Origin of the sequence: Pseudomonas sp. efr-133-TYG-103a, assembly GCF_030209235.1 — a bacterium.
GTDB lineage: Bacteria > Pseudomonadota > Gammaproteobacteria > Pseudomonadales > Pseudomonadaceae > Aquipseudomonas.
Genome location: NZ_JARVSK010000004.1, coordinates 285,221 through 340,844 on the forward strand (window position 1 = coordinate 285,221; position 55,624 = coordinate 340,844).

The window sequence follows — 55,624 nt, forward strand, 5'->3', positions numbered from 1 at the left end:
TGGCTCGCCGAAAGTGGCGGCGCTGGCTTTGGTCAACAGGCTCTTGAAATCATCTCTGCCGATTTCCAGCAACAGGCCCGGCTCGCCGGAATCGATCAGTACGCAAGGTTCCTGCAGGATTCGCTCTTCGTACAGGCAAGGCGAGCTGGTCAGTGCCGGAAGGGCGGGCAGGCTATGCAGGTTGTTCTTGCCGAGCATCTGATCCAGGTGCTCTTGCGACACGGCGGTCAACTTGCGCCCGGTCAATTCGGTGATGCGGTTGAGGTCCAGCAGCTGGTTTTGCGGGAACAGGATCAGCAACGCGCCGACAGAGTCATGCACCAGAATGGCCTGTACTTTCTGTGCGGATGGCAGCGATTCGTCGTCCATGACCTCGCGGTAGTTGATGGCAGACTTGCCAAGCAACTGCCGGATGACAGACGGGGCGTGTTGGGCGGCGTCGATGTGGGCAACTTCTGTCATGGCTGTATCCAGATTCCTACAATTGCTGAAGTATAACCAGCTTAGTTGTTATATAGGTGAGACACTCATTTATAGCGCTGACTGCTTCACACTTGGCCGTATTGCTGGCCGTGGCGCAACCAGCGCTCCAGCAACGGGCTGACATGTTGAGGCCAGCGTTCAAGCAAAGCCTGGGCTGCATCCCTCACTGCCGGTAGCAGATCGGCATCGCGCATCAGGTCGGCGACCTTGAACTGTAGCAAACCGGTCTGGCGTGTTCCGAGCATCTCTCCCGGCCCGCGAAGCTCCAGGTCTTTTTCGGCGATCACAAAGCCGTCGTTGGTTTCGCGCATGATCCCCAATCGCTGGCGGCCGATCTGGGAAAGAGGAGGATGGTACAACAGTACGCAATGGCTGGCAGCACTGCCGCGTCCCACTCGGCCGCGTAATTGGTGAAGCTGCGCCAGGCCGAGTCGCTCCGGGTTTTCAATGATCATCAGGCTTGCGTTGGGCACATCCACGCCGACCTCGATAACGGTGGTCGCCACCAGCAGCTGCAAATGGCCTTGCTTGAACTCAGCCATGACCGCCGCCTTCTCCGCAGGCTTCATGCGTCCATGAATCAGGCCGACTTTAAGCTCGCCCAGGGCACTGGTCAGTTCTTCAAACGTGGTTTCCGCGGCCTGACAGGTGAGTTCTTCGGATTCCTCGATCAGGGTGCAGACCCAATAAGCCTGGCGGCCTTCGGCGCACGCATTTCGCACCCGCTCGACCACTTCGATGCGGCGGCTGTCGGCCACCAGCACCGTATTGACCGGTGTGCGGCCTGGCGGCAGCTCGTCGAGAATCGAAGTGTCGAGATCGGCATACGCACTCATCGCCAGCGTGCGCGGAATCGGCGTCGCCGTCATGATCAACTGGTGCGGACACATCATCCCGCCCACGCCTTTTTTGCGCAGGGCCAGACGCTGCTGAACGCCGAAACGGTGCTGTTCGTCGATGATCACCAGCGCAAGGTTTTTGAACTGCACTTCATCCTGAAACAGCGCGTGCGTGCCGACGACCATGGGCGCGCCATTGGCTATCTGCTCCAACGAGGCGGCCCGGGCCTTGCCCTTGAGTTTGCCGGCGAGCCAGGCCGTCTCGATGCCGAGCGGCTCCAGCCAGCGGGTGAAGTTGATGAAGTGCTGCTCGGCGAGGATCTCGGTCGGTGCCATCAGTGCGACTTGATAACCCGCTTCGAGGGCTTGCAACGCGGCAAGCGCCGCGACCACCGTCTTGCCTGCGCCCACGTCACCTTGAATCAGCCTGAGCATCGGCTCTTGCTGACTGAGGTCGTAGGCGATTTCCTTACCGACACGCTGCTGAGCGCCGGTTGGCGGAAAACCCAGGTTGGCGAGAAATTGCTTCGGCAGGCGTTTGGCGAGCGGCAATGCGGGCGCCCGCTGTGACCGCAGGCTTTCGCGCAGGCGCTGCTGGGAAAGCTGATGCGTGAGCAGTTCTTCGAACGCCAGCCGGTGCTGCGCCCAGTGATGACCCAACGCGAGTTCCTCGACGTCGGCATCGGCGGGCGGGTTGTGCAGGTAGTGAATAGCGTCAGCCAGCGGCGCCAGTTGATAGTCCCGGGCCAGCTCATCCGGCAGCCAGTCTGGCAGGCTTTTAGGGCCCAGCATGCCGAGACTTTGCTGGCACAGCTGGCGCAGGCGTTGCTGCGTCAGCCCCTCGGTCGTTGGGTAAATCGGCGTGAGCGTCTGCTCCACGGCGACATGTTCATCGCCAGTGATGGCGCGGTATTCCGGATGATAGATCTCCAGACCTGACGCACCGGGGCGCGCTTCGCCATAGCAACGCACGTGCGTGCCGCGTTTCAGGCCATCCTTCTGCGCATTGCTGAAATGATAGAAACGAAGACTCAGCACGCCGGTCCCGTCGCCCAGCCTCACCAGCAGGCTGCGGCGCTTGCCCATCACCACATCAGCGCCGCTGACCACGCCTTCGATGACCGCATCCTGTCCGGGCCGCAGCGCACCGATCGGCACGATGCGGGTGCGGTCCTGATACCGCAACGGCAGGTGGAACAGCACGTCCTGAATATTCTCCAGGCCGACCTTCGCCAGCTTTTCGGCCATTGCCTCGCCGACGCCCTTGAGCGCCGTAACCGAGACGTGGGACAGCTCCGTCATACTGCCACTTAACTCGCTTGCGCCTGGGCTTTAGGGCGAGCGACTGAACAGAGACGAATCGAATCCGCGAGGATTTCGATGGCTTTGGGCCGAGGGAAGCTTGCGCGCCAGGCGATGGCGACGGTGCGGAAGGGCACCGGCGGCGACAGCGGGCGGACTTCGATCACGCCAGGGGCGTAATGATGGCTGTCGACGGCGGACATCGGCAGAATGGAAACGCCCAGACCCGAAGCAACCATGTGGCGAATGGTTTCCAGCGAGCTGGATTCGACGGTGGTGTGCTTGGCACTGTCGCCGCCTTTGACCAGCGTCGGGCAGGCTTCAAGCACCTGATCTCGGAAGCAGTGGCCTTCGCCCAGCAGCAGCAAGCTCTTGTCGTTGAGCGCCGAGGCGTCGATGGTAGCTTTCTGAGTCCAGGGATGGTCGGCCGGCATCAGCACGTAGAACGGCTCGTCGTACAGCGACATCGTCAGTACGTCGGCTTCGTTGAACGGCAGGGCAATGATGATCGCATCGAGCTCACCGTTGCGCAGCTTGTCACGCAGCACGTGGGTGAAGTTTTCTTCGATGTACAACGGCATTTGCGGGGCGACCCGATGCAGTTGCGGAATCAGATGAGGAAACAGGTAAGGACCGACGGTGTAGATCGCGCCGACTTTCAGCGGGGCCGTCAGTTGGTTTTTGCCGGTTTGAGCCAGCTCGCGAATGCCTTGCGCCTGTTCGAGCACTTTCTGAGCCTGAGCCACGATGCCCTCGCCAACCGGCGTAAGACGTACCGCACTCTTGCTGCGCTCGAAAATCAGCACACCGAGTTCATCTTCCAGCTTCTTGACGCCGACCGACAGGGTCGGCTGGCTGACATGGCAGCGCTCGGCCGCGTGGCCGAAGTGCTGCTCTTGAGCGAGGGTAACGATATAGCGCAATTCTGTGAGGGTCATAGCGTGCGTCCATGAAGTTGCGGCCCCAGCATAGCGGGTGCAATCGATAGACGCACGTTATCAGACCCTCTGATATCACAAAATCAGCGTTTCAACGTTTATCCAGCGAATAAACGAAGGGAGCGACCACTTCCAGCGTGCCGTTGTTGAGCAATTCTGCAGGCGGCTTGGGCAACGGTTGCGCCCGGCGGATCATTTCGAGCGTTGCGCGATCCAGCGCCGCACTTCCCGAACCTCCAGCGATTTCGTAGGACAACACCCGGCCTTCCGCATCGACCACGAACCGCAATCGGTTAATGCCTTGCATCCCCCGACGACGAGCGTCTTCCGGATAGCGCTTGAATTTACTCAAGTGACGCAACAGATCACCCTGCCAGCTTGGCAATGCGGTGCTCGGCGGCGTGGGTGGCGCGGGTTCCGGTGCAGCCGATTTCTCAGGCTTGGCATTCGACGGTGGTGTGTCCACTGGCTTCTCGTCAGCGGGCTTTTCTTCCTTCGGTGGCTCGACCTTTTTCACAGGCTTGGGCGGCTGTGGTTTGGGTTTAGGCTTGACCGGCTTGGGAATCGCGATTTCCGGCTTGGGCGCTTCGGCGATCGGCGGAATCGGCAGTTCTTCTTCCGGCGCTGGCGGCTGCGGCGGTTGCACCACTTGCGGTGGCGGAGGCGGAGCGGGCTCAGGTACGGGCGCCAGCTCGACCATCATCGCTGCCGGCGGCAGCTCGATGGCCTGAGAGGAGGGCCAGCGCAGCGCGACGACAATCGCAATGGCGTGCACCGCCAGCACCAACAACAGACTACCGCTATAGCGCGTCAGTTTTTGGCGCGTATTGATCATTTCTTACCAACCGTCTCAAGACCTACCAGACCGACCTTCAGGTAGCCGGCGCCTCGCAGCGCGTTCATCACTTCCATCAGGTCGCCGTAATCGACGCCTTTGTCAGCCTGGAAGAAGATCGTCGTGTCCTTCTTGCCTTTGGTCTTGGCGTCCAGCACCGGCCCAAGCTGCTCGCGCGCGACCTTGTCGTCGCCCAGGTACAGGCTCTGGTCGGCCTTGACGCTGAGGAAGATAGGCTTCTCGGGTCGGGGCGCCGGTTTGGCCGTAGAGGCGGGCAGGTCGACCTTGATGTCGACCGTGGCCAGCGGCGCTGCCACCATGAAGATGATTAACAGCACCAGCATGACGTCGATGAACGGCGTCACGTTGATTTCGTGGTTCTCGGCGAGGTCGTCGCCACCTTCGTTAAGATGCAGGCCCATGGCTTACCCCATTTTTACCATGTGCGGCTGTTGGCCACGGTCGGCGGCAGGCTGGTGATCCAGATCGCGGCTGACGAGCAACAGAACTTGCGCCGAGGCATCCGATACTTGGGCCTTGTAACCTGCGATCGAGCGGGCGAAGACGTTGTAGATGACCACCGCAGGAATCGCTGCAACCAGGCCCAAAGCCGTTGCCAGCAACGCTTCGGCGATACCGGGCGCGACGACGGCAAGGTTGGTGGTCTGGGTCTTGGCGATACCGATGAAGCTGTTCATGATGCCCCACACCGTACCGAACAGACCCACGAAAGGGGCGGTCGAGCCGATGGTCGCGAGCACACCTGTGCCCATGCTCATGTTGCGGCCGCAAGCTGCAACCAGACGCTCGAGGCGGAAGCTCACACGCTCTTTGATACCCTCGCGCTCGCGGCTGTTGACCGACAGGTGCATTTCTTCAAGGGCGTCATGCACGAGCAGATTGGCCAGCGTGCCTTCTTTTTTAGCGCCGGCACTGGCTTCGTCCAACGTGCGTGCGCGTTTGAGGGCCGCGATTTCGCCTTTCAGGCGACGCTTGGCGCCCAGCAGTTCGAAGCCTTTGGCGATCCAGATGGTCCAAGTGATGATCGACGCGATAGCTAGACCGATCATGACGGCTTTGACGACGATGTCGGCATTTTTGTACATGCCCCACGGCGACAGGTCGTGCGACATGCCAAGGCTGTTGTCTTCGGCAGCCGCCTCAAGTGTCTCGGCCGGCGCAGTTGAAGAAGCATCTTGAACCGCCGGAGCGGCCGAGGAGTCAACAGGAGTGGCCGCCGGTGCAACGGTTTGTGTCGCGGGAGCGTTCTGTGCCGGAGCATTGGAGTCTGCCATCGCGACCGGCGTCAGCATCAGGCTGAACAGCACGGCGGCGATGGCGCGCCCTGCGCGTGGCAGACCTTTGGACGTGATAGACGAAGCAGGGGATTGGATAGGTGTCATGCTGGCCCGACCTGATATGAAAATAGGTGTTCGTTCTAAGTGCGTCACGCTGGCGCGAGGCGAGCGGAGGAGAACAAAGGGCCGTTATTATTGCAAGTAATTCTTGTTAACAAAAGTAATAGAGTATCTTTTTTTCCGTGGAACGCATTCCGACGGTCGTCCAAAGCGCCGGTCTTACGGGTTCAAACCTATTTTCATGTGGAGATTGTTCATGGCAGGGCCTTCCGTTTTGATTGCTGGGTGTGGAGATATCGGAGGTCGGCTGGCCACTCAATTGCTGCCACTGGGGTGGACGATCTATGGCTTGCGCCGGTCTGTGGGGAAGCTGCCCAAGGGCGTGCTTGGTGTGAGTGGCGATCTGTTCGACGCCCGCATCCCGGATCAGTGGCCGGAAGGGCGCATCGATTACCTCGTGTATTGCGCCACCCCGACCCAGCGTGACGAGGCCGGATATCGGGCTGCTTATATAGAGGGGCTGCGGCATGTCCTTGGATGGACTCAGCGCAGCGGCCAGCGGCCCAAACGTGTCGTGTTTGTCTCAAGCAGCAGCGTGTACGGACAACAGCAGGGCGAATGGATCGATGAGACCTCGCCTGCTCTTTCCACAGGGTTCTCCGGGCAGGTCATGCGGGAAGCAGAACAAGTGGCGCTCACCAGCGGGCTTCCTGCCACGATCGTCAGGCTTACGGGCATCTATGGTCCGGGGCGCAGTGACCTGATGAACCGTGTGCGTCAAGGCTACAGCGTTGCCGAAGAGCCGCCGTTGTATGGCAATCGGATTCATGCGGACGACGCGGCCGGTCTGCTGGCATTTCTGCTGCAGGCAGCATCGGAAGGCGCGACGCTGGATGACTGCTATCTGGGTGTAGACGATGCGCCAGTTCCACTCTCCGAGGTCGTCGACTGGATGCGCCAGCGTCTGGGCGTCACGCAATGGTCGGACGAAAACAGCGTCCGCCGCGCGGGCAGCAAGCGTTGCAGTAATGCCCGGGCCCGCGCGCTGGGATGGGCGCCGCGTTATGCGAGCTATAAAGAAGGGTATGAAGCGATGTTGGCTCAGAAGAGTTGAGCCTGCTGCGACCTGTTGATCCGGCCGGCGCCGGTGGGAGTTCAGCTTGCTGACGGTTGCAGCGCATCAGTCAACAACGCGTTGTCTGAGCTGACACCTTCGTGAGCAAGCTCACTCCCACACGAATCTCCAGGCATCGCCGAATGCTCCGGCCAGAAGCAAAACTTGTGGGAGCGCGCTTGCTCGCGATGACTGAGGACTAGTTTTTCTCCAGCACCCAATGCCGCTCGCCGGGGCGCAAATCAGGCATTTCGGTGGGCTGCGCGTTGTTAACGGCCTGGAAAATTTCCAGCTGTTTACCGTTGCGAACGAAAATCCACGGATTGCCGCGCTCGTTACGTTCCAGCCACATGCTGTCATATTCCCCGCTCATGGCTGCGCAATCGCCCGCAAGGCACAGCGCGTAGCGATCATTGCCTGGCAGGCCGCTTACGCTGCCGTCGGGTTGAAACTCGACGGTGCTGCCTTGGCCTTCACCGCTGACGATGTTCCATTTCCCGCCCAAATAAGCGGTATAGAGCGCCCGCTCAAAACTGGTGCCGGGCTGGGCACCCGCTGGTGCGGCTTCCTTGGGCGCCCGGAAATGCTGCTCGGGGCCGGTATCGCTCGCACTCTGCACCAGGTCGTCGCCCTTGAGTGCCAGCGTTTCGGAGGAGTTGCCGTAGAAATCGACCCGCAGCGCGCCTTCGGCGTTGCTGGCAATCTTGCCTTCGCTCAGCTCGAAGCCATTGGAGGCGGTAGCCTGACCGGCTTTGGTGTTGATGTTCCATTCCAGGTTCGGACCGTACGCCAGCAGTGCCTGACGCAGGTTGCCGCCTTCGGCTGCGGCGTCGATGGCGGCCTGATTGATCCAGGTGCCGTCCGGGCTTTTATTGGAGTGGCTGGCGCAGCCGCTGAGCAGCGCGGCCAGCAGTGAGAGGGCGAACGCAACGCGCATAAGCGGAGTCCTTCCTTTTTCTCTGAGGAGATGGCGGAGCGTGGATGCGCTCCGCGAGACGATTACTCGATGACCAGGATCGCGTCCATTTCAACCTGAGCGCCGCGAGGCAGAGCCGCTACGCCGATGGCCGCACGCGCCGGGTAAGGCTGTTCGAAGTACTTGCCCATGATCTCGTTGACCTTGGCGAAGTGGCTCAGATCGGTCAGGAAGATATTCAGCTTGACGATGTCCTTGAACGAACCGCCTGCCGCCTCAGCCACCGCTTTCAGGTTCTCGAACACCTGAGTCGTCTGAGCCTCGAAGCCTTCGACCAGCTCCATGGTTTTCGGGTCCAGCGGGATCTGCCCGGACATGTAGACGGTATTGCCAGCTTTGATCGCCTGAGAATACGTGCCGATGGCGGCAGGGGCTTTGTCGCTGGAGATGACGGTCTTGCTCATGAAGAACTCCTGTTTGCGGTTTGGCTACGCGCGCATCCGGGTGATGCGGATTACGCCGGTCAGGGCGCGTAGTTTCTTGATCACGCGGGCCAGATGCACACGGTCGTGCACGCTGACCACCAGTTGAACCACGCTGATGCGGCCATCGCGTTCGTCCATGCTGATTTTTTCGATGTTGCCGTCGGCGGCGTTGACGCTGCTGGCCAGCAATGCGATCAGGCCACGCTGATGTTCCAGCTCAACACGCAACTCGACGTTGAACTCGCCGGTGACGTCTTTGGCCCACGACAGCTGAATGCACTTTTCCGGGTTATGACGGATTTCGCTGATGTTCCGGCAATTGTCCAGGTGCACGACCATGCCTTTGCCAGCAGACAGATGACCGACGATCGGGTCGCCGGGAATCGGCGTGCAGCATTTGGCGTAGCTCAGAACCAGACCTTCCGTGCCGCGGATTGCCAACGGGCCTTCAGCGCTCGGCAATTCGTCACCTTCGCTCGCAAGCAGCCGACGGGCAACGACATACGCCATGCGGTTGCCCAGGCCGATGTCTTCGAGAAGATCCTCGATGACTTCGACCCGGTACTCGGCAAGAATCAAGCGCACCCTTTCAGTCGGAATCTTGTCCAGGCTGCTGTCGAAACCGTTGAGAACCTTGTTCAGCAGGCGCTCGCCCAGGCTGATGGATTCGGAGCGGCGTTGCAGCTTGAGCGCGTGACGAATATGCGTGCGTGCCTTGCCGGTGACCACGAAGTTGAGCCACGCAGGATTTGGCCGAGCGCCGGGGGCACTGACGATCTCGACCGTCGAGCCGCTTTGCAAGGGTTCGGAAAGCGGCGCGAGCCTGCGATTGATCCGACAGGCAATGCAGCTGTTGCCGACGTCTGTGTGCACGGCGTAGGCAAAGTCGACGGCCGTAGAGCCTTTGGGCAGCTCCATGATTCGGCCTTTGGGCGTGAAGACGTAGACCTCGTCCGGGAACAGGTCGATCTTCACGCTTTCGATGAATTCAAGCGAGTTGCCGGCGCGCTGCTGCATTTCAAGCACGCCTTTGACCCACTGACGTGCGCGAGCATGGGTGCCCTTCGGTTGCTCATCGCCGGAAGATTTGTACAACCAGTGCGCTGCGATGCCGTTGTTGGCCATCTCTTCCATTTCGCGCGTGCGAATCTGGATTTCGATCGGGACGCCGTGCATGCCGAACAGCGTCGTGTGCAGCGACTGATAGCCGTTGGCCTTGGGGATCGCGATGTAATCCTTGAAGCGGCCGGGCAATGGCTTGTACAAATTATGTACAGCGCCGAGTACGCGATAACACGTATCAACCTTGTCGACGATGATCCGGAACGCGTAGACGTCCATGATCTCATTGAAGGCGCGACGCTTGCCGCGCATCTTCTTGTAGATGCCGTACAGGTGTTTCTGGCGACCGCTGACCTCGCCTTCGATGCCGTCGACGGCGAGGCAGTGGCTCAGCGACTCTTCAATCTTGTTGACCAGTTCCTTGCGATTGCCACGAGCGCGTTTCACGGCCTGGCCAATGCGGGAGGAGCGCATCGGATACATCGCCTTGAAACCCAGGTCCTCGAACTCGATACGCACGCTGTGCATGCCAAGGCGATTGGCGATGGGGGCGTAGATTTCGAGGGTTTCTTTGGCGATGCGGCGGCGCTTCTCGCCGGACAGGACTTCGAGCGTGCGCATGTTGTGCAGGCGATCGGCGAGCTTGACCAGGATCACGCGAATGTCGCGCGCCATGGCCATGGCCATTTTCTGGAAGTTCTCGGCTTGCGCTTCGGCCTTGGTCTCGAAATTCATCTGGGTCAGTTTGCTGACCCCGTCGACCAGTTCGGCCACTGTTTCGCCGAACTGCGCACAAAGCGCCTCTTTGGCGATGCCGGTGTCTTCGATCACGTCATGCAGCATCGCGGCCATCAGGCTTTGATGGTCCATGTGCATGTCGGCAAGGATATTGGCCACCGCCAGCGGGTGCGTGACGTAGGCTTCGCCGCTGCGACGGCGCTGGCCGTCGTGGGCTTGTTCGGCGTAGAAATACGCTCGGCGAACCAGATTGACCTGGTCTTTGCCGAGGTAGGTCGACAGGCGATCGGCGAGGGCGTCTATGCTCGGCAAGATAAGACTCCTTGCCGATGGCGTTGACCCTGCGCCTTGCTACGTCGACCGGGCATAGGCTTAGACGGCCTCGCTGGACTCGTCCTCGAACGCTGCGAACAATGGTTCATCTTCAACGATTTCAGCTTCTGCGATGACAGCGTAATCCATCAGGCCCGCTGCGATTTCGCGCAGGGCAACAACGGTAGGCTTGTCGTTTTCCCAGGCCAGCTTTGGCTCTTTGCCGCCGGTCGCCAGTTGACGCGAACGTTTGGTGGCGAGCATGACCAGCTCAAAGCGGTTATCTACATGTTCCAGGCAGTCTTCAACGGTCACGCGGGCCATGGGTATTCCTCGTAGCAAATGCGATATGCGCGGTGCCCGGATGGGCGAGCGGACTCGGTAGTTTACAAGCGGAGCGCTCAAAGCTTCAAGCGGCATGCCACGAGCGGTCGGTTTTCGCGCTGTTTCGACGCGCTTTGCACCGCCGCTGTAGGAGCGCGCTTGCAGTTGATTATGCAAGGAGCTGTTTCAGCAACTCGGAGTGGCGCTGCTGCTGGTGTTCCTGGCTGAGCAGGTTGGCGCGGAAAATCGCTTTCAGATCTTCAAGGGCGGTGGCGAAATCGTCGTTGATTACGATGTAATCGTATTCGACGTAGTGGCTCATTTCGCTGACGGCTTCGCGCATACGGCCTTCGATGATTTCATCGCTGTCCTGACCACGGTTGGTCAGGCGCTGACGAAGTGCCTGCTGAGTCGGCGGCAGGATGAAGATCGAACGTGCGTGCGGCATCAGTTTGCGCACCTGCTCGGCGCCCTGCCAGTCGATCTCAAGAATCAGATCGTGACCCTCGTCCAGCGTCTGCTGCAGACGGCTTTGCGAAGTGCCGTACAGGTTGCCGAATACTTCGGCCTGTTCGAGAAAGTCGCCGTGCTCAATCATGCGCACGAACTCTTCGCGGTCGACGAAGTGGTAATTCACGCCGTCCGCTTCGCCCGGGCGCATGGCCCGAGTGGTGTGGGAAACGGAGACGCGAATCTGTGGCTGAGCATCGATCAGGGCCTTGACCAGGCTGGTCTTGCCCGCGCCCGATGGGGCGGAAATGATGTACAGGGTGCCGGTGCTGTGGGTCATGTCGGGGTAGGCCTTACTCAATGTTTTGCACTTGTTCGCGCATCTGCTCGATCAACACCTTGAGGTTGACCGCGGCTTGCGTGCTACGAGGATCGAAGGCTTTGGAGCCCAGTGTATTGGCTTCTCGGTTGAGTTCCTGCATAAGGAAATCCAGGCGGCGCCCAGCCTGTCCACCGGCTTTGAGCACGCGGCGCACTTCAGTGACGTGAGTGCTCAAGCGGTCGAGTTCTTCGGCGACGTCGCTTTTTTGCGCGAGCAGCACCATTTCCTGCTCCAGTCGTTGCGGATCCAGCTCGGCCTTCATGTCGGCAAAGCGGTCGAGCACTTTCTGGCGCTGGGTCGCGAGCATCTGCGGCACCAAGGTGCGCAGCGTGGCCACCTCGGTTTTGATCGAGGTGAGCCGTTCGTCGAGAAGTTTCGCCAGGTCGGCACCTTCGCGGGCGCGTCCGGCCTTGAGCTCTTCCAGTGCCTGGTTGAACAGCGACAGCGCGTCGTTGTTCAGCGCCTGAGGATCGGTTGCATCGGCGACCAGAACACCCGGCCAGGCAAGCACCTCGAGCGGGTTCAGCGCTGCGGGTTGCTGGATCAGGCTGGCAACCAGCTCGGCCGCCGCGACCAGTTGCCCGGCGCGTTCGCGATTGACCTGCAACGGTTTGCCGGCGGTTTCCTCGGTGAAGCGCAAGGTGCATTCGATCTTGCCGCGTGATAGCCCCTGACGCAGTGCTTCACGCACGGCGCTTTCCAGATCGCGAAATGATTCCGGCAGGCGCAGGTGGGGTTCGAGGTAACGATGATTGACCGAGCGCAGTTCCCAGCTCAGCGTGCCTTGTGGGCCTGCTCGTTCAGCGCGGGCAAAAGCCGTCATGCTGTGCACCATGGGAAGTACCTCTATAAAGTCAGGCGTTGGAAATAGCCTGCTCGGGGCGGTGATCTGCCCGGTTGAGTGTCGTGAAAAAACGACAGGCTATAAAGGCGCAGGATTGTAGCTCAGTGCGAGGTTGGCGCCCAAATGCAGCATTGTCGCAAGCGATGCGCGGTGCTGCGGCTTCACTGCCTGGTCGCGCGTTTCGCGCGGCCGATGGTCATCGATCGCGCATTAGATGCCCCAAGGGCGTGCTTGCGCCTCTATAATGCACGTCAGTTTTCCGTCTCAGTACAGGTATCCCGAATGAAACGTCCAAGTGGTCGCGCTGCCGATCAGCTCCGCTCGATCCGCATCACCCGCAACTACACCAAGCACGCCGAGGGTTCTGTGCTGGTCGAGTTTGGTGATACCAAAGTCATCTGCACCGTCAGCGTCGAAAACGGCGTTCCACGTTTTCTGAAAGGTCAGGGTCAAGGTTGGCTGACCGCCGAGTACGGCATGCTGCCGCGTGCGACAGGTGAGCGTAATCAGCGCGAAGCCAGCCGTGGCAAACAAGGTGGCCGTACCCTGGAAATTCAACGCCTCATCGGCCGGTCTCTGCGTGCCGCGCTGGATATGTCCAAGCTCGGCGACGTCACGCTGTATGTCGATTGCGACGTGATCCAGGCCGACGGCGGCACTCGCACCGCGTCGATCACAGGCGCCATGGTTGCGCTGGTCGATGCGCTTAAATCCATCAAGAAGCGCGGCGGCCTCAAGGGCGGCGACCCGCTCAAGCAGATGATCGCCGCTGTGTCGGTGGGCATGTACCAGGGTGAGCCGGTGCTGGATCTGGACTACCTGGAAGACTCGGCTGCCGAAACCGACTTGAACGTCGTCATGACCAGCGCTGGCGGCTTCATCGAAGTTCAGGGCACCGCCGAAGGTGCTCCGTTCCAGCCAGAAGAGCTCAACGCGATGTTGGCTCTGGCACAGAAGGGCATGAGCGAGCTGTTCGAGAAGCAGCTTGCTGCACTGGCCGACTGATTGCCGTTTCAGCGAGTCTTTTGAATACCGTCATAACAGGGAAAGCATGATGATCGACAGTCAGCCGCCGCTACCGGCACCCAGCAAAGAAGTTCGTCAGTGGGCGATGCTGTGCCACTTTGCAGCGTTTTTCGGACTGATCTTTCCGTTCGGCAATCTGTTGGGGCCGCTGATTGTCTGGCAGCTGAAGAAAGAGGCTGACCCCTTCATCGACGCACAGGGCAAGGAAGCGCTGAATTTTCAGATCACCGTGGCCATTGCCGCGATGATCTGCTTCCTGCTGATGATCATCGTCATTGGCTTTCCGTTATTGATGCTCGTGGGCGTCGGCGCGCTGGTGCTGACGATCATTGCAGGCATCAAGGCCAATGACGGGGTCGCGTATCGTTATCCGTTTACCTGGCGGTTGATCAAGTAATCCTTGCCTGGTCGGACGCTTTCGCGAGCAAGCCCGATCCCGCAGGTAAAACGTTCAGGGTGCAGAAAAACAAAAGCCGACTTCACGTCGGCTTTCTTTTGAGCAACTGAACGTCAGATGGTCAACGTCCAGTCGTAGTCCACGATCAGCGGCGCGTGTTGCGAGAAGCGCGGCTGGCGTGGCAGGCGTGCGCTACGTACGAAGCGGCGCAGACCCGGGGTCAACAACTGATAGTCGAACCGCCAGCCCAGATTGAGCATCTCGGCCTGTTCGTTATCGGGCCACCAGCTGTACTGGTCGCCTTCGCGGCTGACTTCGCGCAGGGCATCGACGTAGCCCATGTTGCCCACAATCTCGTCCATCCAGGCACGTTCAGGTGCCAGGAAGCCCGGAGATTGCTGGCTGTCGCGCCAGTTCTTGATATCCAGCTTCTGCTGGGCCACGTACAGCGAGCCACAATAAATGTACTCGCGACGCTTGCGCCGCTGCTTGTCCAGATACTTGCCGAAATCGTCCATGAGCTTGAATTTCTGATTCAAGTCCTCATCGCCGTTCATCCCGGACGGGAGCAGCAAGGTCGCAATACTGACTTTATCGAAATCTGCTTGCAGGTAACGCCCGTAACGGTCGGCTGTCTCGAAGCCGAGACCGTTGATTACCGCCTTCGGTTGCAGCCGCGAGTAAAGTGCCACGCCACCTTGGGCAGGGACTTCGGCATCGCAGGCATATAGGAAGTAGCCGTCCAGTTGGAAGGCTGGGTCGTCCAGTTCAAAGGCGGAGGCGCGGGTGTCCTGAAGGCAGATGACGTCGGCATTCTGGGCTTGCAGCCAACTGAGCAAACCACGCTCGACTGCAGCCTGAATACCATTAACGTTCACACTGATGATCCGCATAAATGGCCCCAAAAATCACGTGCGTGTATGATACCCGAGCTCTACCTAATTAGCTAAATCCGTGGTATTCGGGGCTTTTTTCATGCAGGCGTATCAGCGCGATTTTATTCGTTTTGCCATCGATCGCGGGGTTTTGCGCTTCGGTGAATTCACTTTGAAGTCAGGGCGCACCAGCCCTTACTTCTTTAATGCCGGTCTTTTCAACAGCGGTTCGGCGCTTGCCCAGTTGGGCAAGTTCTATGCGGCCGCGGTCGTCGAAAGCGGTATTTCGTTCGATGTTCTGTTCGGGCCAGCCTACAAGGGTATCCCGCTGGCGGCCGCGACCGCCGTGGCGTTGGCCGATCATCACAACCTGGACCTGCCGTGGTGTTTCAACCGCAAGGAGGCCAAGGCTCATGGTGAAGGCGGCAGTCTGGTCGGCGCGCCGTTGACCGGCAATGTGCTGATCATCGACGACGTGATCACTGCCGGCACCGCGATCCGTGAAGTGATGCAGATCATTCAGGCCCAAGGCGCCAATGCGGCAGGCGTATTGATTGCGTTGAATCGTCAGGAACGCGGCAATGGCGAGCTTTCCGCGATTCAAGAGGTCGAGCGCGACTTCGGCATTCCTGTGGTGAGCATCGTTTCGTTGAATCAGGTTCTCGAGTTCCTGGCCGATGATCCGCAGCTCAAACAGCACTTGCCGGCGGTCGAAGCCTATCGCGCGCAGTACGGCATCTGAGTCGTCTAGGGATCTCGCTTTTATGCTCAAGCTGGGCACATTAGGTCTTTGTCTGTCGCTGGGTCTGGGCTGCGTCACTGCCGTTCACGCTGATGATGCGCCGGGTATCGTGTTCTATCGCTACGTCGACAACCGTGGAGTGACGGTCCTCGATCGTCAGGGCGTACCTGCTGAATACGCCGGCAAAGGCTATGAGGTGCTCAACCAGCGCGGCCGTGTGGTTCAGGTCGTCCCGCCAGCGCCGACAGCCGATCAGGCGCGTGAAGCTCAGGCCGCCGCCCAGGCTGCGAAGCTGCAGGCTGACGCGGACGCCCAGTTGCTGCATCTTTACAGCAGCGTTGCCGATGTCGACCGCGCCCGAACTCGCAAACTGGCTGAGCTGGACGCGCTGATTTCCGTGGCGCAAGGCAACATTCAGGGGCTGACGACCCAACTCGGCACGCTTCAGAGCCAGGCTGCGGATCAAGAGCGCGCAGGGCACCCGGTGTCTCAGAACCTGATCGATCAGATGAACGACGTGCGCGATCAGCAGCAGAACCTGAAAGTCGATATCTTGCGCTATCAGACCACGCGGCAGCAGGCTGATCGTGATTTCGCGCAGGATCGCGCGCGCTTGCAGCAGCTGATTCCGCAATAACGGCCGTCGTCTCCGAGGTCGCAAAATGAAAAGGCCCCGCCGGTTGTCGCCGACGGGGCCTTTTTCATTCTGCTTGGTGCGATCAGTGACGCTTGCGGTTGCTGATCAGCGTACCGACGCCGGTGTCGGTGAAGATTTCCAGGAGCACGGCATTCGGCACGCGACCGTCGATGATGTGCGAGGTGGTCACGCCGCCCTGGACCGCTTCAAGCGCGCAGCGAATCTTCGGCAACATACCGCCGTAGATGGTGCCGTCGGCGATCAGGCCATTTACCTGCTCGGTCGTCAGCCCGGTCAGAACCTTGCCTTCCTTGTCCATCAGGCCGGCGATGTTGGTCAGCAGCATGAGCTTTTCGGCCTTCAGCGCTTCAGCCACTTTACCGGCGACCAGGTCGGCGTTGATGTTGTAGGACTCGCCGTCCGCGCCCACGCCAATTGGCGCAATGACTGGAATGAAATCGCCCTTAACCAGCATGTTCAGCAGGTCGGTATTGATGCCTACGACTTCGCCGACGTGGCCGATGTCGATGATTTCAGGCTTGGTCATTTCCGGCGTCTGGCGAGTGACATTCATCTTCTTGGCGCGGATCAACTGAGCATCTTTGCCGGTCAGGCCGATCGCACTGCCGCCGTGGCGGTTGATCAGGTTGACGATGTCTTTATTGACCTGGCCGCCCAGGACCATTTCGACGACGTCCATGGTCTGTGCGTCGGTGACGCGCATGCCGTCGATGAAATGGCTTTCGATGGACAGGCGCTTGAGCAGGTCACCGATCTGTGGACCACCGCCATGAACCACGACCGGGTTGATGCCTACCGCCTTCATCAGCACGATGTCGCGGGCAAAGCCGGTCTTCAGCTCTTCGCTTTCCATGGCGTTGCCGCCGTACTTGATGACCAGCGTCTTGCCGACAAAACGGCGAATGTAGGGCAACGCTTCGGAAAGGACCTTGGCGGCATTGGCTGCGGCATCACGTTCGAGGGTCATTTGGGCTCCACTCAAAAAATTGGTCAAAAAGGAAGTTCTAAGTCCGGTGCTACGTTGTTCAGCTGGGCGCGGAACACGTCCTTGATGCGCTGCAGCTCGGCTTCGGTTTCGGCTTCGAAGCGTAATACCAGCACTGGGGTGGTATTGGAAGCGCGAACCAGACCCCAGCCCTTCGGGTAGTCGACGCGTACGCCATCGATGCTGGTCAGGTTGGCATTGCCCCACTGTGCATCGCGCTCCAGCGCTTCGATGATGCCGAATTTGCTGGTCTCGGTGACTTTGACGTTGATTTCCGGAGTCGACAGATCGTTGGGAAACGTTGCGAACAGTTCTTCGGCGCTGAGTTTTTCCTGGCTGAGAATCTCCAGCAGACGCGCTGCGCTGTAGATTCCGTCGTCGAAGCCGAACCAGCGCTCCTTGAAGAAGATATGCCCGCTCATCTCACCGGCCAGCAATGCGCCGCTTTCCTTCATCTTCTTCTTGATCAGCGAGTGACCAGTTTTCCACATTACAGGCCGGCCGCCGTATTCCTGGATCAACGGTATCAGTCGGCGTGTGCATTTCACGTCGAAGATAATGTCGGCACCTGGATTGCGCTTGACTACGTCGCGGGCGAACAGCATCAGCAGGCGATCGGGGTATACGACGCTGCCTGCGTTGGTGACGACACCTACGCGGTCGCCATCGCCATCGAACGCCAGCCCTACATCCGCGCCGGTTTCCTTGACCTTGGCGATCAGGTCCTGAAGATTTTCCAGCTTGCCCGGATCGGGATGATGGTTGGGAAAGTTGCCGTCCACTTCGCAGAACAGCGGGATGACTTCGCAGTTCAGGGCTTCGAGCAATTGCGGTGCAATCACGCCAGCCGCGCCATTGCCGCAGTCGACGACCACCTTCATGCGGCGGGCGAGAACCACGTCATTGGTGATCTGGCCGGCGTACAGATCGAGAATGTCGACCTGCGTAATGCTGCCTTTGGCGGACGGCAAATGGTTGCTTTTGATCCGCGCATGCAGCGCCTGAATCTGCTCGTTGGCGAGTGTGTCGCCAGCGATCACGATCTTGAAGCCGTTGTAGTCCTTCGGGTTATGGCTGCCGGTCAGCATGACGCCGGTTCTGCCCGCCAGAACGCAGGCCGCGTAATACAGAGCGGGCGTCGGGACAAGGCCGATGTCGCTGACATGGCAGCCGCTGTCATACAGACCTTTGATCAACTGAGCCACGAGCGTCGGCCCTGACAAACGACCGTCGCGGCCGACGGAGACGTTCGGTTCGCCTTGCGCCAGACTCTGCGCACCGACGGCGCGTCCGATCCAGTAAGCGGTCTCGGCCGTCAGCGTTTCGCCCACGATGCCGCGAATGTCGTATGCGCGGAAAATGCTGTCCGGAAACTCCGGTGCGATGGAAACGGTGCTGCTCATAGCGTGAAAATGCTCCGACTCCAGCAAGTCCTGTGGTTCATCGAGCAGGTCGATGTCGAGAATGTCGGTGTCCTGAAACAAAGGGTCAGTCAGATCGCTTTCTTCTGAAATCACGGGCGAAAAAGTGGCGGCGTTGCTTGTTGAGCCCGGTGCTGTAGTGGGTAAGGCGTTGTCCGCCGACGGAGTGGTTGTCGCAGGCCCTGCTGCGCGCAACGAGAATCTGGCCATGCTTTGCGCCAGTCCGTTCAGGGCCGGCAAGCTGAGGCCGAAGGCTTTGACGGCTTTGCCACCCGAGAGTTCTTGCAGCAATTGCTCCAGCTGTCGGGCGTCGGCGGCGACGCGGCGTTTGATCGCGCTTTCATTGAGATAAAGCCCCAGCAGCACGCTGCCAATGGCAACCAGCAGCGCCAGCAGCAACATCAGCCAAGGCGTTGAGCCTTGCAGCGCAGGACCGGCCGCGAACGTGAGCTTCCAGTTGGGATAGCCGGTGGCGAAGTCGATCGCTTGACCACCGTCGCTTTGCCCTCGCGTCAGAAAGGTTTGCGCGGCCGCTGTGCCGAATTGCTGGCTTAGCACGATCTGGCCCACGTCGGCAGGTGCGTCCGGCAGCGCGCTGGTCAGACGTTGAAGGTTGTAGGCCAGCAGCAGTGTGCCGGTGATCGGGGCGTCCGGCGCGGTCCGCAGCGGTGCAACGCTGTAAATCAGCCAGGCGTCGCCGACCTTGCGCGCTTCAGGGGCTGGCGTTTCGCCTTTGCCGGCCTTGGCAAGCATGTCCAGCGTGGCGAAGCTGACAGGAATGGCGCCCTGATTGTCGACGTTGTTGAATCCTGGCGGATTCAGGCGAGCACCGACCACGCCGTCTCTGAAGCGCAAGCGATTCTGCGCGCTTTCGACTGCCGTCGGATCACTGTTCTGCAAGGTCTGCGCGAGTGTGCCGTCGGTGGCCGCGGCCAGAGTGTCGGCGTTGATCTGGCGCAACGCTCTGTTCACTGCGCCAGCCTGCGTGCTGCCCCAGGCTTGCAGCAATTGCTCGTGCTGTTGCGGCTGGCTCTGAATGGCAAGCCAGACGAGCACGGCAGAGGCGAGCAGGCCGATGAGCGACGGAATGAGGCCCGGGCTTGCCAGGCTCAGACTGGGATCCTTGCCTGGGGTGTCGGTGGTGTCCTGAATGGAGGTCGCCTTGGCTGTGCGCTTGATGCCTTTCAAACTTCACTCTCCCTGCTCGATCTGCCTTAGGCGGCCTTAAGTTCTCGCATTCGCTCAGGACCTGAACGGCCATGAGCGATTGTTGCCAAGGTTAAGTCGGGTCAATCAATGGCTACCAGAGTGACCGAAGCCGCCAGCACCGCGCTGACTCTCGTCGAATTCCTGGACGATGTCGAAGTGCGCCTGAACCACCGGCATCAGGACCAACTGCGCAATGCGTTCGCCGATGGAAATCTTGAACGCCGTCTGGCCGCGGTTCCAGCAGGAGACCATCAGCTCGCCCTGGTAATCGGAGTCGATCAGGCCGACCAGATTGCCCAGCACCACGCCGTGCTTATGGCCCAGGCCTGAGCGCGGCAAAATCAGCGCGGCAAGGCCCGGATCTGCGATATAGATCGACAGTCCGGTCGGAATCAGAAGGGTCTGACCCGGTTCGAGCACTGTGTCCTCTTTGAGCATGGCGCGCAGGTCCAGGCCGGCGGAGCCGGTAGTGGCGTAGGCCGGGAGTGGAAATTCGCTGCCAATGCGAGGGTCGAGGATCTTGGCTTGTAGAGCATGCATACGTGATTAAACCTGGTTCATACGTTCAGCGATAAAAGTCACCAGCTGGCGGGCTATCTTGGCCTTGCTGGTCTGGGCGAAGAGCGTTTCCTGCAACGCTCGGTCGATCACGCTGCACGCGTTTTCTTCGCTGTTGAAGCCAATGCTGGGATTGGCCACGTCATTGGCGACGATCAGGTCGAGGTTTTTATCCTTGAGCTTGCGTGCGGCGTAGTCGAGCAGGTGTTCGGTCTCGGCGGCAAAGCCGACACTGAACGGGCGATCTTCACGTTGGGCGATGGTGGCAAGAATGTCCGGATTGCGGACCATCTGCAGGAGCAGGCCATCACCGTTGGTGGGATCTTTCTTCAATTTTTGTGGCGCAACGACTTCCGGGCGGTAGTCGGCAACCGCAGCAGAGGCGATGAACAGGTCGCAGGGCATGGCCGCTTCGCACGCGGCGAGCATGTCGCGGGCGCTGACGACATCAATGCGCGACACGCGATCCGGGGTCTGAAGATTGACCGGGCCGGTGATCAGCGTGACCCGTGCGCCCGCTTCCGCAGCGGCTTCGGCCAGGGCAAAGCCCATTTTTCCGGAACTGTGGTTGGTGATGTAGCGCACCGGATCGATGTTTTCCTGCGTCGGCCCGGCCGTGATAAGGACGTGCTTGCCGGTCATCGTCAGGCGCTGAAAACAGTCGGCAGCCGACTGCGCAAGATCATTGGGCTCAAGCATGCGTCCGTAGCCCACATCGCCGCAGGCCTGGCTGCCACTGGCCGGCCCGAACATGCGAAAGCCACGTGTTTCGAGGGTTTGCAGGTTGGCTTGTACAGAGGGATCGCGCCACATGGCCTGATTCATGGCAGGCGCTATCGCGACGATGGCGTCGGTCGCCAGTACCACGGTGGTCAGCAGATCATTGGCGATGCCTTGGGCCAGACGCGCAATGAGGTCGGCGGTGCCCGGGGCGATCAGCACCATGTCCGCCCATTTCGCCAGTTCGATGTGCCCCATGGCCGCTTCGGCCGCAGGGTCGAGCAAGTCCAGGTGCACAGGATGCCCGGACAATGCCTGCATGGTCAGTGGGGTGATGAACTCGGCTCCGCCCTTGGTCATGACGACCCGGACCTCGGCACCGTGGTCGCGCAACCGGCGGACCAGTTCGGCGCTCTTGTAGGCCGCGATGCCTCCGCCGACGCCGAGAACGATGCGTTTCCGATACAGCCGCTGCATAGGCCTGCCTTTTGGTCGAGTTAACACGCGGCAATCATGACGCCTCCCCAGGCCTGAATGTCGCGTTGAAAAGAGGGCTAAGATAGCACAGCGACCGCACGGGAACAGCGGCGCCCACATACAGGGAGGTGCTATGAGTATTCGTGATTGGCCCATGGCTGAACGGCCGCGGGAGAAGCTGCTCGAGCGAGGAGCCGCGAGCCTGTCGGACGCCGAATTGCTGGCAATTTTTCTGCGCACCGGCGTCTCGGGAAAAAGCGCGGTCGATCTGGCCCGGCATCTGTTGAATCAGTTTGGCAGCCTGCGATCCTTGCTCGAGGCGAACCTGACGGCGTTCAGCAAAGAGCTGGGGCTGGGCCCCGCCAAGTACGCGCAGTTACAGGCGGTCATGGAAATGGCCCGGCGCAACATGGGTGAAGACCTCAAGCGCGATTCGGTGCTGGAAAACCCCAGTCAGGTCCGCCGCTACCTCAAAGCGTTGCTGCGACACGAACCCCATGAGGTTTTCGGGTGCCTCTTTCTGGACAGTAAAAACCGCGTGCAGGCGTTCGAGGTGCTGTTCCACGGAACGATCAACATGGCTCACGTGCATGCCCGCCAGGTCGTCAAACGCGCGCTGGCGCACAACTGCGCGGCGTTGATCCTTTGTCACAATCATCCGTCCGGCGTGCGTGACGCCAGCGAGGACGATATCGAGCTCACCCGGCACCTGAAACAGGCGCTGGCTCTGGTCGATGTGTTGGTGCTGGATCACCTGATCATTGGCGACGGCGATCCGCTGTCGATGGCCGAGCATGGCCTGATCCGGTAGAGGAGGGCGATGGCTTGAAGCAGCCCCGCTGGCGGGACTGCTTCAAGGTGCTGGCTTATTTCAGGCTGACTTTCGAGAAGTCCTGGCGCCCGAACGGGCTGACGCTGTAGTTCACGACGTTCTTGCGCGTCAGGGCGAAAGCGGTCGGGTGCGCGAGAGGAAGCCAGAGCGCCTGCTTCTGGATCTGCTCTTGGGCCTGATGATAAAGCTTGGCGCGCTGACCCTGGTCGGTCACCGCTTTGCCCTGGCTGATCAGCTTGTCCAAACCGTCATCGCAATAACGGGCAAAGTTGGTACCCGACTTGACCGCGGCGCACGAGAACTGCGGCGTGAGGAAGTTATCCGGGTCTCCGTTGTCGCCTGCCCAGCCCATGAACAACAGGTCATGCTCGCCTGTTTTGGCGCGACGGATGAGTTCACCCCATTCGATGACTTTGATCTCCGCCTTGATACCCACGGCCGCCAGATCGTTCTGCAGCAATTGCGCGCCCGCGCTCGGGTTCGGATTAAGCAGGCTGCCGGAAGGGCGAGTCCAGATCGTGGTTTTGAATCCGTCTTTCAACCCTGCGCTGGCGAGCAATGCCTTGGCCTTGGCCACGTCGTGCTTGTAGCCGGGCAAGTCGCTGGCGTAGCCCCAGGTGTTGGGCGGGTACGGGCCGTTGGCCGCTCTGGCAGAACCCTCGAAAACCGCTTTGAGGTAGGTGTCCTTGTCGAACGCCAGGTTGATCGCCTGACGAACCTGCGGCTTGTCGAGCGGCGGGTGCTGGCTGTTGATCGCCAGGAATGCGGTCATGAAAGCGTCGGTTTTTTCGACGTTGAGGTTCTGATCCTTGCCTGCTTCAGCCACGTCCAGCGGCTTGGGAGACAAGGCAATCTGGCACTCATTCTGGCGAAGGCGCTGCAAGCGCACGTTGGCGTCCGGTGTGATCGCGTAGATCAGCGTGTCGACCGCCGGCTTGCCCGCGAAATAATCCGGGTTGGCCTCGTAACGCACCACCGAATCCTTCTGGAAACGCTTGAAGACGAACGGGCCGGTACCGATTGGCTGGCTGTTGAGCTTCTCCGGCGTACCGGCTTTCATCAGCTGGGCTGTGTATTCAGCAGAATAAATAGAAGCGAAACCCATGCTCAAGGTGGCAAGGAATGTCGCGTCCGGGTGATCGAGGGTGATGCGCACGGTATTGGCATCGGGTGCTTCGATTTTCTTGATCAGCGATGGCCACTGCATCGACTGCGCGTGCGGGAAACCCTGCGCGGCGACCTTGTTCCACGGATTGGCCGGGTCGAGCATGCGCTGGAAGCTGAACACGACATCTTGCGCGTCGAGCGCACGAGTCGGGGTGAAATAGTCGGTGTGATGGAATTTCACGCCTTGGCGCAGCTTGAAGTCATACGTGAGGCCGTCGGGCCATACGCTCCAGCTTTCAGCCAGGCTGGGGACCAGCTTTCCGGTCTGGGCGTCGTAGTCCACCAGCCGGTTCATCAGCACATCTGCCGATGCGTTGGTGGTGGTCAGCGAGTTATATTGCACCACGTCGAAGCCTTCGGGGCTGGCTTCCGTGCACACGCTCAGAGCCGTTGCCGCCTGAGCCATCAACGGCGCGGACAAGGACGCGAGCAAAAAGGGTAAAACGGCTAGGCGCATGGCGATTTTCCTTTCAGAGATAGCCCATCTGCCGGCGCAGTCTGGTGAGGGAGTTACCCTAGACCATGGATAGGCGCAGGACAATCGCTGCGGCGCGACGAGTGGTATATTTCCCGTCGCGCCCGATGCTGCTGGCGCTGCCAGACTAAAAGCCCTGAGTTTCTTGCAGGTAATTCGTCGTTTCTGTTGTTGCACCCAAGGCTTTCTGGTATAAAGCAGCGCTCTTTTCTAGGGGCCCGCTGCCTTCACCGCTGGTGTGGCCGGTAAGACCCCTGAAGAAACGCGGCGCCTGGCGCCAAATGACTGAGAGATTAAGCGGCCAACCCATGCCGGGTTGGGCATGTGGTTTTAGAGGGCTGAGGCATGTCGAGAGTCTGTCAAGTTACCGGTAAGGGTCCGGTAACCGGGAATAACATTTCCCACGCGAACAACAAAACCCGTCGTCGTTTCCTGCCAAACCTGCAGCATCACCGCTTCTGGGTTGAAGAAGAGAAACGCTTTGTACGTCTGCGCGTATCTGCCAAAGGCATGCGCATCATCGACAAGCGTGGCATCACGGTCGTTCTGGCCGAAATCCGCCGCGCTGGCGCTAAGGTTTAAGGGAGAGAATCATGCGTGAATTGATCCGTTTGGTGTCGACCGCTAACACCGGCCACTTCTACACCACCGACAAGAACAAGCGCACTACTCCGGATAAAATCGAAATTAAAAAATTCGATCCGGTTGCTCGCAAGCACGTGATCTACAAAGAAGCCAAAATCAAGTAATTGATTTTCGCCTCTTACGAAAAAGCCCGCAGTGATGCGGGCTTTTTTGTGGGCGAGATGTTCGTGTTGCGATGGCGCCGTCTGGGTCAACGCACTATCGCGACACGCCTGCGCCCGCAGTCAAAGCTCGCTTCATGCCTTCTGTTCGAACACCACGTAAATCTTGCGGCACGCCTCCAGCACTTCCCAGGTGCCCTTGAATCCGGCCGGAATCACAAAGCGGTCGCCAGCGCGCAGAGTCTTCGCACCTCCGGCTTCGTCACGCAGCACCGAAACGCCCTGAACGATTTCGCAGTATTCGTGTTCGGTGTAGTTGACCGTCCACTGTCCGATTTCACCTTCCCAGACGCCCGCATTCATCTGCCCGCACGGGCTGTTGTAATGGTTGTAGATCGTTTGTCCAGGGTCACCTTTCAGGATCTTCTCGGGGGCGGGCTGGAAACGCTCAGCTCGCGTGGTGGCTTCGCTGAAATCGACGATGCTTTCGATGCTCATGTCCCATGGCTCCTGGATAAACGATGCGAGATTTCGTTAGAGGGGTAGCGGCGCGGAGAGTGCCGACACTGGTTTTTCGCGCTGTTGAATAAAATGCACGATCTCGCGCCGTTTTACCCGTTTTTGTCCAATATATTGGAAATTAGCGGTGTGCTGGTTTAGGGTGACGAATGCCTTTGGCCGAGTCCGTCGTGCTTCGGACGGCGTTCTGTCGCAGTCGTCACGTGCGCCAGGGCGGGCCCCATTTCATAAGAGGAGGACATTTCATGACCACCCTGACTCATGCTGACTGGGAAAAACGCGCTCAGGATTTGAAGATCGAAGGTCGCGCTTTCATCAACGGTGAATACACTGCCGCCGCTTCCGGCGCCACGTTCGACTGCATCAGCCCGGTCGATGGCCGCTTCCTCGCCCATGTTGCCAGCTGCGATGCCGCCGATGCGCAACGCGCCGTCGAAAACGCTCGCGCTACCTTCAACTCAGGCGTCTGGTCGCGTCTGGCGCCCGTCAAGCGCAAGGCGGCGATGATTCGCTTCGCCGCGTTGATCAGAGAAAATATCGAAGAACTGGCGCTGCTTGAAACCCTCGACATGGGCAAGCCAATCAGTGATTCCTACGGCATCGACATCCCGGGCTCCGCGCAAGCGTTGAGCTGGAGCGGTGAAGCCATCGACAAACTGTATGACGAAGTCGCTGCGACCCCACACGACCAACTGGGTCTCGTGACCCGCGAGCCGATTGGCGTCGTCGCGGCCATCGTGCCCTGGAACTTCCCGCTGCTGATGGCTTCCTGGAAGCTGGGCCCGGCGCTGTCCAGCGGCAATTCCGTGATTCTCAAACCGTCGGAAAAATCCCCGTTGACAGCCATCCGCGTCGCTCAATTGGCCATCGAGGCCGGTATCCCGGCAGGCGTGCTGAACGTTTTGCCAGGTTACGGCCACACCGTTGGCAAGGCCCTGGCGCTGCACATGGACGTCGACACCGCCGTGTTCACCGGCTCCACCAAAATCGCCAAGCAGCTGCTGGTCTACGCGGGCGAATCGAACATGAAACGCGTCTGGCTGGAAGCGGGCGGCAAGAGCCCGAATATCGTCTTTGCCGATGCGCCGGATCTGCAAGCGGCTGCCGAGTCCGCCGCCAGTGCCATCGCCTTCAACCAGGGCGAAGTGTGCACGGCCGGTTCGCGTCTGTTGGTCGAGCGCTCGATCAAGGACACATTTCTGCCAATGGTGATCGAGGCACTGAAGGCCTGGAAGCCCGGCAACCCGCTGGATCCGGCTACCAATGTGGGCGCGCTGGTCGACACGCAGCAGATGAATACGGTGCTGTCCTACATCGAGGCCGGTCACAGCGATGGCGCCAAGCTGGTCGTGGGCGGCAAGCGAATTCTGCAGGAAACCGGCGGCACGTATGTCGAGCCGACGATTTTCGACGGTGTGACCAACGCCATGAAAATCGCTCAGGAAGAGATTTTCGGCCCGGTGCTTTCGGTGCTGACGTTCGATACCGCTGAAGAAGCGGTGCAGATTGCCAACGATACGCCGTACGGCCTGGCGGCTGCGGTCTGGACGGCGGATCTGTCCAAGGCGCATCTGACGGCGAAGGCTCTGCGCGCCGGCAGCGTGTGGGTCAACCAGTATGACGGCGGTGACATGACTGCGCCGTTCGGCGGCTTCAAGCAGTCGGGCAACGGTCGCGACAAGTCGCTGCACGCGTTCGACAAGTACACCGAGCTGAAAGCGACCTGGATCAAGTTGTAAGTCCGCAGGTCATCGCCCGGTTGTAGCCCGGTCAGGCCCAGGAACTCGATTCAAGCACTTCAGCTACATCAGACAGCCGGGTTCTCGAAGAGCCCGGCTGTTTCGTCTCAAGCCTTTGAGCCACAGGAGCGTGGTAATGCGTTGGGGTACCTATTTCGCCGTGCTGGCGTCGGTCTTGAGCGTCGGCCTGGCGCTGGGCGTCAGCATGCCGCTGGTCTCGCTGCGACTGGAAGCCTGGGGCTACGGCGCGTTCCCCATCGGCGTCATGGCGGCGATGCCGGCAATCGGCGTGCTGCTGGGTGCAAGCCTCGCCAGTCGGCTGGCCTCGATGCTCGGCACCGCAAACCTGATGCGCTTGTGCTTGTGGGGCGGTTCCGTTTCGGTCGGTTTGCTCGCGTTGCTGCCCGATTACTGGATCTGGCTGGTCCTGCGGCTGATGCTGGGCGTGATTCTGACGATGGTGTTCATTCTCGGAGAGAGCTGGATCAATCAACTGGTCATCGAGCGTCTGCGCGGCAAGCTGGTTGCGCTTTACGGCAGCAGCTACGCACTCAGTCAGCTGGGCGGCCCTTTGCTGCTGGGCATGGTCGGTACCGAGGCCGATTACGGCTTTTGGGTGGGTACCGCGTTACTGGCGATTTCGCCGTTTCTCCTGCTGGGCAGATCCGGCGCGCCGAGCGCGGAGGCCAGCCACGTCTCGCTTCGGGATTTGGGCGGGTTCTGTCGCGGGCTTCCGGCAATCGCGTGGGCAATCGCGCTGTTTGCAGGGTTTGAAGCGATGATTCTCACGCTACTTCCGGTGTATTGCCTGCAGCAGGGTTTCACGCCGGAAATTGCGCTGGCGATGGTCAGTACGGTTGTGGTGGGTGACGCGCTATTACAGCTGCCGATCGGCGCGCTGGCAGACAGAATGTCCAGACGTCGCCTGTTCTCGGGCTGCGCTCTGTTGCTGATGTTGTCGAGCCTGGCCATTCCGCTGCTGGTCGACACGATCCTGATCTGGCCGTTGTGGGTGCTGTTCGGTGCCAGTGCGGGCGGGCTGTTTACCTTGTCGTTGATCCTCATCGGGGAGCGTTACCGCGACGATGCGCTGGTTCGCGCCAATGCCCACGTCGCTCAGCTGTGGGGCATCGGATGTCTGCTGGGGCCGCTGGCAGCAGGGGCGGGAAGCCAGTGGGTGAGCGGTCAGGCGCTGCCGCTTTTGATGGCGGCCGGTGCCTTTGGCCTGGTGTTATTGTCGCGTCGTGAGCGCGCGTTCGGTGCGCAGCCCGTGGCCGCCTAGAGCATTCTCTCCAGACCCACCGCGCTGCTGAACCAGGCGTTCAAGCGTCGCCACCAGTCGCCCGGCTCTTTGTACAGCGTGTGTATCTTGCCGTTGTCCTCGGTCACCCAGACGACTCTGTCATTCTCCAGTCGCGCCTGATAGCTGATGGCCGGCGCCATACCCTGCAAGGCCAGCTCGCGCAGGTATTCGGTCAATTCCGGACTGTCCACCAGCACCCCCACTTCGGTGTTCCAGAGCACCGAGCGGGGGTCGAAGTTGAATGAGCCAACGAAGGTTTTCTGGCGATCAAAGATCATCGCCTTGCTGTGCAGGCTCGATTCGGAGCCACCCTTGAGCGTCCGGGTGCGCAGGAATGCCGGGCCGCTGCCTCGATTGCTTGGGTCACCCGGCTGACGCCGCAGCTCGAACAACTTCACGCCGTGCTCGAGCAGCGCCTTGCGATAAGGCGCATAACCCCCATGCACCGCAGGCACGTCCGTGGCCTCCAGAGAGTTGGTCAACAAGCTCACCGACACGCCCTTGTCGGACAGGCCGGTCAGGTAAGTGAGACCTTGCTGGCCCGGCACGAAGTACGCCGAAATCATCATCAATTCCTGGTGCACGTTCAGCAGATCAGGGCTCAGTTGGGTGGTCAGCAGCAGATGCGGGTCCGGCTCACCGCGCGACAGCACTTTCGTGGGCGCGTCCCACAGCGCCTGGTTGTGCGCCCAGATCAGCTCGTTGAGCCAGGTTTTCATGCGCGGCTGGGTCTTGTAGGCCATCAGTCGCTCGTACAAATCCTTCTTTTCTACATGCGCATCGTTGAGCGAGTGGGTCAGCCGCTGGCGGGCTTCGGCCAAGTCTTTGGCGTCCGGCGTCCAGTACATGAAGTCATCGATGGGCTTGCTCAGCGTGCTGTTCCAGTACTGATCGAAGCTGTGGCTCAATTGCTCGGCAACCGGGCCAACGCTGAGCATGTCGATGTCGGTGAAGTTCAGATTCGGCTCGGCGTCGAAATACTCGTCGCCCAGATTCCGCCCGCCGACGATGGCCACTGCGCTGTCTGCCAGCCAAAGCTTGTTGTGCATGCGTCGATGCTGTTGCGACAGATTGAACAGCCGCCCCAGGCTGCGCGTCGCGCCAGTGCTGCGACCCAGATTGAGGGGATTGAACAGGCGGATCTGAATGTTCGGGTGTGCAGCGAGGGTGGCGATGACCTCATCCAGGCCGTCACTGGTGGTGTCGTCCAGCAGAATGCGCACGCGAACGCCGCGATCGGCGGCCTGCAGCAATTCATCGATCAGCGCGCGGGTGCTGAGCCCGTCATGCACGATGTAGTACTGCAAATCGAGGCTGGTTTTGGCATTGCGAATCAGTTCGGCCCGGGCCATGAACGCTTCGGTGCTGTTGGGCAGCAGGCGAAAACCCGAACGGCCTTCGTGTGGCGCCGCCTGGGCCATGATCGAGCGGCCGAACGACGATTGCGCAGAGGGCAGCGCCTGGCTCGGTTTGTCTGCAACGGGCGCATGCGCGCAGCCGCCAACGCAAAGGGCAAATGCCAGAAGGAAGGGCAGCGCCCATTTATTCGTCAACGCAGTCATCCGGAAGTCAAACCATGGCGATATGACCGCACATTCTGCAAAAGGTTATGTCAGGCGGAATCGGTGTGTGCCAGCAGTTGTTTTGCCGCTGCGCCGACTTTGCGAACCGCGTCTTCGATTCGGGCTGTCGGCTTGGCTGCAAAGTTCATGCGCAGGCAGTTCCGGTATTTGCCTGACGCGGAAAAGATGCTGCCGACCGCGATCTGGACTCCCTGACCTTGCAAGGCGCGGTTGAGCTTCAGCGAGTCGAAATTTTCCGGCAGTTCGACCCAGAGCATGAAGCCGCCCTGTGGCCGGCTGACTCGAGTGCCTTCGGGAAAATAGCGCGTCACCCAATCGGTCATGACGTCCCGGCTGCGCTGATATTGCCCGCGCATGCGGCGCATGTGCGGCTCGTAATGCCCGGCTTGAAGAAACTCCGCGATCGCGAGCTGCGGTTGAGTCGCGGTGGAGCCGGTGCTGATGTATTTCATGTGCAGCACGCGATCCAGATAACGGCCCGGCGCTACCCAGCCGACGCGCAGGCCGGGCGCCAGGGTTTTCGAAAACGAGCTGCACAGCAGGACGCGGCCGTCTTCGTCGAAGGATTTGATCGTGCGCGGGCGCGGATAGGTGTAGGCCATGTCGCCATACACGTCGTCTTCGATGATTGCCACATCAAAGCGCTGCGCCAGGGTCAGCAACGCACGCTTGCGCTCCTCCGGCATGATGTAGCCCAGCGGGTTATTGCAGTTGGGCGTCAGCTGTATGGCTTTGATGGGCCACTGTTCGAGTGCCAGCTCCAGCGCGTCCAGGCTGATGCCGGTAATGGGGTCTGTCGGGATTTCCAAGGCTTTCATGCCAAAGCCCTTGAGCGCTTGCATGGCGCCATGAAAGCTCGGGGAATCCACTGCCACGATATCGCCCGGCTGGCAGATAGAACGGATGCTCACGGCGAGCGCTTCTTGAGCGCCGGTCGTGATGACCAAATCTTCGGGGTCGATGTTGGTGCCTGAGTCCAGCAGCAGCCTAGCGATCTGTTCGCGCAGGCATTGAGTGCCATGAATGTTGTCGTAATACAGGCCCGGCATGTCCATACGGCGGCTGATCTTGCCCAGCGCCTGAGTCAGGGGACGCAACGTCGGGCTGGTGATATCTGGCATGCCGCGCGCCAGTTGCACGACGTCAGGGCTGGGAATGGCTTCGGCCAGTTCGAGCACTTGTTCCCATTGCGAGATATCCACAGGGCGCTGCGCGGGACGTCCGACAGCGGGCAGCGCCGGGGTCGTGCGTCCGGCTGGCACGAAGTATCCCGATTTCGGACGGGGCGACGCCAGGCCGTTGTCTTCCAGTAACCGATACGCCTGCTGCACGGTGCTCAGGCTGACGCCGTGTTCAAGGCTCAGGGCGCGAACCGAGGGCAGTCGATCGCCCGGCCGGTAAAAGCCGTTCTCGATACGGGTGCCCAGCAGTTCGGCGAGATTAACGTAAAGGGTCATGGCGTACTCCAAGGTTTCAGTCTGGCGGCTGACCAATACAGATAGGGCGAAAATACAGCATTCAGGCGTCGATGTGCGGAATCTGTATGCAAAAAATTAGAATTCTTTGGATCTGTAATGGTTTTCGATACAGACGCATCATGGAATCACACGAAACCCATGATAAGGTGTCTGGAAATGAGCGGTATCAGCGATGTCCGGTTAAGTCTGTATGCAGGAGAACTTCAACGCAGTCAGGAAGACGTTGTCAGGACCAACGCCCCGCGCGGGCTGGGACTCTGGGGGTTGTACCAACACCGCTGCAGCACCCGGCGGGCGTTGCTGAACCTGAGCGCCGAGCAGCTCAAAGACATTGGTCTGAGCTACGAGCAGGCGCGCCAGGAAGGGCTCAAGCCGTTCTGGAGGGAGTAATGCCAACCGAATTTTTCAGGATGAATCGCAGTTCTTGTGACAGCGAATGCGCTTGCGAACGACTGGTCGCCAAGGTGCAAATCCATGCCCGACGCTGTTTCGTAAAGGCGTTCGCTCTCCCGGATGAACCGGAATTACAGCAGTTCTTTCATCCGGTGCCACAGCATTCCCAGGGCCAATAACGGCGAGCGCAGATGCTTGCCGCCGGGGAACGTCATGTGCGGGACTTTGGCGAACAGGTCGAAGCCGCCGCTGTGCTGGCCGCTGATGGCTTCACCCAGCAGCTTACCCGCCAGATGCGTGGCATTCAGCCCATGTCCGGAATACGCCTGAGCGAAATACACATTCGGATGACGCTGCAGTCGCCCGATCTGCGGCAGGCGATTAGCGCCAATACCGATCATTCCGCCCCATTGATAATCGATCTTCACATCCTTGAGCTGCGGGAACACGTTCAGCATCTTGGGCCGCATGTACGCGCCGATGTCCTGCGGGTCGCGCCCGGAATAGTGACAGGCCCCGCCGAACAGCAGCCGCCGGTCCGCTGAGAGGCGGAAATAATCCACCGCCACTCGCTGGTCGCACATCGCAGTATTGCGCGGGATCAGTTGCCGGGCGAGCTCTTCTCCAAGCGGCTCGGTGGCGATGACGTAACTGCCGGCGGGCAAGACCTTCCCGCTCAAATCGGGATCAAGCTCGTTGAGATACGCGTTGCATCCCAGCACCAGCGTCTGCGCCCTGACCAGACCTTGTGCCGTGTGAACCCTCACCTGCGCGCCATACTCCAGGCGCGTCACAGCTGAGTGCTCGAACAGCTGCACCCCCAGAGACTGCGCAACGGCGGCTTCGCCAATGGCCAGGTTCAATGGATGTAGATGCCCCGAGCCCATGTCCAGCATTGCGCCTGCATAGTTGGTCGAGCCGATGACGCTGCCAAGCTGTGTGGCGTCGATCAGTTCCAGCTCATGCCGATACCCCAGGCCTCGCAGTTCCTGGGCATCTTCGGCAAACCCGTCGAATTCTTTGGGCTTGTTCGCAAGGTCGCAGTAACCCCATGTCAGATCGCAGTCGATCTGGTGCCGGGCGACACGCTGACGAACGATTTCCACCGCTTCAAGCCCCATCAGCTTGAGTTCGCGAACCCCTTCGCTGCCGATCACGTTCTGTAAGCGCTCGACATGGTGGCCGACGCCGCGGATCAACTGCCCACCGTTGCGTCCGCTGGCGCCCCAACCGATGGTGCGCGCCTCAAGCAACACGACGCTCAGCCCCCGCTCGGCCAACTCGATGGCGGTGTTCAAGCCCGAAAACCCGCCGCCCACCACGCACACATCGGCGATGACTTCGCCCAGAAGCACCGGATAGGCAGGTTGAGTGTGACTGCTGGCGGCGTAGTAGGACGCTACGTGGCTGGATGAGCCGGGCTGCGGAGGCCGAGCATTCATGTTGGATATCCCGAGAGCACTGTTTGGAAAATTTTACGGAGGGTAGCCGCGCTGCGCTGCAGGGGCAAGGAACGCCGGCGACTGTCGAGCTGGGCGACAGTGGGGCACAATGGCGGCTCCAGCACAGGGAAAAATCACGCAATGGGCTGCAACAGCCAGAAAATCCGCGATCTGCGGCGACAGATTCCATCGTTCGAATGCGTGCCGGGCTGCCACGATTGCTGTGGTCCGGTGACCACGTCGTCCGAAGAAATGGCTCGACTGCCACGTAAGACAGCGGCCGAGCAGGACGCCGCGCTTGAGGCGTTGAACTGCGTTCACCTGGGGCCCGACGGATGCACGGTCTACGAAGAGCGACCGCTGATCTGCCGTCTGTTCGGAACCACTGAGCGCCTGCCATGCCCCAACGGGCGCCGCCCGGAAACGCTGATCCATCCGCGGGTCGAGAAACAGGTGCATGAATTCATCGCATCGACGCGGCAGGTCCTGGTTTGACGCAATGAAGGCGGAGCAGCCCTGTCTGTGGGCGCGAGCCTATCCTGTTGTGCGCAGGGTCCGTCACTCCGGGATTGGCAGGCTCAGGCTCTCTTTCACTTCTTCCATCACGATGTAGCTCTTCGATTCACGCACGTGCGGCAGTTTCAGCAGGATGTCGCCCAGCAATTTGCGGTATGAAGCCATCTCCGAAATACGAGCTTTCACCAGATAGTCGAAATCTCCCGAAACCAGGTGGCATTCCAGCACGTGCGGGAGCTTCAGGACTGCCCGGCGGAATTCCTCAAAGGTGTCGCCCGATTTGTAATCCAGACTGATCTCGACGAAGACCAACAGGCTAGCCTTCAGGTTCTGCGGATTGAGCCGGGCGTTGTAGCCCATGATGATGCCCTCACGCTCCAGCCTGCGGACGCGTTCAGTGCATGGCGTCGTGGACAGACCCACACGCTCGCCCAGCTCGGTAAAAGAGATTCTGCCGTCGCTTTGCAGGATGCGCAGGATGTTGCGGTCGATCTTGTCGAGTTCACGCTTTGATTGATGCTGAGTGCGCATCGAAATACCTCCTCTGCCAAAACGATGGTTGCCGGGACTTAAATCCGAATATAGGCGTTTATATAGTGAAAAGCACTGCTCGATGCTTTTTATACTGCGCACATCCTTGCTTTAAATATCAAAACGTCAGCGGATATCCGCGATGAGGGAATCAACATGCGCGTTCTGGTCCTTGGAAGTGGCGTAATCGGTACCACCAGTGCTTATTATCTGGCTCGTGCAGGCTTCGAAGTGACTGTCGTGGACCGTCAGCCAGCCGCAGCCATGGAAACCAGCTTTGCCAACGCCGGCCAGGTTTCGCCGGGTTATGCGTCGCCCTGGGCTGCCCCGGGTGTCCCCCTCAAGGCAATCAAGTGGTTACTGCAACGCCACGCGCCGCTGGCGATCAAGGCGACTGCCGATATCGATCAGTACCTGTGGATGGCGCAAATGCTGCGTAACTGCACGCAGAATCGCTACGCGGTGAACAAGGAGCGGATGGTGCGTCTGTCCGAGTACAGCCGCGATTGCCTCGACGAGTTGCGTGCCGAGACCGGCATCGCATACGAGGGGCGTACGCTGGGCACGACTCAGCTGTTCCGCACGCAGGAGCAACTGGACAACGCGGCCAAAGACATCGCCGTGCTGCAGCAGGCGGGCGTGCCTTACGAAGTGCTCGACCGCGCTGGTATCGCGCGCGTCGAACCCGCTCTGGCCAATGTCAGCAATATTCTCGCCGGCGCCTTGCGTCTGCCCAATGATCAGACCGGCGATTGCCAGCTGTTCACCACTCGCCTGGCCGAAATGTGCGTGAATCTGGGCGTCGAGTTCCGGTTCGGGCAATCCATCGAGTCGATCGATTTTGCCGGCGACCGCATCAACGGCGTGCGCATCGACGGCAAGCTGGAAACGGCCGATCGTTACGTGCTCGCCCTCGGCAGCTACTCGCCGCAATTGCTCAAGCCGCTGGGGATCAAAGCGCCGGTTTACCCGCTCAAGGGTTATTCGCTCACCGTGCCGATCACCCGGCCTGAGATGGCGCCGACCTCCACCATTCTTGATGAGACGTACAAAGTCGCGATCACCCGTTTCGACAACCGCATTCGCGTAGGCGGCATGGCGGAAATCGCGGGCTTCGATCTGTCGCTTAATCCTCGCCGGCGCGAAACGCTGGAGATGATCGTCAACGACCTCTATCCTCAGGGCGGTGACTTGGCTCAGGCCAGTTTCTGGACCGGCTTGCGGCCGACCACGCCGGACGGCACGCCGATTGTGGGTGCCACGCCCTATCGCAACCTGTTCCTCAATACCGGGCACGGTACGCTTGGCTGGACGATGGCCTGCGGCTCGGGCCGATTGCTGGCCGACCTGATCGCCCGCAAGAAACCTCAGATCAGCGCCGAAGGCCTTGATATTTCTCGTTACGGCAATTCCAGGGAGATCGCAAAACATGTCAATCCTGCGCCAGCTCACCAATGAGCGCATGAGTCAGCTCGTTGTCCACAACGGCACCGTTTACGTTGCCGGGCAAGTGGCTAACGACCTGAATGCGGGAATCGAGCAACAGACCCGCGAGGTGCTGGGCAATATCGAGCGCCTGCTGGATCTTGCGGGTACCGACAAGAGCCGGCTGTTGTCGGTGACGATCTACCTGAATGACATCGGCACGCAATTCGCCGCCATGAACGGCATCTGGGACACGTGGTTGCCGAAGGGTTTCGCGCCTGCCCGCGCCACCGTCGAGGCGAAGATGGCCGCACCGAATGTCTTGGTCGAAATGTCGGTCATCGCTGCACTGCCTTGAATCGCTGACCCAACATCGTCCCTGTGGGTACCAGCTTGCTTGCGAAGGCGTGCTGAGAGACGACGCAGATGTGTTGTCTTCCTCGCCGCATTCGTGAGCAATCTCGCTCCCGCAGGTTCTCAACTTCCTTCACAGAACCTCACCGCCATGCGTCCAGCTCGCGCCCTCATCGATCTCTCCGCCCTGCGCCACAACTACCAACTCGCCCGCGAAACCACAGGCGCAAAAGCGCTCGCCGTGATCAAGGCCGACGCTTACGGGCATGGGGCGGTGCGTGTGGCGCAGGCTCTGGAATCCGAAGCGGACGGTTTCGCCGTGGCGTGTATCGAAGAGGCGCTGGAGTTGCGTCAAGCGGGCATCAACGCGCCGGTTCTGCTGCTGGAAGGCTTTTTCGACGCCGATGAACTGGCACTGATCGTCGAGCATGACTTCTGGTGCGTGGTGCATTCGCTGTGGCAGCTTGAAGCCATCGAAAAAACTGCGGTCGGCAAGCCGCTGAACATCTGGCTGAAGATGGATTCGGGGATGCATCGCGTCGGTATTCATCCTGACGACTATCAAGCCGCGTATCAGCGCCTTCTGGCGAGTGGCAAGGCTTCGAAGGTCGTGCTGATGACTCACTTCGCCCGTGCCGACGAACTGGACAGCGTGCGGACTGAAGAGCAAGTGGCGATTTTTCAGGCAGCCCGCGGAGCATTGGCAGCTGAAGTCAGCCTGCGCAATTCGCCGGGCGTCATGGGCTGGCCCAACGTACCGAGTGACTGGGTTCGTCCGGGCATCATGCTGTACGGCACAACGCCCTTCGATCAGCCGCAGGCGGTTGCGGATCGACTTCAACCTGTCATGACGCTGGAATCCCGTGTCATTTGCGTGCGCGATCTGCCAGCCGGCGAGCCGGTGGGTTACGGCGGTGCGTTCGTTGCCGAGCGCACTATGCGCATCGGCGTTGTGGCCTTGGGTTATGCCGACGGCTATCCCCGTCAGGCACCGACCGGAACGCCGGTGATGATTGACGGACATTGCAGCCAGTTGCTGGGTCGAGTGTCGATGGACATGTTGTGCGTCGACCTGACCGACGTACCGGGTGCAGGCCTGGGCAGTCGCGTCGAACTGTGGGGCAAGAACGTGCTGGCGAGCGATGTCGCAGCCCGCGCCGGCACCATCCCCTATCAGATATTCTGCAATCTGAAACGCGTGCCGAGGCTCTATTCCGGGGCTTGACCACGCGCGAGGAGGCTGACTGTCGTTCACCCTCCGTGGCCCATGGCGGCCGCTAGTCCCTTTGCTGATCGGGTAAGGGGCTCAAGTGTTGTAAATACTGAACGCTGTTGCGATGATGGCGACCACTTGACCCCACTCGATCATCAGGAGGACTCCAGCATTGGACGTCGGTGAACGACTGCAATCCATTCGTAAACTCAAAGGTCTGTCCCAGCGTGAACTCGCCAAACGAGCGGGCGTGACCAACAGCACCATTTCAATGATCGAGAAGAACAGCGTCAGTCCCTCGATCAGCTCGCTGCGCAAGGTGCTGGGCGGCATACCGATGTCCATGGTGGAGTTCTTTTCCGAAGAGCTCGAGCCAGAAAATCCGACCCAAGTGGTCTACAAAGCCAGCGAACTGATCGATATCTCCGACGGCGCTGTCACCATGAAACTGGTGGGCAAATCCCATCCGGGCCGCGCCATTGCGTTTCTATCCGAGGTCTATCCGCCGGGCGCCGACACCGGCGACGAGATGCTCGTGCACGAAGGCGAGGAGACCGGGATTCTGGTGGAGGGCCGACTCGAATTGGTGGTGGGCCTCGATACCTATGTGCTCGAGGCGGGCGACAGCTACTATTTCGAGAGCACCCGACCGCACCGCTTCCGCAACCCGTTCGACGTCCCGGCGCGTCTGATCAGCGCCGCCACGCCCGCGAATTTCTGACCCGCATCACTCCGCATGCCCTGGCCTCAAGGCAGGGCAGGGCATGCGAGCCTCTGGTTGCGGCGCCGATAACCCTGCTGGTTTGAGGGACGTTGAGGCCGCCGGGCGACCCGCTATACTTTCGCAACCTGCCGATACCGTGGCCGCGGGCGCTGTATAGCCACCATGAGGGTGAGAGCGTGAACATAACTAATAAGATCCTGGCTGTCGTGGCACTCCTTTCGTTCTGGGCGTTCGCGGTCCAGGCCGCCACCCGTGATGACCTCGCCAAACGTCTCGAACCTGTCGGACAAGTCTGTGTTCAAGGCAAGGAATGTCCGGGCATGGATGTCGCCGCGACCGCGGGCGGCGGTGGCGCAAAAAGTCCGGACGATGTCATCGGCAAACACTGCAACGCCTGTCATGGCACCGGTCTGCTGGGCTCGCCGAAAATCGGCGACAACGCGGAGTGGGACAAGCGCGCCAAGGAGCAGGGCGGGCTGGACGGGCTGCTTGCCAAAGCCATCACCGGCATCAACGCCATGCCGCCTAAAGGCACTTGCGCCGATTGTTCGGATGACGAACTCAAGGGTGCGATCAAGAAGATGTCCGGGCTATAGCACGCCGGGAGCATTGCCAGAAACGAGGCTTCATGTTCAGAAAATCACTGCTGCTGTCGGGACTTTCGTTGTTGATGTTCACAGGCTTTGCCAGCGCGACCATGCGTTGCGGGACAGCGCTGGTCAGCCTGGGAGACACGGCGAGCGTTGTGCGTGAGAAGTGCGGGGCGCCTGATCGCAGCGAGGACCAGAATCCGGTTGCCCGAGTCAACGGAGTGCCCAAGCTCAATGCCGTAAAGGTCAGTCTTTGGGTCTACGGGCCGCGCAATGGCGCCTCTCAACATCTGAAATTCATCGAAGACAAGCTGGTGGCGATTGATACCCGCCGGGATTGATGCTGCAGATGTTCGAAGACTGTACTGCGGCGCAGGGTAAAAAATTACGCCTGCGCAGGTCACCCGGAATCAAATCGGCTTTCCTCCCTGACGGTTTGCAGCAAATCCCGTCGATGCCCGGTCCAAGCACCATCGAATAACAAACCAGGAGAGGCCGGATGCCGCATTCCTGCTCGATCGAGCAAGCCGTCGATCATGTACTGGCCGAGTTGCCCTCGCACATTCGCATGGGCATGCCGCTGGGGCTGGGCAAGCCCAATCGCTTTGCCAATGCGCTTTACGCGCGCATCAAAACGCTTCCCGAGCGGCAACTCACGATCTATACGGCGTTGTGTCTGGGTCGCCCGGATGCGGGCGATGGCTTGCAGGGCCGGTTTCTGGAGCCTTTTCTGGAGCGGGTGTTTGGCGACTACCCCGAACTCGACTTTCTGGCCGATCTGCGCAAGGACAACCTCCCTTCCAACGTCCAGGTCGAGCAGTTTTTCATGCAGCCCGGCAGCCTGCTCAACAGCACGTCGGCGCAGCAGGACTATGTCAGCAGCAACTACAGCCACGCGGCCCGAGACATCAATGCCAGCGGTCTGAATCTCGTCGCGCAACTGGTGGCCGCCGACCCGACAGGTCCGGGGACCCTTAGCCTGAGCTGTAATCCGGACATCACCCTCGACCTGCTGCCGATGCTGGAAAAGCGTCGAGCAACAGGCGAGAGCATTTTGCTGCTGGGTCACGTTCACGCCGATTTGCCTTATATCCCGGGTGATTCGGAGGTTGATATCGACACCTTCGACCTGCTGATTGAGCACGAAGAACGCAGCACGCTGTTCTCAACGCCGAATATGCCCGTTGGTTTTCAGGACCATTTCATCGGTTTGTACGCCAGTACGCTGGTGCGCGATGGCGGCACCTTGCAGATTGGCATCGGTTCGATGGGCGATGCGTTGACCGCCGCGTTGCTGGCACGTCAGGCAGACAACGAAACCTACCGCGCATGCCTCGCCGAGCTGGACGGCATTTCCACGTGGCGGCCGCTGATTGAAGCGCAGGGCGGGGTAATGCCATTCGCCACCGGCCTTTACGGCTGTAGCGAGATGCTGGTGAACGGGCTGTTGGTACTGCTCGACGCCGGGATCATTCGGCGCAAGGTTTACCCGGATGTCGCGCTGCAGCAACTGGCAGACAGCGGTGTGCTGGACGAATCGGCGCATCCGGAGGGCGTGCTGATCCACGGCGGATTCTTCCTGGGGCCGCGCAGTTTCTATGAGCGATTGCGTGAGCTGCCCAGCGCGCAGTTGGCGCAGATCAACATGACGGCCATCAGTTACATCAATGAGCTGTATGGCGATGAAGCGCTCAAGCGTGCGCAGCGTCGCGATGCACGGTTCATCAACAGCGCCTTCACGGTCACGCTGCTGGGCGCGGCGGTGTCGGATCAACTGGCGGATGGGCGAGTGGTCAGCGGCGTCGGCGGACAGTACAACTTCGTCGCTCAGGCCCACGCGCTGGAAGGTGCGCGGTCGGTGCTGATCCTGCGCAGCTGGCGCGAATCTGCCGGGGAAGTCAGTTCGAACATCGTGTGGGATTACGCGCACACCACCATCCCTCGGCATCTGCGCGACATCGTCGTCACCGAGTACGGCATTGCCGACCTACGCGGGAAAACCGACGCAGCGGTCATTGAGGCGCTGCTCAATGTCAGCGATTCACGCTTTCAGCCCGGCCTGATCGATCAGGCGCAGAAGGCTGGCAAGTTACCGAAGGGTTTCCGTCTCGACCCGCTCTTTACGCAGAACACCCCGGAGCGTCTGAAAGATATTCGTGGCCGGTTTGCCTCGCTGTTCATCGAATACCCGCTAGGCACAGACTTCACGCCCGAGGAGCGTGATTTGCTGCGGGCTTTGAACTGGATCAAAAGCAAATTCAAGCTCACTGAAATCATCGAACTGGGTAAAGCGACGCTCGAAGCGCCCGAGGGTGAGGCGTTTCCCGAGCACTTGCAGCGCATGGGGCTGGATCGGCCACAGGGCTTGCGCGAGGAGCTGTACCAGCGCCTGTTGCTGGCAGGGTTGCAGGCCACTCACGTCTGAATTTTCCCCACCCTAGGAGCGACCGGCGTGGCGGTCCTCCTTGCCCGCGAATGCGATATGTCAGTCAACGTGGCTGTGACAGACATGCAATCATCGCGGGAGGCGCGTTCTTACCGATGTGGGTGATCAGGACAGGGTCTTGATGATCAGCAAGACCGCCGCGCAGAACCCGCTGATCGCAAACAACTGCTGTAGCCGAGGGCCTGCCAGAAAGCCCGCCAGCTGCCGTCCAGCCAGCAATCCAGCCACTGCACCTGCGGCGAAGGGCAGGCCGACGGTCCAGTGCATTACGCCGCTGACGCTGGCGGTCACGACACTGGCTGTGGAAACCAGCGCGATTACGGTCAGCGATGTGGCGACGATGCTTTTGACGTCCAGATCGGTGTAACGGGTCAATGCCGGGACAATGACAAACCCGCCGCCGACGCCCAGCAATCCGGATAACACGCCGGAACACACGCCCGTGATTGCCAGTGAGCGGGCACAAGGCAGCGTCCAGCGCAGTCGACCTTCAAGCGGGTTCAGCACACAAGGCAGGAAATCCGCGCGTTCCGGCGGCTTTCCGTGACGCAGTTCGTGAGCGGCCTTGCGATAAATGCGGCCGCACGCGTACGTCAATATCAGCGCGAATCCCAGCGCCAGCGGCGCATTCGGCACCTGATGAGCGAGCCACAGCCCCAGAGGTGCAAAACAAATACCGATCATCGCGATGAACAGCGCGGCTCGATAACGCACGATGCCTTGTCGCAGGCCGAGCAGCGCGCCAACTGCCGCGGCCAGCCCCACCGCCAACAGTCCCACCGGGGCGGCTTCGACCATCGACAAGTGCAAGGCAAACACCAGCAGCGGGACCGCAAGAATACCGCCGCCTGCGCCGGTCAGCGCCAATATCGCTCCGATGATCGTGCCGAGGCCGGCTCCGATCAGTTCGTGTTCATCCATAGTTGAGAGAGACTTTCAGGTGAGCAATGACAAGGTTTCGTGGGAGTAAGCAATCTCACTCCCACAGCTTCAATCGTACTGCACGTCATTGATTCACAACGCGTTGATCGGAATCTTCAGATAGCGCACGCCGTTGTCCTCGGCTTCCGGCAAATGACCTGCACGCATGTTGATCTGCACCGAAGGCAAGATCAGCACCGGCATCTCAAGGGTGGCGTCGCGTTTTTCGCGCATTTCGACGAACGCATCTTCATCGATGCCTTCGCGGATATGGATGTTGCTGGCGCGTTGCTCGGCGACGGTCGTCATGTACATCAGCTCCCGGCCGTTTGGCAGGTAGTCGTGACACATGTACAGCCGTGTCTGCGGCGGCAGGCTGAGTATCCGGCCGATCGAGCGATACAGCGTGCGAGCGTCAGCGCCCGGGAAGTCGCAGCGGGCGGTGCCGTAGTCCGGCATGAACAGCGTGTCGCCAACGAACGCGACGCTTTCATCTTCGGTCTCGATGAGGTACGTCATGCATGCCGGCGTGTGACCGGGCGTGTGCATCGCCTTGCCCCGAAGCGTACCGATGCCGAACGATGCGTCGTCTTCCAGCAGTTGATCGAACTGGCTGCCGTCGCGTGCGAACTCACCCTTTGCGTTGAACAGCGTGCCGAAGACCTTCTGCACGCGGGTGATATGGCTGCCGATGGCGATGCTGCCGCCGAGCTGTTCCTTCAGGTAAGCAGCAGCGGAGATGTGGTCGGCATGAACGTGGGTTTCGAGTATCCACTCCACTTCAAGCGCCAGTTCACGCACGCGAGCGATGAGCTTGTCTGCAGACTCCGTGCGGGTATGGCCGGATTTCGGATCGTAATCCAGCACGCTGTCGATCAGCGCGGCTTTGCCTGTCGAGCGGTCGATGACCAGGTAGCTGATGGTCGAGGTCTGCGGGTCGAAGAAGGCTTCAACGCTCAGTTTTTCGCCGATGTTCATAAGCTATCTCCAGTTCTACTTGGTACACAGGACCTGAGGGAACGAGCGTACTCACGAAGGGGCCGTTACGTTCACAGATGCATCAGCGTCCGAAGGCCAGCTTTCGTGAGCAACTTCACTCACACTGGGTGTGAGGCGCTGTACGAGCGCGGGTATCATTCGACGAAGGTGACCACTCCACCGTTCAACGATTTCACCCGTGCGAGCGATTCCACACGATAGCCCTGCGAATCCAGCTCGGCACGGCCGCCCTGGAATGACTTCTCGATCACGATGCCCAATCCGGCGACCGTTGCACCCGCTTGTTTGATGATTGAAATGAGCGCCTGCGACGCTTTTCCGTTGGCCAGAAAGTCATCGATGATCAACACGCGATCACTGCTGTTCAGGTGACGGGTGCTGATCGCGATGGTGCTTTCAGTCTGTTTGGTGAACGAGTACACCGTTGCCGAAAACAGGTTTTCGGTGAGCGTCAGCGACTGATGCTTGCGCGCGAAGATCACCGGAATGCCGAGCTTCAGACCGGTCATTACCGCTGGCGCGATGCCGGAGGCTTCGATGGTGACGATCTTGGTGATCCCTGAGTCTGCGAACAACGTGGCGAACTCGTCACCGATCTGCTGCATCAGGACCGGATCGATCTGATGGTTGAGAAACGCGTCGACCTTCAATACCTGGTCGGAAAGTACGATGCCTTCCTCGCGAATTTTCTTGTGCAGTGCTTCCACGTGGGTGGTCCTCAGGGCGCAAATGCGCGAAATAAAAATTTGAACGGTGGTTTTGGGTCTGTCAAAGCTTAGCGTTTGAGCATGGCCCGTATATCCGCCAGCGCAGTGTTGCCGCGTACGGCTTTCACTTCGGTCGGCGTGTCGTCGTTGCCTTCCCAGGCGAGGTCATCCGGCGGTAACTCATCGAGAAAACGGCTCGGCAGGCAGTCGATGATTTCCCCGTACTGCTTGCGTTTGGCAGCGAACGTGAACGCCAGCGTCTGACGGGCGCGGGTGATGCCCACGTAGGCGAGACGGCGTTCTTCTTCAATGGTGTCCGCCTCGATGCTGGAGCGGTGCGGCAGGATTTCTTCTTCCATGCCCATGATGAACACGTAGGGAAATTCCAGGCCCTTGGACGCGTGCAAGGTCATCATTTGCACACCTTCGGCGCCATCTTCCTCTTCCTGCTGACGTTCGAGCATGTCGCGCAGGACCAGTTTGCCGATCGCCTCTTCGATGGTCATGCCACCTTCTTCGTCTTTCTCCAGCGTGTTTTTCAACGCTTCGATCAGGAACCACACGTTACCCATGCGGTAATCGGCGGCCTTGTCGCTGGAGCTGTTCTGACGAATCCAGTTTTCGTAGTCGATGTCCATGACCATGCTGCGCAGCGCCGCAATCGGATCCTGGGTCGCGCATTGCTGACGCACACCGTCCATCCAGTGTTTGAAGCGCTTGAGACGGTCGGTGAAGCGGCCGTCAAGGTGTTCGCCCAGGCCGATTTCGTCCGTGGCGGCGTACATCGACACCTTGCGCTCGGTGGCGTAGTTACCGAGTTTCTCCAGTGTCGTCGAGCCGATTTCCCGACGCGGGACGTTGATCACCCGAAGGAACGCGTTGTCGTCATCCGGATTGACCAGCAGGCGGAAGTAGGCCATCAGATCCTTCACTTCCTGACGCCCGAAGAAGCTGTTGCCGCCCGACAGACGATAGGGAATCTGGTGGTGCTGCAGCTTCAGCTCGATGAGCTTGGCCTGATAGTTACCGCGATACAGGATGGCGAAATCGCTGTATGGACGATCGGTGCGCAGGTGCAGACTGAGAATCTCGACCGCCACGCGCTCGGCTTCGGCGTCTTCGTTCTTGCAGCGGATCACGCGGATTTCATCGCCGTGGCCCATTTCGCTCCACAGCTGCTTCTCGAACGCGTGAGGGTTGTTGGAGATCAGCACGTTGGCGCAGCGCAGAATGCGGCTGGTCGAACGGTAGTTCTGCTCCAGCATCACCACTTTGAGCGACGGATAGTCGTCCTTGAGCAGCATGAGGTTTTCTGGCCGCGCACCACGCCATGCGTAGATCGACTGGTCGTCGTCGCCCACCACGGTGAACTGGCAACGTGTGCCAATGAGCATTTTCACCAGCAGATACTGGCTGGCGTTGGTGTCCTGGTATTCGTCCACCAGCAGGTAGCGGACCTTGTGCTGCCATTTTTCGAGGATGTCGGCGTGTTCCTGGAACAGCTTCACTGGCAGCAGGATCAGGTCGTTGAAGTCCACCGCGTTGTACGCCTTGAGCGTGCGCTGGTAGTGGGTGTAGACGATGGCGGCGGTCTGCTCCTTGGGGTTGCGCGAGTTGGCCAGGGCTTCTGCGGGCAGGATCAGGTCGTTTTTCCAGGAATCGATCATGTTCTTGATCTCGTCGACGCCGTCGTCGCCCGAGTATTCCTTCTGCATGATGTCGGTCATCAGCGCCTTGACGTCAGTTTCGTCGAAAATCGAGAAACCGGGCTTGTAGCCCAGGCGTGCGTGCTCCTTGCGGATGATGTTCAGACCCAGGTTGTGGAACGTCGACACTGTCAGGCCGCGCCCTTCGCCTGCGCGCAGCAGGGTGCCGACCCGCTCTTTCATTTCTCGCGCCGCCTTGTTGGTAAAGGTCATGGCCACGATGTATTGCGCGCGAATGCCGCAGTTCTGGATCAGGTGAGCAATCTTGCGCGTGATCACGCTGGTCTTGCCGGAGCCTGCACCGGCGAGCACCAGAAGAGGGCCGCCGACGTAGTTCACGGCTTCTTGTTGCCGGGGATTGAGTCGGGACATGAGGAAAAATGGGATCGCTTTTAAAAAGGGCGGGCATTTTAACAGGGTCGGCGGATTGTGCAGCGACCGTCCGACACTGTGATGCGTCACGCTATCTATATTTCGCCGTTTTGTTACATTTGCGCATCGCGCGATTCATACTCGCGTTTGACGACCCTCGTTTGAGGGCTCGCCAATGTCTTTCGTTTGTGTGGGGAGCTAGCTTGTCTACGCCTGTCGAACCCTTGCGTTTGCTGCTTCTGGCGGAATCGCCCGAATGGCGGGCATTGCTGCGCGAGTGCATGGCGCCGCTTGGAGACGCCGCGATCCTTGACTGCGCGTCGAGCTGGGAAGCTATCGCCCATCCAGACGAGCCCCCTCAATCGCGCATTCTGCTCACCACCGTGGCATTGCAGCCGGCCGCTGGCCAATGCAACTGGCCGACAGTGTTGTTGCTCGATGATGAACCCGATCATGATCCCATCGGCGTCAGCGACTGGCTCGTGCGTGACACGCTCACGACCCAAAGCCTGCGGCGCTGCTTGCGCCATGTGCGCGAGCGCGGTGTACTCGAAAACACGCTCAATCGCCTCGCCGAGCAGGATCCGCTGACCGGCATCGCCAACCGGCAGGGCTTTCAAACGCTGCTCGCCGCGCGCCTGGCCGAGTTTAATGGCCGTGGCCTGGCGTTAGGGCATCTGGATCTGGATAACTTCCGCCGTGCAAACGATGCGCTGGGTCATCAGGCGGGCGATCGGCTGATTCTGCAGGTGGTTGCGCGTCTGAAAAGCCAGCTGGAAGCGTGCGATCAACTGGCCCGCCTGGGCAGTGATGAGTTCGCCCTTTTGATCGACACGCGACGCGCGTCAGGCCGGGCCGAATGTGTCGCCGAGCGCATCACTGAGGCATTGTCTGAGCCTTACTGGGTCGACGGAGAAAGCCTATTGATCGGCTGCAGCCTGGGCATCGCTCACGCCCGTGCCGATGGCGGCGCCGACCCGTTGATGTGGCACGCGCACATTGCGATGCAACAGGCCAAAGGGATTCAGGGCTGCACGTTTCATGTCTTCAATGAACGCATCAACCGCAACGCCCGCAGCCTCGCCGACCTGGAAAGCGAGTTGCGCAGAGCGCTGCGTCGCGACGAGCTGGAGCTGCATTATCAGCCGCGGCTGTGCCTGAAAACCGGGCATATTCTGGGGTTGGAGGCGCTGGTGCGCTGGCGTCACGCAGAGCGAGGTCTGCTGCCACCCAGCGAGTTCGTACCGCTGGCCGAGCAGAGCGGGCTGATCGTCCCGTTGGGATACTGGGTTATTTCGCGCGCGCTGCGCGACATGCAGACCCTGCGCGAGAAAGGCCTGCCGCCGCTGCACATGGCGATCAATCTGTCGTTCCGCCAGTTCCAGGACAACCAACTGCTGGCTACATTGAGCCGGCTGATAGCCGAACGCGGCATCGACGCGCAGTGGCTGGAGTTCGAGCTCACTGAAACGGCCGTCATGCGTCGCAGTGATCTGGTCAAACAGACCATGGACGCGTTGGGCAGACTGGGCGTGCGTTTCTCCCTCGATGATTTCGGCACCGGTTTCTCGTCGTTCGTCCACTTGAACAGCCTGCCGATCACGCTGTTGAAGATCGACAAAAGCTTCGTCGGAGAAATGGAGCAGCGCGAGGAAAACCGCAAGCTGGTGCACGCCATGATCAATCTGGCGCATAACCTCAGTCTGGAAGTTGTGGCCGAGGGCGTCGAAACACCGGAACAGCTGGCGCTGCTGCGCAGCTTCAACTGCGATCAGGCTCAGGGCTATCTGATCAGCCACCCGCTGGCGCTGCCGGAACTGCTCAACTACCTGATGTTCGATCAGGGCAAGGCGCGGTTGAGCCAAGGCTTGTAAGCCGCGCAGTTCGTGGGTCAGCCCATCACCACGACGCCCGTGGCCTCCTTGCGCAGTAATTGCGCGCTCTTGCGCTCGAACGCGTAGGTCAGCGCCACTGCCGAGCACAGCAGGCCCACCGCCAGACCCCACCACACGCCAACCGCGCCTTGCTGAGCGGGAAACCCGAGGCCCCACGCCAGCGGCGCGCCGACCATCCAGTAGCTCGCCAGCCCGATCAGGAAGGTAGTCTTCGCATCCTTGAAGCCCCGAATTGCGCCCATCGCGATGGTTTGTGTGCCGTCCAGAATCTCGAACCAGGCGGCAATCGCCAGCAGCTTGACCGCCAATTCCACAACGCCTTGATAGGTCGGGTCATTGATGTCCACGAACAGGCCGATGACGGCATGGGGCGCTACCCAGAAGAGCAGGCCGAACAGCAGCATCAGCAATCCGCCGAAGCCGATCCCCATGCGTCCCGCCGTGCGCGCGAGCAGCAGATTGCCCGCGCCATAATGCAGTCCGATGCGCATGGTGACCGCGTAAGAGATACCCACGGGCACCATGAATGCCATCGACACCGATTGCAGCGCGATCTGGTGGGCGGCCATCTGCGTGCTGCCCATGGCGCCCATACAAAACGCGGCGAAGGTGAAAAGCCCGACTTCTACCGCGTAGGTGCCGCCAATCGGCAGACCCAGCCGCCAAAGCTCTTTGAGGCAAGTACGCGAGAGATTCATCAGCCCTTTGTGGATCGGGTACGCGGCGTAAGCGTGGTGGTAGCGGATATGCAGGGCGAGCGCCAACGCCATACTGTTGGTGACAATGGCCGTGACCAGACCAATGCCCATCAGACCCCAGTGCGGCAGACCGAACAGGCCATGAATGAAGGCGTAGTTCAGGCCGAAGTTGACGGCGACGCCCACCAGACTGATGACCATGACTGGCGTGGCGCGTCCCAGAGCGCTGGTGAAACCCCGCAGCGCCATGAAGCTCAGCAGGCCCGGGAGTGCCAGCGGCAACGTGATCAGGAACTGGCTGGCCATGTGAACGTTCGCTTCGTCCTGACCGAAGTTGAGCAGGATCGGCTCCAGATTCCAGAGAATAAGTGCCGCGATCAGTGCCATCCCCCACGCCAGCCACAGCCCGGCTTGCGTCAGGCGGGTTGCCCCGGCGGCATCATTGGCGCCATGACGAATGGCCACGAGCGTGCCGACGGCTGCCATCACGCCTACGCAAAAGAACGAGACAAAGTTGTAGCTGGCTGCGCCCAGGCCGCCGCCGGCGAGCGAGTCCGGGCCAAGCTTGCCCATCATCACCGTGTCAGTGAAGACCATCAGCATGTGCGCCATCTGCGATGCAATCAGCGGCCCGGCCAGACGCAGGATGATCCACAGTTCTTTGAAAGCGTGCTGATGCATGTTTATGGCGCTCAGGGAGAAGGCGTTTTAGAGCAGCCCATTCTGGTGATTCGGGCGCCAATGCACAAAGGGATAAATACGATCATTGGCATGAGTAAAACTCATCCTGGAATTTTGCGATAAAGTCTTCGCCTGCCGAATCAGAAGGAGAGCCACATGTCCCGCAGTCTTCCTCCGCTCTATGCGCTGCGGGCCTTTGAAGCGGCCGCGCGACATGCATCCTTCACTCGCGCCGCTGAAGAGCTGTCGATCACGCAGAGCGCGGTCAGTCGGCATATCCGCACGCTGGAAGAACACTTTGCCTGCCGTTTGTTTCGTCGCAACGGGCGCAACCTTCAGTTGACGGAGGCCGCCCGGGAGTTGCTGCCGGGGATACGCGAAGGTTTCTCTGCGCTGGAGAGGGCCTGCAGCGCCTTGATGGCCGAGGAAGGCATTCTGCGCATGAAGGCGCCGTCGACGCTGACCATGCGTTGGCTGTTGGCGCGCCTGAGCCGGTTTCGTCACCTTCAGGTCGGCAATGAAGTGCAGCTGACCAGCGCCTGGATGGACATCGACAATGTCGATTTTACGCAGGAGCCGTTTGACTGTGCCGTGCTGCTCAGCCGAGGGCACTTTCCGCCGGACTGGGAGGCGACCTATCTGTTCCCGGAATTGCTGATCCCTGTGGGGGCGCCCAATTTGCTGGATGACAGCCCGTGGGATGTCCAGCGTCTGGCGAGCGCCGAGCTGCTGCATCCCACGCCAGACCGTCGCGACTGGCGCAGCTGGCTTGAGCGCATGGGGTTGTCCGATCAGATCTCGCTCAAGGGCGGTCAGGTTTTCGACACGCTGGAGCTGGGCATGATCGCTGCGGCGCGAGGCTACGGCGTGTCCATGGGCGATCTGTTGATGGTCGCAGAGGACGTGCTACAGGGTCGCCTCAGCCTGCCTTGGCGAACGGCGGTTGTCAGCGGCGAGAATTACTACCTCGTCTGGCCAAAAACCCGGCCCGGCGGCGAGCGTCTGCGTCGGTTGAGCGACTTTTTGCAGGGCGAAGTGCAGGCGATGGAGCTGCCGCAGGTCACGATTCTGCAGTGATGGCCAATGGATGGCTAAAGCGCTGTAAAATACGGTTACACCTTTTATCCTAAGACCACACGTAGGACTCAAGTATTTCTATCGTCAGCCGAATGTGTAATTGCAGACCCGATTGTTCTGATCGGTTCATCGATTTCATCTATCAGAAAAGATCCGAATGGTGTTCCTGAGATCAGGATGATCCGGTCCTTCGGAAAGGAGCTTCCATGCCACAGCCTCGCGCCCGAATTGCCTCGCAACTGGGTATCGCCCTGGCCGTAATCCTCGCCGTAGTCATCAGCGGCAGCACATTGTTTGCCTTGCGCTCACTGGATTCGGCGAACCTCACCATTCGTGAAGAGCACATGGGCAGCGAAGCCCGGTTGCTGGCGGATCAACTGAACACGTTCCACAGCACGCTGCGCGACAGTACTCAGCGCCTGAGCGGGCTGTTCGAAAAGCGCTTTGGCAGCGGACTGACCGTTCAGAACGATCAACAGATAGCCGTCGCGGGCCTGCAGACGCCCGCATTGCTCCTTAATGGCAATGCGCTGAACAACGATTTCGCCGAGGTTGACGATTTCCGCAAGATGACCGCGGGTGTCGCGACGGTCTTCGTGCGCAGTGGCGATGACTTTGTCCGGATCAGCACCTCCCTGAGCAAACAGGACGGTTCCCGTGCCATCGGCACCGTGCTCGATCACAAACATCCGGCCTACGACCGCTTGCTGGCGGGGCAGGGCTATGTGGGGCGTGCTTCGCTGTTCGATCGTTTGTACATGACTCAATATAGCCCGGTGCGTGACGCGAGCGGCAAGGTCATCGCGGTGCTGTTCGTAGGCTTCGATTACACCGATGCCCAGAAAGCCCAGTTCGACAATCTTAAGAGCTTCCGCATCGGTTCGACTGGCTCGTTGGCGTTGCTGGACGAGCAGAACAAATGGCTCGTGCCGCCTGCAGGCGTGAAGGATCTGGACCGGGCAAGCAATACCTTGGCTGACCTCGTCAAAACGCCCGGTAAAGGCCAGTTCTGGGAAGACGGCGGCGAGCAGTTCTACACCGTCGCCGAGCCCTTCGCCGGTGGGCCATGGTCGATCCTGGCGATCATGCCGAAGGCTGAAATCAGCGCGGTCACGTGGAGTGTCGGGACTCAACTGGGGATTGGCAGCCTGCTGGCGATGTTGATCGCCGTCAGCGCTGCGATCTGGTTGCTGCGCAGCAAGCTGCGTCCGCTGTCGGAGTTGGTGAATCAGGCCGAAGCGCTGGGCGCGGGTAATCTCAGCGTGCGCCTGAACGTCTCCAGCCATGACGAGATCGGGCAATTGGCGAACAGCTTCAACAAAATGGGGCAGGCGCTGGAGACCATGGTTTCGCACATTCGCACCGCTGCGCAGGAAGTCAGTGGTCGTGCGCATGCGTTGTCCGGACTGTCCGGCGGTGCGTATGAAGGCATGGAGCAGCAGTCGGGCGAGATCACCAGCATGGCGGGTGCCGTCGAGGAATTCAGTGCCACGGCGCTGACAATCGCCGACAACATGGGCAGCACCGAGCGCATGGCCCAAGGCAATGCGCAGCAAACCCGTATCGGTCGTGCGTCCATGGAAGAGGCGTCCGCGTCACTGGAGCAGATTGCAGGGTCGCTGGGCAGCACGGCTGCCGTCATCGACACGCTGGGTCAGCGCTCGCAGGAAATCGGCGGCATCGTCAGCGTGATTACCTCCATTGCCGAGCAGACGAACCTGCTGGCGCTCAACGCGGCCATTGAGGCAGCGCGCGCGGGCGAGCAAGGGCGCGGTTTTGCCGTGGTTGCCGACGAAGTGCGCAGCCTCGCTTCGCGCACACGTCAGGCGACTGACGAAATCTCCGGGATGATCTCCAGCATTCAGCAAGAGACCAGCAACGCCATCAATACCATGGAGCAGGGCAATGCGCTGATGCAGGAAGGCCTGACGCGTAACGCCAAGGTGGCTGCAGCGCTGGCACAGATCGATGAGCAGAGCCGCTCGGCAGGCGAGCAGTTTGCGTCGATCACCACGGCGACCCAGGAACAAAGCAACACTGCGACCTTGCTCAGCGCAAATCTGCAAAGCATCGCACTGGCAAACAGCGAGCAGCGCGAAGTGGTGTCGAACCTCGCCGTCACGGCTCAAGAACTCAATGCGCTGGCGGCAGACTTGCGTAAGGAAGTGGATCGGTTCAGGTGATGCAGCCCACCGATTGATGCATAAATGCTCATACAGTGGCGCTGCTTAACCTGATGCAGGTGGCCACTGTCGAGCGGTATGAAGAATGCGCAGAACACTGATGCAGTTCGCGCATTCTGCGTACACCACCAGATAATTAGGCAATACAACCATTTCCCTTGTCCCTTGCTCTCGCCCCGCTTTGTACAGTCGGGGATGAGCAGGCAAATGGCTTATTCGCATGTCTATTTCATCTCTGAAGCGCCAGGCCGCCGCAGGGTTGTCATCAGAAATATGGTCCAGAATCGCCAGCAGATCAGCCTTGGCCTGCTTGCTCCATTCAACTGTCAGCACCACGCTTCCTTTTGAGTAGTGTCGTTGCTTCCTCCATCACGCTTTCATGGGAAAGCCTGGGGCTGGAGTCTTCGATCGCTTCGCGCACCTTTGCCTTGAACCATCGGTCGTAGGCATCCGCGTCGCTTGTAAATCCGGGGGGGAGCGCGCCCTCTCTGGCAACGCGGGTAAGCAGGATGCGCACTGCGTCAGACACGGTGAGCCCAAATTTAGCCAGCGTGTCTGCTGCCTGTGCCTTGATCTCTTCGTCAATTCGGACGTGCAGCATCGAAGTCTGGGTGGCCATTATTTTTCCTCCAAAAGTCTCACTATGTATCTCATTTGAGATACGGGCAATGAGCGCTTTCACCCAGTGGTTGGCCTGTACTGCAAAGCCTCGGCGATGTGACTTCGGGAAATGGCGTCCACGTGCTCCAGATCGGCGAGCGTGCGCGCGACCTTCAGCAGCCGGTGGGCCGCACGCAGGGAGAGGTTCAAGCGTTCGCAGGCATTTTCAAGCCAGGCTTCGTCTTCAGGCAGCAGCGCGCAATGCTGGCGCAGGGCGGGAAGATCGAGAAACGCATTGGCGCAGCCTTGACGCTTGTGTTGTCGTTCGCGCGCGCCGGACACTGTCTGCGCGGCGCTGGCGCTGGTTTCTTCACCTTGCGTAGTGGCTGCAAGCGACGTGGTTTCCCGTGCGACGGTCAGGTGCAGATCGATCCGGTCAAGCAGCGGGCCAGACAACTTGTTGCGATAACGCTGGATCTGGTCGGTCGAGCAGCGGCAGCGGCCGGTCGGCTCGCCGTGATAGCCGCATGGGCAGGGATTCATCGCGGCGACCAGTTGAAACCGCGCCGGAAACCGCACGCGATCGCGCGCGCGGGAAATGACGATATGACCCGATTCCAGGGGCTCTCGCAAAACCTCCAGCACGCGGCGGTCGAATTCCGGGAGCTCATCGAGAAACAGCACGCCATGATGAGCCAGGGTGATTTCGCCCGGTTGCGGCCGGCTGCCTCCTCCCACTAGGGCAGGGCCGGATGCCGAGTGATGAGGCTGACGGAAAGGTCGCTGTGGCCAGCTCGTCAGCGGCTCATGGCTGGCGACCGATTGAATCGCCGCGACCTCCAGCGCCTCGAACTCGTCGAGCGGGGGCAGCAGCCCCGGCAGGCGACTGGCGAGCAGCGTTTTACCCGTGCCGGGAGGGCCGCTGAACAGCAGATTATGGGCACCCGCTGCCGCGATCAGCAGAGCGCGTTTGGCGGCGGTCTGCCCTTGTACCTCGCTCAGGTCTGGATAGGGTTGCGTCTTGAGAATCAAACCGTTGGATTTGTACGGCGGGATGACGGTGTGGCCATTCAGATGGGCAACCAGCTCGAGCAGATGACTGACTGCGATCACTTTGAGGCCGGACGCCAGGCACGCTTCTTCGGCATTGACGGCTGGCACGATCAACGTGTGCCCGGCGGCCCGCGCAGCCAGCGCGGCGGGTAAAACGCCTTGAACGGGGCGTATGGCGCCAGACAGCGCAAGCTCACCCAGGCATTCGACGCCGTCCAGGGCGAGGGTCGGCACCTGCGCGCTGGCGGCAAGAAGTCCGAGAGCGATGGCCAGGTCGAAACGCCCGCCGTCCTTGGGCAGATCGGCGGGTGCCAGATTCAAGGTGATGCGCCGCGCCGGGAATTCCAGTCGACAGTTGACGATGGCACTGCGCACCCGATCCTTGCTCTCCTTCACTGCGCCCTCGGGTAAGCCCACCAGCGTCAGGGTCGGCAAACCGTTGGCCAGGTGCGTCTCGACTGTGACGGCGGGAGCCTCGACGCCGACTTGGGCGCGGCTCAGAACGATAGCGAGCGACATGACTTTCCTTGATAACGGCACCGCGTCCTGCGGCGTGTTGAAGGATAACCATGACCAGCGGGCCGGGCTGCGAGGCGCATCCTACGGCGTGTGTCCGAATCGGGAACCAGAGCAGCGGAACAACCACTCAATTCCCACAGCGCGTTGTCTGCTCAGACGTAGGCAGCTTCCGATCCCTGCGACAGGACAAGATCATGAATTCAATAACCCCATCGATTCGCACAACGCCGCTCGATCTGTCGAGTACTCAGCCACCACCGGCGGCTGACCAGCAGCCTGGAAGCAGGTTGGCTGGAGGGACAGGCAATGCGGTTTCCTTTATGTCCCAGCCTCAGAACTCACAGATCAATTTCGGACCAGCCAACGCGCTGCAACAGCCTCAGAGCAGCAATGCACTGGCAAGCGGCGCTCAGACCGATCCGCTGACGCAGTTGGTCTCGCTGATTCAAGAAATGATTCAACGTCTGCAGGCGCTGATGCAGGGAGGGACGAGTTCCGCCGACGATCAGGGTTCGGGCGTCAAAGGCGTCGGTGGCATTGGTGGGGGCGGCAGTGGCGGAGGTGGCGCTGGCCAGATCGGCGGTGGCTCAGGGAGCCATTTCGCCAGCAAAATAGCCGCCCCGGAAGGCGCGTCGCCGACGGGCAAGAGCAGCGGCGCCAGTCCGGCAAGCGGCAATTTCTCCGAGCATTCGCTGGGCAACCAACTCAGCGTTCAGAAGTCTCCCGAGGACCACGTTGGGATGGTCAAAGACCCTGAGCGCGGCGATGTGATCAAGGTTGACTTCAATAAAGGCCATTACACCGAACACTCAACCAGTCCGCGCGCCGAGATCAAGGACGGCACCAAGCTTCAGGAAGGGCAGCCGTACAGCTTCAAGTTCGGGATGAAGCGCGAATCCAACAACGACGGCACCTTCTTCCAGGTGCTCGACCACAACAATGCCAAGCCCAGTCCGCGCGCGTGGCTGGCATCCAAGGACGGGCAGTATCAGTTGCACCTCAAGACCAGCGAAGACAGCAATGCGCCGTCCAAGGTGTTCAACATCGGCAAGCCCGGGGATGCCGCAAAGGACGTGGGCAAGTGGGCGGACTTTCAGATCGATTTCAAACGCGGCGTCGGCAACGGTGAAATCTCGGTAAGCAAGAACGGCGAGAACGTCTTCGACAAGAAAGGCATCTCCACCATGTTCGATACCCACAGCAGCGATTCGTACGCCAAATTCGGGCAGTACCGCAATGAAGGCGATCACAATCCGGCAACGAGTCTGTTTTCAGGGTTCAGTGTGG

54 protein-coding genes and 1 pseudogene (2 of these 55 cut by a window edge) are annotated in these 55,624 nt (G+C 60.3%); 24 read left to right on the forward strand and 31 right to left on the reverse strand.

Annotation, left to right across the window (positions count from 1 at the left end; genetic code table 11):
- The 6 genes from QRN36_RS03955 to exbB form a co-directional block, all read right to left on the reverse strand.
- A protein-coding gene (locus QRN36_RS03955) for an HDOD domain-containing protein (RefSeq protein WP_285422898.1) crosses the window boundary here: on the reverse strand, positions 1-462 show its 5' portion. Its footprint begins 933 nt before the window's first position; 462 of the gene's 1,395 nt are visible here — the first part of the coding sequence; its start codon is at positions 460-462; the stop codon falls past the left edge of the window.
- Positions 463-548: 86 nt separating this feature from the next.
- Positions 549-2,624, reverse strand: coding sequence for an ATP-dependent DNA helicase RecG (recG, locus tag QRN36_RS03960; RefSeq protein ID WP_285422899.1), 2,076 nt, complete (start codon positions 2,622-2,624; stop codon positions 549-551).
- Between the two features lie 8 nt (positions 2,625-2,632).
- Positions 2,633-3,562 carry a hydrogen peroxide-inducible genes activator gene (locus QRN36_RS03965; protein ID WP_093466293.1) on the reverse strand — a complete coding sequence of 310 codons (930 nt, stop codon included), beginning with the start codon at positions 3,560-3,562 and terminating at the stop codon, positions 2,633-2,635.
- A gap of 91 nt (positions 3,563-3,653) precedes the next feature.
- Complete coding sequence (locus QRN36_RS03970; protein ID WP_285422900.1) at positions 3,654-4,397, reverse strand: energy transducer TonB; 744 nt, start codon at positions 4,395-4,397, stop codon at positions 3,654-3,656.
- Positions 4,394-4,819 carry a TonB system transport protein ExbD gene (gene exbD / locus QRN36_RS03975; RefSeq protein WP_285422901.1) on the reverse strand — a complete coding sequence of 142 codons (426 nt, stop codon included), beginning with the start codon at positions 4,817-4,819 and terminating at the stop codon, positions 4,394-4,396. The genes QRN36_RS03970 and exbD overlap by 4 nt, the downstream gene beginning before the upstream one ends.
- Before the next feature lie 3 nt (positions 4,820-4,822).
- Positions 4,823-5,800, reverse strand: coding sequence for a tonB-system energizer ExbB (exbB, locus tag QRN36_RS03980; protein WP_285422902.1), 978 nt, complete (start codon positions 5,798-5,800; stop codon positions 4,823-4,825).
- 211 nt (positions 5,801-6,011) lie between these two features.
- On the opposite strand from exbB, the gene QRN36_RS03985 reads away from it, so the two are divergent.
- A complete protein-coding gene (locus QRN36_RS03985) occupies positions 6,012-6,869 on the forward strand; it encodes an NAD-dependent epimerase/dehydratase family protein (RefSeq protein WP_285422903.1) in 858 nt (285 codons plus the stop codon).
- A gap of 199 nt (positions 6,870-7,068) precedes the next feature.
- Here QRN36_RS03985 and QRN36_RS03990 read toward each other — a convergent pair whose 3' ends face one another.
- From QRN36_RS03990 to QRN36_RS04015, 6 genes are all read right to left on the reverse strand, one after another.
- Positions 7,069-7,806: a hypothetical protein gene (locus tag QRN36_RS03990; RefSeq protein WP_285422904.1), complete on the reverse strand. Its 738-nt coding sequence runs from the start codon at positions 7,804-7,806 to the stop codon at positions 7,069-7,071.
- Between the two features lie 62 nt (positions 7,807-7,868).
- The gene (locus QRN36_RS03995) at positions 7,869-8,249 is read right to left on the reverse strand and encodes a RidA family protein (protein ID WP_093466280.1); all 381 of its coding nucleotides are present in this window, start codon (positions 8,247-8,249) and stop codon (positions 7,869-7,871) included.
- A gap of 24 nt (positions 8,250-8,273) precedes the next feature.
- Positions 8,274-10,382 (reverse strand): bifunctional GTP diphosphokinase/guanosine-3',5'-bis pyrophosphate 3'-pyrophosphohydrolase, encoded by a 2,109-nt coding sequence (gene spoT, locus QRN36_RS04000; protein ID WP_093466278.1) that lies wholly within the window; start codon positions 10,380-10,382, stop codon positions 8,274-8,276.
- A 60-nt stretch (positions 10,383-10,442) separates the two neighbouring features.
- Complete coding sequence (rpoZ, locus tag QRN36_RS04005) at positions 10,443-10,706, reverse strand: DNA-directed RNA polymerase subunit omega (RefSeq protein WP_025257879.1); 264 nt, start codon at positions 10,704-10,706, stop codon at positions 10,443-10,445.
- Between the two features lie 169 nt (positions 10,707-10,875).
- Positions 10,876-11,496 carry a guanylate kinase gene (gene gmk, locus QRN36_RS04010; protein WP_285422946.1) on the reverse strand — a complete coding sequence of 207 codons (621 nt, stop codon included), beginning with the start codon at positions 11,494-11,496 and terminating at the stop codon, positions 10,876-10,878.
- A gap of 13 nt (positions 11,497-11,509) precedes the next feature.
- On the reverse strand, positions 11,510-12,373 hold the full coding sequence (locus tag QRN36_RS04015; RefSeq protein WP_285422905.1) for a YicC/YloC family endoribonuclease: 864 nt from the start codon (positions 12,371-12,373) through the stop codon (positions 11,510-11,512).
- Positions 12,374-12,664: 291 nt separating this feature from the next.
- Between QRN36_RS04015 and rph the strand changes: the two genes are divergently transcribed.
- Both rph and QRN36_RS04025 read left to right on the forward strand, forming a co-directional pair.
- Complete coding sequence (gene rph / locus QRN36_RS04020) at positions 12,665-13,387, forward strand: ribonuclease PH (RefSeq protein WP_093466271.1); 723 nt, start codon at positions 12,665-12,667, stop codon at positions 13,385-13,387.
- Positions 13,388-13,436: 49 nt separating this feature from the next.
- Complete coding sequence (locus QRN36_RS04025; RefSeq protein ID WP_285422906.1) at positions 13,437-13,805, forward strand: DUF4870 domain-containing protein; 369 nt, start codon at positions 13,437-13,439, stop codon at positions 13,803-13,805.
- A 113-nt stretch (positions 13,806-13,918) separates the two neighbouring features.
- Here QRN36_RS04025 and QRN36_RS04030 read toward each other — a convergent pair whose 3' ends face one another.
- The gene (locus QRN36_RS04030; protein WP_037016693.1) at positions 13,919-14,698 is read right to left on the reverse strand and encodes an exodeoxyribonuclease III; all 780 of its coding nucleotides are present in this window, start codon (positions 14,696-14,698) and stop codon (positions 13,919-13,921) included.
- Positions 14,699-14,780: 82 nt separating this feature from the next.
- Here QRN36_RS04030 and pyrE point away from each other — a divergent pair, with 82 nt between their 5' ends.
- Both pyrE and QRN36_RS04040 read left to right on the forward strand, forming a co-directional pair.
- Entirely contained in the window at positions 14,781-15,422 is a 642-nt protein-coding gene (pyrE, locus tag QRN36_RS04035) for an orotate phosphoribosyltransferase (RefSeq protein ID WP_093466265.1), read from the forward strand.
- A gap of 22 nt (positions 15,423-15,444) precedes the next feature.
- On the forward strand, positions 15,445-16,059 hold the full coding sequence (locus tag QRN36_RS04040; RefSeq protein WP_285422907.1) for a DUF4124 domain-containing protein: 615 nt from the start codon (positions 15,445-15,447) through the stop codon (positions 16,057-16,059).
- Positions 16,060-16,141: 82 nt separating this feature from the next.
- On the opposite strand, the gene argB is transcribed toward QRN36_RS04040, so the two are convergent.
- From argB to coaBC, 4 genes are all read right to left on the reverse strand, one after another.
- On the reverse strand, positions 16,142-17,047 hold the full coding sequence (gene argB, locus QRN36_RS04045) for an acetylglutamate kinase (protein WP_062379782.1): 906 nt from the start codon (positions 17,045-17,047) through the stop codon (positions 16,142-16,144).
- A gap of 23 nt (positions 17,048-17,070) precedes the next feature.
- The gene (locus QRN36_RS04050; RefSeq protein WP_285422947.1) at positions 17,071-18,468 is read right to left on the reverse strand and encodes a phosphomannomutase/phosphoglucomutase; all 1,398 of its coding nucleotides are present in this window, start codon (positions 18,466-18,468) and stop codon (positions 17,071-17,073) included.
- 1,311 nt (positions 18,469-19,779) lie between these two features.
- On the reverse strand, positions 19,780-20,235 hold the full coding sequence (gene dut, locus QRN36_RS04055; RefSeq protein WP_285422908.1) for a dUTP diphosphatase: 456 nt from the start codon (positions 20,233-20,235) through the stop codon (positions 19,780-19,782).
- A 6-nt stretch (positions 20,236-20,241) separates the two neighbouring features.
- Entirely contained in the window at positions 20,242-21,450 is a 1,209-nt protein-coding gene (gene coaBC / locus QRN36_RS04060; RefSeq protein ID WP_285422909.1) for a bifunctional phosphopantothenoylcysteine decarboxylase/phosphopantothenate--cysteine ligase CoaBC, read from the reverse strand.
- A 133-nt stretch (positions 21,451-21,583) separates the two neighbouring features.
- Here coaBC and radC point away from each other — a divergent pair, with 133 nt between their 5' ends.
- On the forward strand, positions 21,584-22,261 hold the full coding sequence (radC, locus tag QRN36_RS04065) for a DNA repair protein RadC (RefSeq protein WP_093466252.1): 678 nt from the start codon (positions 21,584-21,586) through the stop codon (positions 22,259-22,261).
- A gap of 55 nt (positions 22,262-22,316) precedes the next feature.
- Here radC and QRN36_RS04070 read toward each other — a convergent pair whose 3' ends face one another.
- Positions 22,317-23,906: an ABC transporter substrate-binding protein gene (locus tag QRN36_RS04070; RefSeq protein WP_285422910.1), complete on the reverse strand. Its 1,590-nt coding sequence runs from the start codon at positions 23,904-23,906 to the stop codon at positions 22,317-22,319.
- Between the two features lie 363 nt (positions 23,907-24,269).
- On the opposite strand from QRN36_RS04070, the gene rpmB reads away from it, so the two are divergent.
- Positions 24,270-24,506: a 50S ribosomal protein L28 gene (rpmB, locus tag QRN36_RS04075; RefSeq protein ID WP_037016669.1), complete on the forward strand. Its 237-nt coding sequence runs from the start codon at positions 24,270-24,272 to the stop codon at positions 24,504-24,506.
- An 11-nt stretch (positions 24,507-24,517) separates the two neighbouring features.
- Positions 24,518-24,673: a 50S ribosomal protein L33 gene (gene rpmG / locus QRN36_RS04080; protein WP_062379766.1), complete on the forward strand. Its 156-nt coding sequence runs from the start codon at positions 24,518-24,520 to the stop codon at positions 24,671-24,673.
- 132 nt (positions 24,674-24,805) lie between these two features.
- On the opposite strand, the gene QRN36_RS04085 is transcribed toward rpmG, so the two are convergent.
- Positions 24,806-25,168 (reverse strand): cupin domain-containing protein, encoded by a 363-nt coding sequence (locus QRN36_RS04085; protein WP_285422911.1) that lies wholly within the window; start codon positions 25,166-25,168, stop codon positions 24,806-24,808.
- 266 nt (positions 25,169-25,434) lie between these two features.
- Between QRN36_RS04085 and QRN36_RS04090 the strand changes: the two genes are divergently transcribed.
- A complete protein-coding gene (locus tag QRN36_RS04090; RefSeq protein WP_285422912.1) occupies positions 25,435-26,928 on the forward strand; it encodes an aldehyde dehydrogenase in 1,494 nt (497 codons plus the stop codon).
- Between the two features lie 136 nt (positions 26,929-27,064).
- The gene (locus tag QRN36_RS04095) at positions 27,065-28,210 is read left to right on the forward strand and encodes an MFS transporter (protein WP_285422913.1); all 1,146 of its coding nucleotides are present in this window, start codon (positions 27,065-27,067) and stop codon (positions 28,208-28,210) included.
- Here QRN36_RS04095 and QRN36_RS04100 read toward each other — a convergent pair.
- Together QRN36_RS04100 and QRN36_RS04105 are read right to left on the reverse strand one after the other, a co-directional pair.
- Positions 28,207-29,784, reverse strand: a complete 1,578-nt coding sequence (locus QRN36_RS04100) for a phospholipase D family protein (RefSeq protein WP_285422948.1) — start codon at positions 29,782-29,784, stop codon at positions 28,207-28,209. The two genes, QRN36_RS04095 and QRN36_RS04100, sit on opposite strands and share 4 nt — an antisense overlap.
- A gap of 59 nt (positions 29,785-29,843) precedes the next feature.
- Positions 29,844-31,271, reverse strand: a complete 1,428-nt coding sequence (locus QRN36_RS04105) for a PLP-dependent aminotransferase family protein (protein ID WP_285422914.1) — start codon at positions 31,269-31,271, stop codon at positions 29,844-29,846.
- A gap of 177 nt (positions 31,272-31,448) precedes the next feature.
- Here QRN36_RS04105 and QRN36_RS04110 point away from each other — a divergent pair, with 177 nt between their 5' ends.
- Complete coding sequence (locus QRN36_RS04110) at positions 31,449-31,682, forward strand: DUF1127 domain-containing protein (protein WP_285422915.1); 234 nt, start codon at positions 31,449-31,451, stop codon at positions 31,680-31,682.
- A 134-nt stretch (positions 31,683-31,816) separates the two neighbouring features.
- On the opposite strand, the gene QRN36_RS04115 is transcribed toward QRN36_RS04110, so the two are convergent.
- Positions 31,817-33,127: an FAD-dependent oxidoreductase gene (locus tag QRN36_RS04115; RefSeq protein ID WP_285422916.1), complete on the reverse strand. Its 1,311-nt coding sequence runs from the start codon at positions 33,125-33,127 to the stop codon at positions 31,817-31,819.
- A gap of 141 nt (positions 33,128-33,268) precedes the next feature.
- On the opposite strand from QRN36_RS04115, the gene QRN36_RS04120 reads away from it, so the two are divergent.
- Positions 33,269-33,622 carry a YkgJ family cysteine cluster protein gene (locus tag QRN36_RS04120; RefSeq protein ID WP_285422917.1) on the forward strand — a complete coding sequence of 118 codons (354 nt, stop codon included), beginning with the start codon at positions 33,269-33,271 and terminating at the stop codon, positions 33,620-33,622.
- 63 nt (positions 33,623-33,685) lie between these two features.
- Here the strand turns inward: QRN36_RS04120 and dadR are convergent, their stop codons facing one another.
- Positions 33,686-34,174, reverse strand: a complete 489-nt coding sequence (gene dadR / locus QRN36_RS04125; RefSeq protein ID WP_093466232.1) for a transcriptional regulator DadR — start codon at positions 34,172-34,174, stop codon at positions 33,686-33,688.
- 156 nt (positions 34,175-34,330) lie between these two features.
- Between dadR and dadA the strand changes: the two genes are divergently transcribed.
- The 7 genes from dadA (at position 34,331) to QRN36_RS04160 (ending at position 40,905) form a co-directional block, all read left to right on the forward strand.
- Complete coding sequence (dadA, locus tag QRN36_RS04130; protein ID WP_285422918.1) at positions 34,331-35,632, forward strand: D-amino acid dehydrogenase; 1,302 nt, start codon at positions 34,331-34,333, stop codon at positions 35,630-35,632.
- Positions 35,604-35,957: a RidA family protein gene (locus QRN36_RS04135; RefSeq protein ID WP_285422919.1), complete on the forward strand. Its 354-nt coding sequence runs from the start codon at positions 35,604-35,606 to the stop codon at positions 35,955-35,957. Before dadA ends, QRN36_RS04135 begins: the two co-directional genes overlap by 29 nt.
- 147 nt (positions 35,958-36,104) lie before the next feature.
- Positions 36,105-37,178, forward strand: coding sequence for an alanine racemase (gene alr / locus QRN36_RS04140; protein WP_285422920.1), 1,074 nt, complete (start codon positions 36,105-36,107; stop codon positions 37,176-37,178).
- Between the two features lie 160 nt (positions 37,179-37,338).
- Positions 37,339-37,887: a cupin domain-containing protein gene (locus QRN36_RS04145; protein WP_093466220.1), complete on the forward strand. Its 549-nt coding sequence runs from the start codon at positions 37,339-37,341 to the stop codon at positions 37,885-37,887.
- Between the two features lie 179 nt (positions 37,888-38,066).
- On the forward strand, positions 38,067-38,486 hold the full coding sequence (locus QRN36_RS04150; RefSeq protein ID WP_285422921.1) for a c-type cytochrome: 420 nt from the start codon (positions 38,067-38,069) through the stop codon (positions 38,484-38,486).
- A gap of 32 nt (positions 38,487-38,518) precedes the next feature.
- Positions 38,519-38,821 carry a DUF2845 domain-containing protein gene (locus tag QRN36_RS04155; protein WP_285422922.1) on the forward strand — a complete coding sequence of 101 codons (303 nt, stop codon included), beginning with the start codon at positions 38,519-38,521 and terminating at the stop codon, positions 38,819-38,821.
- A 158-nt stretch (positions 38,822-38,979) separates the two neighbouring features.
- Positions 38,980-40,905: an acetyl-CoA hydrolase/transferase C-terminal domain-containing protein gene (locus QRN36_RS04160; protein WP_285422923.1), complete on the forward strand. Its 1,926-nt coding sequence runs from the start codon at positions 38,980-38,982 to the stop codon at positions 40,903-40,905.
- A 126-nt stretch (positions 40,906-41,031) separates the two neighbouring features.
- Here QRN36_RS04160 and QRN36_RS04165 read toward each other — a convergent pair whose 3' ends face one another.
- The 4 genes from QRN36_RS04165 to rep form a co-directional block, all read right to left on the reverse strand.
- Entirely contained in the window at positions 41,032-41,847 is an 816-nt protein-coding gene (locus tag QRN36_RS04165) for a sulfite exporter TauE/SafE family protein (protein ID WP_285422924.1), read from the reverse strand.
- Between the two features lie 93 nt (positions 41,848-41,940).
- Positions 41,941-42,825, reverse strand: coding sequence for an MBL fold metallo-hydrolase (locus tag QRN36_RS04170; protein ID WP_285422925.1), 885 nt, complete (start codon positions 42,823-42,825; stop codon positions 41,941-41,943).
- Positions 42,826-42,980: 155 nt separating this feature from the next.
- Positions 42,981-43,553, reverse strand: a complete 573-nt coding sequence (locus QRN36_RS04175; protein WP_093466202.1) for a xanthine phosphoribosyltransferase — start codon at positions 43,551-43,553, stop codon at positions 42,981-42,983.
- 68 nt (positions 43,554-43,621) lie between these two features.
- A complete protein-coding gene (gene rep / locus QRN36_RS04180) occupies positions 43,622-45,631 on the reverse strand; it encodes a DNA helicase Rep (protein WP_285422926.1) in 2,010 nt (669 codons plus the stop codon).
- 203 nt (positions 45,632-45,834) lie between these two features.
- On the opposite strand from rep, the gene QRN36_RS04185 reads away from it, so the two are divergent.
- The gene (locus tag QRN36_RS04185) at positions 45,835-47,505 is read left to right on the forward strand and encodes a bifunctional diguanylate cyclase/phosphodiesterase (protein WP_285422927.1); all 1,671 of its coding nucleotides are present in this window, start codon (positions 45,835-45,837) and stop codon (positions 47,503-47,505) included.
- A gap of 17 nt (positions 47,506-47,522) precedes the next feature.
- On the opposite strand, the gene QRN36_RS04190 is transcribed toward QRN36_RS04185, so the two are convergent.
- Positions 47,523-48,905 (reverse strand): NorM family multidrug efflux MATE transporter, encoded by a 1,383-nt coding sequence (locus tag QRN36_RS04190; protein WP_285422928.1) that lies wholly within the window; start codon positions 48,903-48,905, stop codon positions 47,523-47,525.
- A gap of 156 nt (positions 48,906-49,061) precedes the next feature.
- Between QRN36_RS04190 and QRN36_RS04195 the strand changes: the two genes are divergently transcribed.
- The 3 genes and pseudogenes from QRN36_RS04195 (at position 49,062) to QRN36_RS27500 (ending at position 52,165) form a co-directional block, all read left to right on the forward strand.
- On the forward strand, positions 49,062-49,982 hold the full coding sequence (locus QRN36_RS04195; RefSeq protein WP_093466190.1) for a LysR substrate-binding domain-containing protein: 921 nt from the start codon (positions 49,062-49,064) through the stop codon (positions 49,980-49,982).
- A 344-nt stretch (positions 49,983-50,326) separates the two neighbouring features.
- Positions 50,327-51,262, forward strand: a pseudogene (locus tag QRN36_RS27495) (Cache 3/Cache 2 fusion domain-containing protein); the annotation flags it as partial.
- A 180-nt stretch (positions 51,263-51,442) separates the two neighbouring features.
- Positions 51,443-52,165 carry a methyl-accepting chemotaxis protein gene (locus tag QRN36_RS27500; protein ID WP_373568695.1) on the forward strand — a complete coding sequence of 241 codons (723 nt, stop codon included), beginning with the start codon at positions 51,443-51,445 and terminating at the stop codon, positions 52,163-52,165.
- Between the two features lie 45 nt (positions 52,166-52,210).
- Here QRN36_RS27500 and QRN36_RS04205 read toward each other — a convergent pair whose 3' ends face one another.
- The 3 genes from QRN36_RS04205 to QRN36_RS04215 are packed head-to-tail and all read right to left on the reverse strand — an operon-like array spanning position 52,211 to position 54,337.
- A complete protein-coding gene (locus QRN36_RS04205; protein WP_285422930.1) occupies positions 52,211-52,498 on the reverse strand; it encodes a type II toxin-antitoxin system RelE/ParE family toxin in 288 nt (95 codons plus the stop codon).
- Positions 52,485-52,784 carry a type II toxin-antitoxin system RelB/DinJ family antitoxin gene (locus QRN36_RS04210; RefSeq protein WP_285422931.1) on the reverse strand — a complete coding sequence of 100 codons (300 nt, stop codon included), beginning with the start codon at positions 52,782-52,784 and terminating at the stop codon, positions 52,485-52,487. Before QRN36_RS04210 ends, QRN36_RS04205 begins: the two co-directional genes overlap by 14 nt.
- Positions 52,785-52,843: 59 nt before the next feature.
- Positions 52,844-54,337: a YifB family Mg chelatase-like AAA ATPase gene (locus QRN36_RS04215; protein ID WP_285422932.1), complete on the reverse strand. Its 1,494-nt coding sequence runs from the start codon at positions 54,335-54,337 to the stop codon at positions 52,844-52,846.
- A 320-nt stretch (positions 54,338-54,657) separates the two neighbouring features.
- Between QRN36_RS04215 and QRN36_RS04220 the strand changes: the two genes are divergently transcribed.
- A protein-coding gene (locus QRN36_RS04220; protein WP_285422933.1) for a heparin lyase I family protein crosses the window boundary here: on the forward strand, positions 54,658-55,624 show its 5' portion. Its footprint extends 11 nt past the window's final position; the window shows 967 of its 978 coding nt (coding positions 1-967); its start codon is at positions 54,658-54,660; its stop codon lies beyond the right edge, outside the window.

Coding starts and splice junctions, on each gene's coding strand:
- recG (WP_285422899.1), bottom strand. CDS start 2,624: ATGACGGAGCTGTCCCACGTCTCGGTTACGGCGCTCAAGGGCGTCGGC.
- QRN36_RS03965 (WP_093466293.1), bottom strand. CDS start 3,562: ATGACCCTCACAGAATTGCGCTATATCGTTACCCTCGCTCAAGAGCAG.
- QRN36_RS03970 (WP_285422900.1), bottom strand. CDS start 4,397: ATGATCAATACGCGCCAAAAACTGACGCGCTATAGCGGTAGTCTGTTG.
- exbD (WP_285422901.1), bottom strand. CDS start 4,819: ATGGGCCTGCATCTTAACGAAGGTGGCGACGACCTCGCCGAGAACCAC.
- exbB (WP_285422902.1), bottom strand. CDS start 5,800: ATGACACCTATCCAATCCCCTGCTTCGTCTATCACGTCCAAAGGTCTG.
- QRN36_RS03985 (WP_285422903.1), top strand. CDS start 6,012: ATGGCAGGGCCTTCCGTTTTGATTGCTGGGTGTGGAGATATCGGAGGT.
- QRN36_RS03990 (WP_285422904.1), bottom strand. CDS start 7,806: ATGCGCGTTGCGTTCGCCCTCTCACTGCTGGCCGCGCTGCTCAGCGGC.
- QRN36_RS03995 (WP_093466280.1), bottom strand. CDS start 8,249: ATGAGCAAGACCGTCATCTCCAGCGACAAAGCCCCTGCCGCCATCGGC.
- rpoZ (WP_025257879.1), bottom strand. CDS start 10,706: ATGGCCCGCGTGACCGTTGAAGACTGCCTGGAACATGTAGATAACCGC.
- gmk (WP_285422946.1), bottom strand. CDS start 11,496: ATGACCCACAGCACCGGCACCCTGTACATCATTTCCGCCCCATCGGGC.
- QRN36_RS04015 (WP_285422905.1), bottom strand. CDS start 12,373: ATGGTGCACAGCATGACGGCTTTTGCCCGCGCTGAACGAGCAGGCCCA.
- rph (WP_093466271.1), top strand. CDS start 12,665: ATGAAACGTCCAAGTGGTCGCGCTGCCGATCAGCTCCGCTCGATCCGC.
- QRN36_RS04025 (WP_285422906.1), top strand. CDS start 13,437: ATGATCGACAGTCAGCCGCCGCTACCGGCACCCAGCAAAGAAGTTCGT.
- QRN36_RS04030 (WP_037016693.1), bottom strand. CDS start 14,698: ATGCGGATCATCAGTGTGAACGTTAATGGTATTCAGGCTGCAGTCGAG.
- pyrE (WP_093466265.1), top strand. CDS start 14,781: ATGCAGGCGTATCAGCGCGATTTTATTCGTTTTGCCATCGATCGCGGG.
- QRN36_RS04040 (WP_285422907.1), top strand. CDS start 15,445: ATGCTCAAGCTGGGCACATTAGGTCTTTGTCTGTCGCTGGGTCTGGGC.
- argB (WP_062379782.1), bottom strand. CDS start 17,047: ATGACCCTCGAACGTGATGCCGCAGCCAATGCCGCCAAGGTCCTTTCC.
- QRN36_RS04050 (WP_285422947.1), bottom strand. CDS start 18,468: ATGAGCAGCACCGTTTCCATCGCACCGGAGTTTCCGGACAGCATTTTC.
- dut (WP_285422908.1), bottom strand. CDS start 20,235: ATGCATGCTCTACAAGCCAAGATCCTCGACCCTCGCATTGGCAGCGAA.
- coaBC (WP_285422909.1), bottom strand. CDS start 21,450: ATGCAGCGGCTGTATCGGAAACGCATCGTTCTCGGCGTCGGCGGAGGC.
- radC (WP_093466252.1), top strand. CDS start 21,584: ATGAGTATTCGTGATTGGCCCATGGCTGAACGGCCGCGGGAGAAGCTG.
- QRN36_RS04070 (WP_285422910.1), bottom strand. CDS start 23,906: ATGCGCCTAGCCGTTTTACCCTTTTTGCTCGCGTCCTTGTCCGCGCCG.
- rpmB (WP_037016669.1), top strand. CDS start 24,270: ATGTCGAGAGTCTGTCAAGTTACCGGTAAGGGTCCGGTAACCGGGAAT.
- rpmG (WP_062379766.1), top strand. CDS start 24,518: ATGCGTGAATTGATCCGTTTGGTGTCGACCGCTAACACCGGCCACTTC.
- QRN36_RS04085 (WP_285422911.1), bottom strand. CDS start 25,168: ATGAGCATCGAAAGCATCGTCGATTTCAGCGAAGCCACCACGCGAGCT.
- QRN36_RS04090 (WP_285422912.1), top strand. CDS start 25,435: ATGACCACCCTGACTCATGCTGACTGGGAAAAACGCGCTCAGGATTTG.
- QRN36_RS04095 (WP_285422913.1), top strand. CDS start 27,065: ATGCGTTGGGGTACCTATTTCGCCGTGCTGGCGTCGGTCTTGAGCGTC.
- QRN36_RS04105 (WP_285422914.1), bottom strand. CDS start 31,271: ATGACCCTTTACGTTAATCTCGCCGAACTGCTGGGCACCCGTATCGAG.
- QRN36_RS04110 (WP_285422915.1), top strand. CDS start 31,449: ATGAGCGGTATCAGCGATGTCCGGTTAAGTCTGTATGCAGGAGAACTT.
- QRN36_RS04115 (WP_285422916.1), bottom strand. CDS start 33,127: ATGAATGCTCGGCCTCCGCAGCCCGGCTCATCCAGCCACGTAGCGTCC.
- QRN36_RS04120 (WP_285422917.1), top strand. CDS start 33,269: ATGGGCTGCAACAGCCAGAAAATCCGCGATCTGCGGCGACAGATTCCA.
- dadR (WP_093466232.1), bottom strand. CDS start 34,174: ATGCGCACTCAGCATCAATCAAAGCGTGAACTCGACAAGATCGACCGC.
- dadA (WP_285422918.1), top strand. CDS start 34,331: ATGCGCGTTCTGGTCCTTGGAAGTGGCGTAATCGGTACCACCAGTGCT.
- QRN36_RS04135 (WP_285422919.1), top strand. CDS start 35,604: ATGTCAATCCTGCGCCAGCTCACCAATGAGCGCATGAGTCAGCTCGTT.
- alr (WP_285422920.1), top strand. CDS start 36,105: ATGCGTCCAGCTCGCGCCCTCATCGATCTCTCCGCCCTGCGCCACAAC.
- QRN36_RS04155 (WP_285422922.1), top strand. CDS start 38,519: ATGTTCAGAAAATCACTGCTGCTGTCGGGACTTTCGTTGTTGATGTTC.
- QRN36_RS04160 (WP_285422923.1), top strand. CDS start 38,980: ATGCCGCATTCCTGCTCGATCGAGCAAGCCGTCGATCATGTACTGGCC.
- QRN36_RS04165 (WP_285422924.1), bottom strand. CDS start 41,847: ATGGATGAACACGAACTGATCGGAGCCGGCCTCGGCACGATCATCGGA.
- QRN36_RS04170 (WP_285422925.1), bottom strand. CDS start 42,825: ATGAACATCGGCGAAAAACTGAGCGTTGAAGCCTTCTTCGACCCGCAG.
- rep (WP_285422926.1), bottom strand. CDS start 45,631: ATGTCCCGACTCAATCCCCGGCAACAAGAAGCCGTGAACTACGTCGGC.
- QRN36_RS04190 (WP_285422928.1), bottom strand. CDS start 48,905: ATGCATCAGCACGCTTTCAAAGAACTGTGGATCATCCTGCGTCTGGCC.
- QRN36_RS04195 (WP_093466190.1), top strand. CDS start 49,062: ATGTCCCGCAGTCTTCCTCCGCTCTATGCGCTGCGGGCCTTTGAAGCG.
- QRN36_RS27500 (WP_373568695.1), top strand. CDS start 51,443: ATGGCGGGTGCCGTCGAGGAATTCAGTGCCACGGCGCTGACAATCGCC.
- QRN36_RS04210 (WP_285422931.1), bottom strand. CDS start 52,784: ATGGCCACCCAGACTTCGATGCTGCACGTCCGAATTGACGAAGAGATC.
- QRN36_RS04215 (WP_285422932.1), bottom strand. CDS start 54,337: ATGTCGCTCGCTATCGTTCTGAGCCGCGCCCAAGTCGGCGTCGAGGCT.